At 67.1% G+C, this 57,671-nt stretch carries 50 protein-coding genes and 1 pseudogene (2 of these 51 only partly in view); 21 read left to right on the forward strand and 30 right to left on the reverse strand.

The window, feature by feature from the left end; all coding sequences use genetic code 11:
• A protein-coding gene (gene otsB / locus MELE44368_RS25945) for a trehalose-phosphatase (RefSeq protein WP_128111088.1) crosses the window boundary here: on the reverse strand, positions 1-1,436 show its beginning. Its footprint begins 2,521 nt before the window's first position; 1,436 of the gene's 3,957 nt are visible here — the first part of the coding sequence; the start codon lies at positions 1,434-1,436; the stop codon falls past the left edge of the window.
• 156 nt (positions 1,437-1,592) lie between these two features.
• Here otsB and ppsA point away from each other — a divergent pair, with 156 nt between their 5' ends.
• A complete protein-coding gene (gene ppsA / locus MELE44368_RS25950) occupies positions 1,593-3,869 on the forward strand; it encodes a phosphoenolpyruvate synthase (RefSeq protein ID WP_128111089.1) in 2,277 nt (758 codons plus the stop codon).
• Between the two features lie 9 nt (positions 3,870-3,878).
• On the opposite strand, the gene MELE44368_RS25955 is transcribed toward ppsA, so the two are convergent.
• Both MELE44368_RS25955 and MELE44368_RS25960 read right to left on the reverse strand, forming a co-directional pair.
• Positions 3,879-5,240: a wax ester/triacylglycerol synthase domain-containing protein gene (locus tag MELE44368_RS25955; RefSeq protein WP_128111090.1), complete on the reverse strand. Its 1,362-nt coding sequence runs from the start codon at positions 5,238-5,240 to the stop codon at positions 3,879-3,881.
• Positions 5,241-5,242: 2 nt separating this feature from the next.
• Positions 5,243-5,674 (reverse strand): hypothetical protein, encoded by a 432-nt coding sequence (locus tag MELE44368_RS25960; protein ID WP_206613874.1) that lies wholly within the window; start codon positions 5,672-5,674, stop codon positions 5,243-5,245.
• A 271-nt stretch (positions 5,675-5,945) separates the two neighbouring features.
• On the opposite strand from MELE44368_RS25960, the gene MELE44368_RS25965 reads away from it, so the two are divergent.
• The 4 genes from MELE44368_RS25965 to MELE44368_RS25980 all read left to right on the forward strand — a co-directional run bounded on the left by MELE44368_RS25965 (position 5,946) and on the right by MELE44368_RS25980 (position 10,119).
• A complete protein-coding gene (locus MELE44368_RS25965) occupies positions 5,946-6,755 on the forward strand; it encodes a universal stress protein (protein ID WP_128111092.1) in 810 nt (269 codons plus the stop codon).
• Between the two features lie 118 nt (positions 6,756-6,873).
• Positions 6,874-9,186 (forward strand): heavy metal translocating P-type ATPase, encoded by a 2,313-nt coding sequence (locus tag MELE44368_RS25970; RefSeq protein WP_128111188.1) that lies wholly within the window; start codon positions 6,874-6,876, stop codon positions 9,184-9,186.
• Between the two features lie 98 nt (positions 9,187-9,284).
• Positions 9,285-9,599 (forward strand): hypothetical protein, encoded by a 315-nt coding sequence (locus MELE44368_RS25975; RefSeq protein WP_241566776.1) that lies wholly within the window; start codon positions 9,285-9,287, stop codon positions 9,597-9,599.
• Between the two features lie 67 nt (positions 9,600-9,666).
• Positions 9,667-10,119 carry a DUF5709 domain-containing protein gene (locus tag MELE44368_RS25980; RefSeq protein ID WP_128111093.1) on the forward strand — a complete coding sequence of 151 codons (453 nt, stop codon included), beginning with the start codon at positions 9,667-9,669 and terminating at the stop codon, positions 10,117-10,119.
• 42 nt (positions 10,120-10,161) lie between these two features.
• On the opposite strand, the gene MELE44368_RS25985 is transcribed toward MELE44368_RS25980, so the two are convergent.
• Positions 10,162-10,533 carry a nitroreductase/quinone reductase family protein gene (locus MELE44368_RS25985; protein ID WP_409366159.1) on the reverse strand — a complete coding sequence of 124 codons (372 nt, stop codon included), beginning with the start codon at positions 10,531-10,533 and terminating at the stop codon, positions 10,162-10,164.
• 120 nt (positions 10,534-10,653) lie between these two features.
• Positions 10,654-12,021 carry a wax ester/triacylglycerol synthase domain-containing protein gene (locus MELE44368_RS25990; RefSeq protein WP_128111095.1) on the reverse strand — a complete coding sequence of 456 codons (1,368 nt, stop codon included), beginning with the start codon at positions 12,019-12,021 and terminating at the stop codon, positions 10,654-10,656.
• Between the two features lie 244 nt (positions 12,022-12,265).
• On the opposite strand from MELE44368_RS25990, the gene MELE44368_RS25995 reads away from it, so the two are divergent.
• The 7 genes from MELE44368_RS25995 to MELE44368_RS26025 are packed head-to-tail and all read left to right on the forward strand — an operon-like array spanning position 12,266 to position 18,795.
• Complete coding sequence (locus MELE44368_RS25995) at positions 12,266-12,496, forward strand: hypothetical protein (protein ID WP_128111096.1); 231 nt, start codon at positions 12,266-12,268, stop codon at positions 12,494-12,496.
• Between the two features lie 8 nt (positions 12,497-12,504).
• The gene (gene acsA, locus MELE44368_RS26000; RefSeq protein WP_128111097.1) at positions 12,505-14,298 is read left to right on the forward strand and encodes an acetate--CoA ligase; all 1,794 of its coding nucleotides are present in this window, start codon (positions 12,505-12,507) and stop codon (positions 14,296-14,298) included.
• A complete protein-coding gene (gene pdhA / locus MELE44368_RS26005; RefSeq protein ID WP_128111098.1) occupies positions 14,295-15,272 on the forward strand; it encodes a pyruvate dehydrogenase (acetyl-transferring) E1 component subunit alpha in 978 nt (325 codons plus the stop codon). Before acsA ends, pdhA begins: the two co-directional genes overlap by 4 nt.
• Positions 15,269-16,243 carry an alpha-ketoacid dehydrogenase subunit beta gene (locus MELE44368_RS26010; protein ID WP_128111099.1) on the forward strand — a complete coding sequence of 325 codons (975 nt, stop codon included), beginning with the start codon at positions 15,269-15,271 and terminating at the stop codon, positions 16,241-16,243. The genes pdhA and MELE44368_RS26010 overlap by 4 nt, the downstream gene beginning before the upstream one ends.
• Positions 16,243-17,436 (forward strand): dihydrolipoamide acetyltransferase family protein, encoded by a 1,194-nt coding sequence (locus MELE44368_RS26015; RefSeq protein ID WP_128111100.1) that lies wholly within the window; start codon positions 16,243-16,245, stop codon positions 17,434-17,436. Before MELE44368_RS26010 ends, MELE44368_RS26015 begins: the two co-directional genes overlap by 1 nt.
• 6 nt (positions 17,437-17,442) lie before the next feature.
• Positions 17,443-17,706, forward strand: coding sequence for an acyl carrier protein (locus MELE44368_RS26020; RefSeq protein WP_128111101.1), 264 nt, complete (start codon positions 17,443-17,445; stop codon positions 17,704-17,706).
• Positions 17,707-17,727: 21 nt separating this feature from the next.
• A complete protein-coding gene (locus MELE44368_RS26025) occupies positions 17,728-18,795 on the forward strand; it encodes a zinc-dependent alcohol dehydrogenase family protein (protein ID WP_128111102.1) in 1,068 nt (355 codons plus the stop codon).
• Between the two features lie 108 nt (positions 18,796-18,903).
• Here MELE44368_RS26025 and MELE44368_RS26035 read toward each other — a convergent pair whose 3' ends face one another.
• Entirely contained in the window at positions 18,904-19,788 is an 885-nt protein-coding gene (locus MELE44368_RS26035) for a universal stress protein (protein ID WP_241566777.1), read from the reverse strand.
• Between the two features lie 160 nt (positions 19,789-19,948).
• Between MELE44368_RS26035 and MELE44368_RS26040 the strand changes: the two genes are divergently transcribed.
• A complete protein-coding gene (locus MELE44368_RS26040) occupies positions 19,949-21,202 on the forward strand; it encodes an alpha/beta hydrolase family protein (RefSeq protein ID WP_128111103.1) in 1,254 nt (417 codons plus the stop codon).
• A gap of 8 nt (positions 21,203-21,210) precedes the next feature.
• Here MELE44368_RS26040 and MELE44368_RS26045 read toward each other — a convergent pair whose 3' ends face one another.
• Complete coding sequence (locus MELE44368_RS26045) at positions 21,211-23,304, reverse strand: adenosylcobalamin-dependent ribonucleoside-diphosphate reductase (protein ID WP_128111104.1); 2,094 nt, start codon at positions 23,302-23,304, stop codon at positions 21,211-21,213.
• Between the two features lie 129 nt (positions 23,305-23,433).
• Here MELE44368_RS26045 and MELE44368_RS26050 point away from each other — a divergent pair, with 129 nt between their 5' ends.
• Both MELE44368_RS26050 and fdhF read left to right on the forward strand, forming a co-directional pair.
• Positions 23,434-24,900 (forward strand): complex I 51 kDa subunit family protein, encoded by a 1,467-nt coding sequence (locus MELE44368_RS26050; protein ID WP_128111105.1) that lies wholly within the window; start codon positions 23,434-23,436, stop codon positions 24,898-24,900.
• On the forward strand, positions 24,888-27,602 hold the full coding sequence (gene fdhF / locus MELE44368_RS26055) for a formate dehydrogenase subunit alpha (protein ID WP_128111106.1): 2,715 nt from the start codon (positions 24,888-24,890) through the stop codon (positions 27,600-27,602). Before MELE44368_RS26050 ends, fdhF begins: the two co-directional genes overlap by 13 nt.
• Here the strand turns inward: fdhF and MELE44368_RS26060 are convergent.
• Entirely contained in the window at positions 27,578-28,957 is a 1,380-nt protein-coding gene (locus MELE44368_RS26060; protein WP_128111107.1) for a WS/DGAT/MGAT family O-acyltransferase, read from the reverse strand. The two genes, fdhF and MELE44368_RS26060, sit on opposite strands and share 25 nt — an antisense overlap.
• A 182-nt stretch (positions 28,958-29,139) precedes the next feature.
• On the opposite strand from MELE44368_RS26060, the gene MELE44368_RS26065 reads away from it, so the two are divergent.
• Together MELE44368_RS26065 and dosR are read left to right on the forward strand one after the other, a co-directional pair.
• Positions 29,140-30,123 carry an Acg family FMN-binding oxidoreductase gene (locus tag MELE44368_RS26065; RefSeq protein WP_128111108.1) on the forward strand — a complete coding sequence of 328 codons (984 nt, stop codon included), beginning with the start codon at positions 29,140-29,142 and terminating at the stop codon, positions 30,121-30,123.
• 62 nt (positions 30,124-30,185) lie between these two features.
• Positions 30,186-30,833: a hypoxia response regulator transcription factor DosR/DevR gene (gene dosR, locus MELE44368_RS26070; protein ID WP_128111109.1), complete on the forward strand. Its 648-nt coding sequence runs from the start codon at positions 30,186-30,188 to the stop codon at positions 30,831-30,833.
• 8 nt (positions 30,834-30,841) lie between these two features.
• On the opposite strand, the gene MELE44368_RS26075 is transcribed toward dosR, so the two are convergent.
• Positions 30,842-31,729 carry a universal stress protein gene (locus tag MELE44368_RS26075; RefSeq protein WP_128111110.1) on the reverse strand — a complete coding sequence of 296 codons (888 nt, stop codon included), beginning with the start codon at positions 31,727-31,729 and terminating at the stop codon, positions 30,842-30,844.
• A 353-nt stretch (positions 31,730-32,082) separates the two neighbouring features.
• Here MELE44368_RS26075 and MELE44368_RS26080 point away from each other — a divergent pair, with 353 nt between their 5' ends.
• The gene (locus MELE44368_RS26080) at positions 32,083-32,541 is read left to right on the forward strand and encodes a GNAT family N-acetyltransferase (protein WP_241566778.1); all 459 of its coding nucleotides are present in this window, start codon (positions 32,083-32,085) and stop codon (positions 32,539-32,541) included.
• A 3-nt stretch (positions 32,542-32,544) separates the two neighbouring features.
• Here MELE44368_RS26080 and MELE44368_RS26085 read toward each other — a convergent pair whose 3' ends face one another.
• From MELE44368_RS26085 to MELE44368_RS26130, 10 genes are all read right to left on the reverse strand, one after another.
• On the reverse strand, positions 32,545-33,537 hold the full coding sequence (locus tag MELE44368_RS26085; RefSeq protein WP_128111111.1) for an Acg family FMN-binding oxidoreductase: 993 nt from the start codon (positions 33,535-33,537) through the stop codon (positions 32,545-32,547).
• Between the two features lie 45 nt (positions 33,538-33,582).
• Entirely contained in the window at positions 33,583-34,233 is a 651-nt protein-coding gene (locus MELE44368_RS26090; RefSeq protein WP_128111112.1) for a helix-turn-helix transcriptional regulator, read from the reverse strand.
• 117 nt (positions 34,234-34,350) lie between these two features.
• A complete protein-coding gene (gene narI, locus MELE44368_RS26095; protein ID WP_128111113.1) occupies positions 34,351-35,079 on the reverse strand; it encodes a respiratory nitrate reductase subunit gamma in 729 nt (242 codons plus the stop codon).
• A gap of 1 nt (position 35,080) precedes the next feature.
• A complete protein-coding gene (gene narJ / locus MELE44368_RS26100; protein ID WP_128111114.1) occupies positions 35,081-35,758 on the reverse strand; it encodes a nitrate reductase molybdenum cofactor assembly chaperone in 678 nt (225 codons plus the stop codon).
• A complete protein-coding gene (gene narH / locus MELE44368_RS26105) occupies positions 35,755-37,410 on the reverse strand; it encodes a nitrate reductase subunit beta (RefSeq protein ID WP_128111115.1) in 1,656 nt (551 codons plus the stop codon). Before narH ends, narJ begins: the two co-directional genes overlap by 4 nt.
• Entirely contained in the window at positions 37,407-41,108 is a 3,702-nt protein-coding gene (locus MELE44368_RS26110) for a nitrate reductase subunit alpha (RefSeq protein WP_128111116.1), read from the reverse strand. Before MELE44368_RS26110 ends, narH begins: the two co-directional genes overlap by 4 nt.
• Positions 41,105-42,331 carry a nitrate/nitrite transporter gene (locus tag MELE44368_RS26115; protein ID WP_128111117.1) on the reverse strand — a complete coding sequence of 409 codons (1,227 nt, stop codon included), beginning with the start codon at positions 42,329-42,331 and terminating at the stop codon, positions 41,105-41,107. Before MELE44368_RS26115 ends, MELE44368_RS26110 begins: the two co-directional genes overlap by 4 nt.
• Before the next feature lie 66 nt (positions 42,332-42,397).
• A complete protein-coding gene (locus MELE44368_RS26120) occupies positions 42,398-43,468 on the reverse strand; it encodes a tellurite resistance/C4-dicarboxylate transporter family protein (RefSeq protein ID WP_128111118.1) in 1,071 nt (356 codons plus the stop codon).
• 12 nt (positions 43,469-43,480) lie between these two features.
• Entirely contained in the window at positions 43,481-43,924 is a 444-nt protein-coding gene (locus MELE44368_RS26125; protein WP_128111119.1) for a hypothetical protein, read from the reverse strand.
• Positions 43,921-45,246: a multicopper oxidase domain-containing protein gene (locus MELE44368_RS26130; protein WP_241566779.1), complete on the reverse strand. Its 1,326-nt coding sequence runs from the start codon at positions 45,244-45,246 to the stop codon at positions 43,921-43,923. Before MELE44368_RS26130 ends, MELE44368_RS26125 begins: the two co-directional genes overlap by 4 nt.
• Positions 45,247-45,374: 128 nt before the next feature.
• Between MELE44368_RS26130 and MELE44368_RS26135 the strand changes: the two genes are divergently transcribed.
• Complete coding sequence (locus tag MELE44368_RS26135) at positions 45,375-46,463, forward strand: YVTN family beta-propeller repeat protein (protein ID WP_306439175.1); 1,089 nt, start codon at positions 45,375-45,377, stop codon at positions 46,461-46,463.
• Here MELE44368_RS26135 and MELE44368_RS26140 read toward each other — a convergent pair.
• From MELE44368_RS26140 to MELE44368_RS26180, 9 genes and pseudogenes are all read right to left on the reverse strand, one after another.
• On the reverse strand, positions 46,460-49,138 hold the full coding sequence (locus MELE44368_RS26140) for a fumarate reductase/succinate dehydrogenase flavoprotein subunit (RefSeq protein WP_128111121.1): 2,679 nt from the start codon (positions 49,136-49,138) through the stop codon (positions 46,460-46,462). The genes MELE44368_RS26135 and MELE44368_RS26140 overlap by 4 nt on opposite strands.
• Complete coding sequence (locus MELE44368_RS26145) at positions 49,138-49,896, reverse strand: ABC transporter ATP-binding protein (protein WP_128111122.1); 759 nt, start codon at positions 49,894-49,896, stop codon at positions 49,138-49,140. Before MELE44368_RS26145 ends, MELE44368_RS26140 begins: the two co-directional genes overlap by 1 nt.
• Positions 49,893-50,750: an ABC transporter permease gene (locus tag MELE44368_RS26150; protein WP_128111192.1), complete on the reverse strand. Its 858-nt coding sequence runs from the start codon at positions 50,748-50,750 to the stop codon at positions 49,893-49,895. Before MELE44368_RS26150 ends, MELE44368_RS26145 begins: the two co-directional genes overlap by 4 nt.
• A 26-nt stretch (positions 50,751-50,776) precedes the next feature.
• On the reverse strand, positions 50,777-52,207 hold the full coding sequence (locus tag MELE44368_RS26155) for an ABC transporter substrate-binding protein (RefSeq protein ID WP_128111123.1): 1,431 nt from the start codon (positions 52,205-52,207) through the stop codon (positions 50,777-50,779).
• 10 nt (positions 52,208-52,217) lie between these two features.
• Complete coding sequence (locus MELE44368_RS26160) at positions 52,218-52,445, reverse strand: 4Fe-4S dicluster domain-containing protein (RefSeq protein ID WP_128111124.1); 228 nt, start codon at positions 52,443-52,445, stop codon at positions 52,218-52,220.
• Positions 52,442-53,186: pseudogene (locus MELE44368_RS26165) on the reverse strand (GntR family transcriptional regulator). Before MELE44368_RS26165 ends, MELE44368_RS26160 begins: the two are co-directional and overlap by 4 nt.
• Before the next feature lie 206 nt (positions 53,187-53,392).
• Positions 53,393-53,890, reverse strand: coding sequence for a transcription antitermination factor NusB (gene nusB, locus MELE44368_RS26170; protein WP_128111125.1), 498 nt, complete (start codon positions 53,888-53,890; stop codon positions 53,393-53,395).
• Entirely contained in the window at positions 53,883-54,446 is a 564-nt protein-coding gene (gene efp / locus MELE44368_RS26175; RefSeq protein WP_128111126.1) for an elongation factor P, read from the reverse strand. Before efp ends, nusB begins: the two co-directional genes overlap by 8 nt.
• A 17-nt stretch (positions 54,447-54,463) precedes the next feature.
• Positions 54,464-55,552 carry a M24 family metallopeptidase gene (locus tag MELE44368_RS26180; RefSeq protein WP_128111127.1) on the reverse strand — a complete coding sequence of 363 codons (1,089 nt, stop codon included), beginning with the start codon at positions 55,550-55,552 and terminating at the stop codon, positions 54,464-54,466.
• 33 nt (positions 55,553-55,585) lie between these two features.
• Here MELE44368_RS26180 and MELE44368_RS26185 point away from each other — a divergent pair, with 33 nt between their 5' ends.
• Both MELE44368_RS26185 and MELE44368_RS26190 read left to right on the forward strand, forming a co-directional pair.
• Positions 55,586-56,140, forward strand: a complete 555-nt coding sequence (locus tag MELE44368_RS26185; protein WP_128111128.1) for a B-4DMT family transporter — start codon at positions 55,586-55,588, stop codon at positions 56,138-56,140.
• 23 nt (positions 56,141-56,163) lie between these two features.
• The gene (locus tag MELE44368_RS26190) at positions 56,164-57,060 is read left to right on the forward strand and encodes a hypothetical protein (protein WP_128111129.1); all 897 of its coding nucleotides are present in this window, start codon (positions 56,164-56,166) and stop codon (positions 57,058-57,060) included.
• Here MELE44368_RS26190 and aroQ read toward each other — a convergent pair.
• Entirely contained in the window at positions 56,988-57,452 is a 465-nt protein-coding gene (aroQ, locus tag MELE44368_RS26195) for a type II 3-dehydroquinate dehydratase (RefSeq protein ID WP_128111130.1), read from the reverse strand. The genes MELE44368_RS26190 and aroQ overlap by 73 nt on opposite strands.
• On the reverse strand, positions 57,449-57,671 hold the 3' end of the coding sequence (gene aroB / locus MELE44368_RS26200; protein ID WP_128111131.1) for a 3-dehydroquinate synthase. 866 nt of this gene lie beyond the right edge of the window; 223 of the gene's 1,089 nt are visible here — the last part of the coding sequence; its start codon lies off the right edge, out of view; it ends in the stop codon at positions 57,449-57,451. Before aroB ends, aroQ begins: the two co-directional genes overlap by 4 nt.

A 57,671-nucleotide genomic window follows, 5' to 3' on the forward strand; every position in this document is an offset into this window, starting at 1 on the left:
ATCCCGATGCCGTCGAATCGCAGCGCGTCGAATGCGTCCTCGTCGGTGGGGTCGTCGCCAAGATAGATCGGCACCACCCGACCGGGTTGGTTGATCCGCTCGCAGATCCAGGCGATCGCTGCGCCCTTGTCCCAGTCGATGTTTGGCCGCAACTCCGCGATCTTGGGGCCGTGGGCCACCCGAAGGCCATGCTGGCGGGCGCATCGACGGGTCGCTGCGACGACGCCGGTCACTTGCTCCGGTGCCACGTCGTGGTGGTGCACCGCGACCGAGAAGCGCTTGTGCTCGACGCGCACGCCGGGGTTGCCGTCGAATTCCGCGCGCAGTTCGGCGGCGACCTTCGCCAACACAGGCATGGCCGCGGCCGCCGCGTCGTTCTGGTACCGGTTGCCATCGGGGCCGGCCAACTCGAAGCCCATGCTGCCCGCGTACCAGACTCCGGGGATGTCGACTCGTTCGCGGATGTCGTCCAGGTCGCGATCGGTCACGATGGCGACCGGGCAGTGCGCAGCCAACTTCACCAGCGCCTCGGCCGCTCCGTCGACGAGGGTTGCGGTGCCGGGATCGGTGACGATTTCGGACAACGTGCCGTCGAAGTCGAGGCAGACGATCGGCCGCCGGCCGCTCAGGACACCGATCAGCTGGCCGTAGGAGTGCAACGCGTTGGGCAGCCTCGACATGCGCGTATCCCCTTCGCGCAGTTCGACTTCCGCTAGGTCGGCAACTACCGCGTCCGCTTCCAGTCCCAACAGCCCGTCGGCGTGACCCTCTCTGTCGACGGCGATGACCAGGGCGAATCCGCCCGCGCGGGCGGCCCGCACACCGGCCTCGGCGTGATCGATCACAACGGTGCGCTCCGCATCGGCGCCGACCCGTCGCGCAGCCTCCAGGAGCATGGCGGGGTCCGGCTTGCCCGCAAGCCCGAGCTCGTCGGCGAGCAGGCCATCGACGCGGACGGTGAACAGGTCGCTCAGTCCGGCCGACGCGAGAACTTCTTCGCAGTTGCGGCTGGACGAACAGATCGCGGTCTTGACCCCGGCCGCCGACAGTTGTCGCACTAGCCTGATCGTCGAATCGAACACGCGCACACCGGCGTCGAGCTGGCCGGGCAGGGTCCGCTCTTTGCGGTGCACGAGTCCCCACACCGTGTCGCCGTCCGCGTCGGAGCGGCTGCCTTCGGGCAGTGAGATGCCGCGCGACGCCAGAAAATCGGTGACGCCTGCGAGACGTGGCTTACCGTCGATGAGGCGGCGGTACTCGTCGTCGGTGAACGGCGAGTGGTCCTCGTAATCGCTTGCCGGTCGCCGGGCCAGAAAGTCGTCCAGCACGGTCTTCCATGCCGCGGCATGCGTCGACGCGGCGTCGGTGACCACACTGTCGAGATCGAAGATGACCGCGTCGTGCCGACGCGGGTCGATGGTCACCGGCATGTTCATCCAGGTGCCGTCCTCTCGGTGTCCCTGCGAAGAGGTTGCGGAACAGTCCGAGCGACCGGCAAGGGTCCTTGGACCACCGCCCAGGTGACCAATGTCCTCCGGCCAGTGGCCCTCGGACGCTTTACCAACGTAGCGTTTGCGAACACGATAGAGGTCATGGCGAACACCACCTACGTCCGTGATATCTCCACACTCAGGATCGCCGACGCCGAGGATGCGGGCGGCAAAGGGGCCAATATGGGCGAACTGGTCGCGGCCAACCTGCCCGTTCCGCCCGGGTTCGTGATCATGCGGGCCAGCTACCTCGATTCGATGCGGGCGGGTGGCGTCGACGCCGAGCTCAGCGCCCTGCACCGGGAGGCGTTGGACACCTATACCGACACCGCTCGTCTGGCGGAGCTGTGTGAGCGTCTGCAGGCGCTGGTCCAGAAGGCCGGTGTTGCCGAGGGCGTACGCGACGCGCTTCTGGCCAAGTACCGCGAGCTCGGCGCCGACACCCTGGTGGCGGTGCGGTCCTCGGCGACCGGGGAGGACAGCCGCGACGCGTCGTTCGCCGGTATGAACCGGACCATCACCAACGTCCGGGGTGAGAGTGGGCTCATCGACGCCGTCCAGAAGTGCTGGATGTCCTTGTTCTCCCCGCGGGTCATCACGTACCGGGCCAGCCGCGGAATCACCGCCGACCCGGCGATGGCGGTCGTGGTTCAGAGGATGATCAACTCCGACAAGGCCGGCGTCGCCTTCACCGCCGACCCCAGTACCGGCGCACAGGATCGGGTCGTCATCGAAGGAGCCTTCGGCCTCGGCGAGGTCGTGGTGTCCGGCTCGGTGGAACCCGACACATATGTCGTCGCCAAGGACACGCTGCGCGTTCTCGATGTGCGGCTGGGCCACAAGGCGTTCAAGATCGTACGCGGGCCCGACGGTCGAGACACCAAAGTGCAACTGACCGAAGAAGAGGCAGCGGCCCGGGTGCTCGATGACGCCGAGCTGCGGCGCGTCGCCGAGCTGGCGATCGCGATCGAGCGGCACAACGGCTGCCCGCAGGACACCGAGTGGGCGATCGAAGGCGATCAGGCATACCTGGTGCAGGCGCGGCCGATCACGACGCTGGACCACCCGGCGGCGACTTCCGAGCAACCGGCCGTGCTCGCTCGCGGCCTGGCCGCGGCGCCCGGAATGGCATCGGGTGCCGTCCGCGTGCTTGAGACCCCCGACGAGGGGCACCGGCTGGAGGACGGTGAGATCCTCGTCGCTCAGATGACCAATCCGGACTGGCTACCCACCATTCGCCGGGCCGCCGCGCTGGTCACCGACACCGGCGGGATGACCTGCCACGCCGCGATTGTCGCGCGCGAGCTGGGGGTCCCGTGTGTGGTCGGGACCCGGACGGCCACTCGTGACCTACACGAGGGCACTGTCGTCACCGTCGATGGAAATCAAGGTCGTGTGTTGTCGGGCCGCATTCAGCCCGCCGCGCCCACCGTCGTGGACCGGCCGGCCGCCTCCGCGCCGGCGGTCGAGGTGACTGCCACGAAGATCTATGTGAACCTGGCCATGCCCGACTCCGCTGAATCCGTTGCGGCACAACACGTCGACGGTGTCGGCCTGTTGCGGGCCGAGTTCATGTTGACCGAGGCGCTGTCGGGTCGGCACCCGCGCGACCTCATCGCCCACGGGGAGCAATCGAGCATGGTCGACGCGATGGTCGCGTCGGTCGGTCGCATCGGGGCGGCGTTCGCTCCCCGCCCGGTCATCTACCGCACCACCGATTTCCGCAGTAACGAGTTCCGCGGTCTCAGTGGTGGCGAGTCGTACGAACCCGTCGAGCACAACCCGATGATCGGGTACCGGGGCTGCTACCGGTACATCAAGGAACCAGACCTGTTCGCGTTGGAACTGGAGGCGCTGGCCCGGGTTCGGGAGCAGTCCCCCAACGTCCACGTGATGATCCCCTTCGTGCGCACCCGCTGGGAGCTCGAGGAGTGCCTGTCGCTCATCGACGCGAGCCCGTTGGGCCGTCAGCGCGGTCTACACCGCTGGGTCATGGCCGAGGTTCCGTCGGTGGTGCACTGGCTTCCGGAATACATCGGCATGGGCGTCGACGGGGTGTCCATCGGCAGCAACGATCTCACCCAGTTGGTGCTCGGTGTCGACCGCGACTCCGACATCTGCGCCGAGCTGTTCGACGAATCCGACCCCGCCGTACTCGACGCGATCGGCCAGATCATCAGCACCGCGCGCAAGTTCGGCATCACATCGTCCCTGTGCGGTCAGGCGCCGTCGACGAAGCCGGCCTTCGCCGAACACCTCGTGCGCATGGGTATCACTTCGGTGTCGGTCAACCCCGACGCAGTCGATGCGGCAAGGCGGGTGATCGCCGCTGCCGAGCGCCGAGTCGTCTTGGAGGCGGCACGCGACCAACGCGCATGAGTAGCGCGGTCAGTGCGCGAGAGCGAGCACTTCGTCGAATCCCGCGGTGAGGCAGTCGAAGAGCACGTCGTGATCGGGCACCGCGGCGCCGTCGACGTTTATTCCGAGGGCGCAGGTCTCGACGTGCGAGAGCAGCGTGACGTTCAGCGCCGCGCCAAGTGTCGGGGAGAACGCGTACTGCATCCGCACAGGCGCGCCCGCGAAGGCCACGGGCTCGGGAAAACCGGGGACGTTGCTGGCGATGAGGTCGACGTTGCGCATGGCCGAACCGACGTATGACCGCGGCATCAAGTTGAGTGCGCCTGCGATCAACTCGGTATGGGCGAGCGATTTTTCGTTGCGCGCCTTGTCGGTGCGATCACGCACGACGCGGATGCGTTCGACGGGATCGGCGATGCCGACTGGGATGTCGAACCGAATCAATGTCGCCCGGTTTCCGCCCATCGGGTCCGCTTCGGTGCGGAGGTTGATCGGCATCGACAACATCAGCTCGTCGACGGGTGCGTTGTGCTTCACGTGGTAGGCGCGGAGCCCGCCGGCGACCGCGGCGACGAACGCGTCGTTCAACGAACCGCCGGCGAGATGACCGGCCCGGCGCAGCGCAGATTTCGGTAGTTCGTGGACGTAAACGTGACGGATGAGGCTGCGGTCAACCATGATCGGCGACCTGGGTTTGCTGACGGGCCGGGCGGTGCGCAGGATGGACGTCGCCGTTGACCAGCCGCCCGCGACCGCGTCGACAGGCCGGCTAATGGCACGCAGCACAGCCGGCGCCGCCTTGAGTGGGGTCGCCATCGCCGCACCGATGAGGCCGGTCTGGTACTCGACGACGTCACGGAGTGCACCCAGTCGACTCTGCCCGGTCGGCTCCGGCAGCTTCGGTTCATGTGCAGCACGATCGGCGAACTCGGTGGGGTCGTAAAGGATTCTGGCCATCTCGACTGCGCCGACACCATCGGTGAGCGCGTGGTTGAACTTGACCAGGACCGCGGCGCCGCCGTCGGACAAGCCGTCGACCAACGTGGCCTCCCACAGCGGACGGGCCCGATCGAAGTCGGCCATCGCCGCCACCCGGGCCAGTTCCAGCAGGGCGTCGATGCTCCCGGGCTCCGGAGCGGTGACGCGGCGCAGGTGGAAGCCGAGATCGAAGTCGGAGACGTAATCCCAACGTGGCGGGACGAAAGGCGTCGACGGTATCACCCGCTGCCGAAATCTGGGCACGGTCCGGCTCAGCCGCTCGATCCGGTCGACCAGCTGATGCCAGTCCGGACACCGGTCGAGCAGAATCAGCGTGACGATCGTCGACCGCAGCCGCGGATCGCGTTCGTTCCGCCACATGAAGGCGTCGCTGTTGCTGAGGACCTCGGCCACTGTCAAGCTGCCCTAGGCAGATCCGCCGAGGACCCGTCCGAGGCTGCGGTTGACCGGTGGCGCTCGGGCGCCCACCCCACGTACGTCAGGTACAGCCCGACGGCCGCCACGGCCACATAGATCGCCATCAACCAGCCGCGGGCATCCACCAACGAGTCAGCCGCAGAAAGGTAGACCCCAGGAATCGTCAGCAGAAACGCCCCCTTGAGGGCAACCAGCCAACCGACGGCTGACACGATGGCCGCGGGGACGCCTCGCCAGTACGGGTGCAGGGCGATCACAATGAGGCCGGTCACCAGAACGAACGCACCGGTTACCCACGGCCACACTGTATTTGGTTTGAACTCAGACAGGAGTGTCGGCATTTCGGATGCCCGCACCAAGGCTACGACGGCGAGAATCGCCAGGTAGGGTCCGAGCACGCGGGAGAACATCCGTGTTGTTGCGACCTCGGAATGCTGTGGAGTGCTCATTGCGTTACCTCCCTTTAGCCATAGTGGTATCTGACCACTGATCAAATCCCTCACGTAGGGACTAAAGTCCTGGCTTCCAGGGGCGTACGTCGTCAGCATGTCGACCCACCGGCCGGCTCGGCGTCGATCCGCGCGAGGACCTTCAGCAACACAGGCAGGGACCTTGGACTCCATCGGGAGGCTTCGTCGGGCCAATAGTGTCGAGGGCCACGGAAGTGACTGGAGTGGACCAATGAGCAGGAATTCCTCCCCGGCAGTGGTCGCCGGGATCGATGGCTCACAGGAAGCGATCCACGCCGCCCTGTGGGCAGCAGACGAAGCCCTACACCGCAACGTACCGCTGCGCCTGGTGTGCGTGACCAAGCCCAAGTACCCCTCCACAGAGGAGTACTACGAGGACGTCCGGCGCGCCAGGGCATCTCTTCGCTTGGCGCAGAACGCGATTGAAGCCACCGGCAAGCAGGTCAAGATCGAGACCGACGTTGTCGCCGGACTGCCCGGAACCGCGCTGGTAGCGGCTTCCTGGGATGCCGTCATGGTGTGCGTTGGCTCGGTCGGAATCGGGCGCTACGCGCGGTCGATATTGGGGTCGACGGCAGCCTACGTCGCCGAGAACGCGCAGTGCACCGTCGCGATCATCCGTCCGCCCGATGAGGGGCAGCCGGAGGACATCAACTGGATCCTCGTCGCGGTCACGGATGCGCCCGACAATGACGCCGTCGTCGAGCATGCGATGTCGGAGGCTCAGCTGCGGCATGCACCCGTGCTCGCCTTGGGTGATTCGCGCGATCGCGAGAAGCTGCAGCGCAAGGTCGAGATGTGGAAACAGCGCTTTCCGGATGTACACGTATACCCCGTCGCCGGCGAGGCGGACGTCGCCGACTTTCTGAGGAAACACCGCGAGCGGGTGCAGCTCGCGGTCATCGGCGCCGCCGAGGCCGGCGAGGCCGAGCGGATCGTCGGTTCCTACTACCGCGGCATCGTTCATCACGCCGGATCCTCGGTGATCATCGTGCGCAGCCGAGCGTCCGGAACGGACTGAACTATCGGCGTCTTGTGCTGATGCCGACCGCCGCGAGCTGAGAGCTGACATCGTGGCCACCGTGGAGCAGGACATTCCGGTCACCACGCGGTGGCGAACGCTACGTGAGCCGGCGCTGATGATGATCACCTCTGGCGCGTTGACGGTCGGTGGCGTCCTCTGGCTGATCGGGCTGCGCGATGCAGCCGACGTGAGCTGGATCGTCGGCACGGCGGTCGCGGTGGTGCCCGCGATTCTGTGGGTGGTCTCGGCGTTGCGGCGTGGACGTCTCGGCGTCGATGTCATCGCCGTGTTGTCGCTGGCCGGCACCCTGTTCGTTGGGGAGTATCTGGCCGGTGCGCTGATCGCGGTGATGCTCGCCGGCGGACGCGCCCTCGAAGCGGCTGCGGCGCGTCGCGCCTCTCGCGACTTGCGATCGCTGCTCGAACGCGCCCCCCGATTCGCACGCCGGCGCCTCGGAACGGAGGTTCAGGTCGTACCGATCGCGGACGTCGCAGTCGATGACCGCCTGGTCGTCGGCCCGGGTGAGACCGTGCCGGTGGACGGGCGTATCGCCGACGCACTTGCGGTGTTGGACGAATCCGTGCTCACCGGCGAACCCATGCAGGTGGAACGTCGCTTCGGTGAACCGGTGCGCAGCGGCGTGGTCAATGCGGGCGGCCCGTTCGAGGTTCGGGCCACCGCCACCGCCGAGGACAGCACCTACGCAGGGATCGTGCGGCTCGCCGAGGAGGCGCGCGCGGAGACCGCACCGATCGTACGGCTGGCCGATCGGTACGCGGCCTGGTTCCTGCCCTTGACGCTTGTCGTCGCCGGCGGCGCCTGGCTCGCGACGGGCTCGGCGGTGCGGGCGGTCGCTGTCCTGGTGGTGGCGACGCCGTGCCCGCTGTTGCTGGCCGCACCGGTGGCGATCGTCTCGGGTCTGTCGCGGGCGTCCCGGCACGGTGTGGTGGTCCGCAGCGGCGGTGCACTGGAGGCGCTGGGCAGCGCGAAGACTCTGGTGATGGACAAAACCGGCACCTTGACGATGGGTCAGCCGGTCGTCGTGGGGGTGCTGACCGCACCGGGCCACGATGCCGGCGACACCCTCAGGCTCGCGGCGTCGATCGACCAGGTCTCACCACACGTGCTGGCAGAGGCGATCGTCACCGAAGCCCTGACCCGCGGCCTACAACTCGTGCTGCCCACCGACGTGGCGGAGGAGGCAGGCCGGGGCGTCACCGGCGTCGTCGAAGGGCACCGCGTCGAGGTCGGCAAACTGGGGGCTCCGATCGACGAGGTGAACTGGGCGCGCGCGGCGGAGAACCGGGCGCGCCTGGACTCGGCGGCTATCGCGTGGGTGCGCATCGACGATGCCCCGGCCGGCGCAGTCCTGCTTCGTGACCCGCTGCGCCGAGACGCCCCTCGCACGATGCGCCGACTTCGGTCGGCCGGACTCGGCCGACTGGTGATGCTGACCGGCGACCGCGCCGAACCCGCGCGCGAGGTCGCCACGGTGCTCGGATTGGACGACGTGTATGCCCAGCAGAGTCCTGCCGACAAGGTGGCTGCGGTGCGAGACGAGAAACAACGTGCGGTCACCGTGATGGCGGGCGACGGCATCAACGATGCCCCGGCACTCGCGGCGGCCACGGTCGGCGTCGCGATGGGGGCGCGCGGTGCGACGGCGTCCTCGGAGGCCGCCGACATCGTCTTGACCGCGGACCGGCTCGATCGCCTCGCCGACGCCATGGACATCGCCAGGTGGTCGCGGCGCATCGCGGTCCAGAGTGCGATCGTCGGCATGGCGATGTCGCTGGCGGCCATGTCGATTGCCGCCCTCGGCTGGTTGCCGCCCGCAGCCGGCGCCCTGCTTCAAGAAGGTATCGACGTGGCCGTCATCCTCAACGCCCTGCGCGCGTTGCGCGGCAACCCCGACACCGAAATCGAACTGCCCGCAGGCACCGAAAAGATGCTGCGGCAGTTCGCGACCGAGCACGACGAACTTCGCGAGAGCCTCGACCTGCTACGCGAGGCGGCCGACCAATTGGTCATGGGGACCGACCCGCCCATACTGGACGCGGTAGTCCGTGCCCACACCTTTCTCGAGAGCCGGATTCTGCCGCACGAACAGGCCGAGGAGTCGGGGCTCTACCCCGCGTTGGCTCGTCCGCTCGGCAGCGGCGAAGCCACGGCAACCATGAGCAGGATGCATGCCGAAATCCGCCGACTGTCCGATCGAATCGGAGCTCACGTCGAACTCGCCCGGGCGAGCAACGGCGTACAGGCCGACCAACGTGATGATCTCCTCGCATGTCTCTACGGCCTGCACGCGATATTGCGGCTGCACTTTCGGCAAGAGGAGGAGAACTACTTCACCCTCGTGGAGGACGAGCCGGCCACCGACGCGGTGTCCCGCCAGGGCAAAGGGTTTCGCCCACACGGCCGTTGACACCTTCGGAGGGCTGACACGCGCGCAGCGGTGTCCGCCCCCGCAGTTGTGGACCAATGGCCCTACTCATTCACGAGCAGGGAGAGCACCCTCGACAGATGACAGCTCCACAAGATCCAGCGACCGACCGCTCCGCTGTCACCGAACACCGTGCGTTGAACCATGTCCTGGTATGGACCGGCATCGCCGCAGCAGCGGTCTTCATTGTTGCCGTGGTGTTCTTTTCCGGTTTTTACCTCGGCCGCAGCACCGACGGTCTGAGCGGCAACCATCATTGGAACCACATGTCCGGCCCCGGGATGATGGGACCGGGCATGATGGGGCCCGGTATGGGTCCGCAGCACTGCCAGATGGCTCCCACCGGCCAGTCGCCGCCCCCGACGGCGCCGCCGAGGATGACCCCGAATCCTTGATAAACACCTCATATTTCAAGGTCATTCGGCCCTACCGCACCGTCGCGCCGAAGCGCAGAATCAGGGCATGATCACCTCATCCGGAACGGGCCCGGCGGCGGAGCAGTACAGCGGCGACGACGAAGACCAGCTGTCGGCGGAAGACACCCTGATCGAGCGCGGCGCCGACGATCTCCTCGATGAGGGCTATTCCCCGCCCGAACGACCGTGGCGAGGCGCCTTCGGATCGTCGCGGGGGGCCGACTGGATTCTCGCCGCCGAAGAACCGGACCCGACGGCGCGACTCGAGAACGTCCTCGACGAGTCGGAATCGGAGAGCTCCGACTATGCCGAACGCGACGCGGAATTCCCCGAGCACGCTGAGGTCGGCTACGCGCGGGCAGGCCGATTGATCGCTCCTGACATGGGTTTTGGCGAAGACGAAGAGGCCGAACTGATCGCGGACGACGTCGGTATCAGTGGTGGCGCCGCCTCAGCCGAAGAAGCCGCCGTGCACATCATCGAGGATGACGATCGCTGATCCTGCAGCCGCACTTCCGAGCGGGCGTGAGAGCGAGCCTGGTCACGATGCGATCTTGACCTTGAGGAAAGTGTCGATACCGAATCGCTCCCAGGCCGTTCGCCGACGCTGCGAGAGTTGCGGTGCGGCCGTGGCCGCGTCGATGATCGTGGGCTCGACGACATCGAAGGTTTCCCCGCCCACGGTGATCGTCGCCCCAGCGGCAGCCATCACGTTGCGAAGCCAGTCGACCCCGGTGCCGTACGGCAGCGGAACGATGAAGCCATCGGCCACCCGATCGGCGACCACCGGTGTGGCATAGCGCTTTCCGGAACGACGCCCGGTGTGTCGAATGACTCCGGCATACCAGTGTTTGCGGCCGGCCACACGCAACATCATCGGGTTGAGCACGTATTTGTTGAAGGTACGTACCATGTTTCTGACCCGTGTCATCGTACTCTCTGCCATGCCCAGATACTGCTCGGAAGTGAGCGTAACCAGCCAGGGTCGATCGTCCCGTCGTGCTGATGACCTAAGTCAATATAGTTGCAGGTCTCACGAATTGGTGATGAGTTGACGCTTGCGTCCCCGCTGCTGGGCGGGTACCGGCTCTTCCGGCACCAAATAGAGCATGCTCTTGTCATTGGACCGGCGTGCGGAGGTGCTGATGATGCCGAGTCGAGCAACCGTCTGCTCGATGTTGTCGGCCAATTCACCGACATCGGGCAGGGCTTCATCATCCGAGGTGATGCCAACCTCTAGCTTTCCGGCGTAGCTCACCATCGCGAGCCCGGCTCGCGCGCCGAGTCCGACGGCCGGAATCGGCAGCAGTCGCACCATTTCTCGCCCGATGAACCGTAGTCGGCTGCGCGGACCAACCTCGCTCATCGTCAGCGCTACGACGCCTCGCTGCGGCAGCCAGGGTAACGCGTGACTCGCCTGTACCACCGGCGATGCCGACGGATGAGCGGGCGCCCAACCGCCGAGCCCATCGGTACGGGTCAACCGGGTATGCGCTTTTCGTAGTTGTCGAACGGGATCGGACTCATCGACAGGTAGGGCGACGGCGGCGAGAGATCGAGCCGATGTCGGCACCAGGGCGCGCAACGAATCGCAGTGGAGCCGCTGACCGTGACGCATCAGTAAGCCGCGGTAGCTTCCACTTATCGCGGCAAGTGCGATGTCGTTGATCGTGACATCGAAGGCGCCACACACCTTTGAGACGTCCTTGAGGCTCAATTCCACGGACGCGTACCGGCGCAGGCTCGTGACGTCTCCGGTGAGCGGGCACCCGGTGGGGTGTGCGAGAACTCTCGTCAGGTCAACGGTATCCGCGATGGCACGTACGGCCGCCACCGTCAAGTCCGCGGATGACCGCCACACTCCGCCAACCCATTTCAGCGGATTGAACATGCGGGTGGAGAGCTCGGCGCCGCGCCGCATCTCGGTATCCGCCTCATCGTTGTCGGACGACCGAATGAGCATCCGCATCACCTCGGGCCCGTCGACGATGCTGGAGTGGGTCTTGAGCAGGATCGCCCAGCGGTTCTCCGACACGCCTTCCACAACCCAGCATTCCCACAACGGATAGTCGTGATGGAGGCGCCAGCTCATCACATCGGAAACCAGCCCGAACAACGCCTGATCGTCCCCGGGACGCGGAACCGCGATGTGGTGGACATGCTCGCTGATGTCCTCGTCCACGACGACCACTCGCCGCCCCGCGACGTCGAAGGGGTGTCTACGCACCACCTGTCTGAGTCGGCGATCGGAACCCAATCGCTGGGCCAGCGCCGCCAGCAGCGAACCGCGATCGGGAAGCGGGCCCTCCATCACGGCCAGCGCACCGACAGCGAAATTCGCGTGCGGGTCGGTCTCCTCCACCTGGAGGAACTTCGCATCCAACCCCGTGATAGCCCTCATATCCGTAACCTCCAGTTACATGTATCTAACCAGATTGTTCGCCGGATCGGAAGACCAAGGCAGGGCCGAAAGTCCTCGATGTAAGGACGGTCTCGAGACAGCGACGCCGCGGCCCGATGCGGCCGGCGAGTGACGATCGACCAGCGCCGTGAGGACCTTGTTCCCTATTGCGGCCCGCCCGGCCGTCGAGACGATGACTTCACCACGCAGGTCGAAGGGATGCGACGGTGAAAGCAGGGTCGACATGATGGACGGGGACCTGGACGCGATCGCGTGGGCCTTTCTCGGATCCGAGTTCACGGGCCCGGTCTACCGCGATTGGCCCATCGACCGGCGCCTCAACGCGTTCCTCGTGCGCCACGGGTTGACCGCGCTTGCCGACGATGGAGGCGCATGCAACGCGTTGATGGAACTGGTCATGTCGAACCTCGGTCCTGCGCTGCGCCAAGGGCTGCTTCGTTCGGAACCCACCTAGGACTCACCATGCAGGTCATCCGCAAGACAACAGCCGACCTCCGCGTCCCACCCCACCTGAGCGACTACGCACGTACCCGCGCGAACTTCAAGTGGTCGGACGTGCCGAACCTCTGCGAAGGCATGGGACCGGGCGGCTGCAACATCGGCTACGCGTGCCTCGACCGGCAAGCGTCCGGGCCGGCGGCCGACCGGGTAGCGCTGCGCTTCATCGGGGATGGGAGCACAACCGCCGAACTCAACGCTCACGACATGAGCTACCGAGAGCTGGCACAGTGCGCCAGCCGGTTCACCAACGTGCTGCGGTCATTGGGTATCGGCAAGGGCGACCGCATCTTCACGATCATGGGTCGGGCTCCGGAGCTCTACATCACCATGATGGGCGCACTGCGCAACGGGACCGTGGTATCCCCGCTGTTCGCGGCGTTCGGCCCGGAACCGATTGCCACTCGGGTCAACATCGCCGAGCCCGTCGCATTGGTGACGACCGCGGCGATCTATCAGCGCAAGATCGCTAAGATCCGCGATCAGCTGCCGTCGGTGCGGCATGTCATCCTCGTCGACCAGGACGCTGCCCCAGGCGACGCGGCAGGCACAGTGAACTACCGGCAGTTGATGGCCGGCGTCGACGACAATGCTCCGATCGAACCGACGACCGCCACCGACCCGGCTCTGCTTCACTTCACCAGCGGGACCACCGGCACCCCGAAAGGTGCGATCCACGTGCACGGCGCCCTTTCGATGCACTACATCACGGGCCTTTACGCGCTGGACCTACACGCAGACGACGTCTACTGGTGCACGGCGGACCCGGGTTGGGTGACCGGAACTTCGTATGGCGTGATCGCTCCGCTCCTGCACGGGGTCACCGCCGTGGTCGACGAAGCCGAGTTCGACGCGGAGCGCTGGTACCGCATTCTGGCTGACGAGAGTGTCACGGTGTGGTACACCGCACCCACCGCAATCCGGATGCTGATCAAGGCCGGTGCGGAACTCGCCCAACGCTACGAGTTCCCTGCGCTGAGGTTCATCGCCAGCGTCGGCGAACCACTCAACCCCGAAGCGGTCTGGTGGGGAAAGAAAGTGCTGGGATTGCCAATTCACGACAATTGGTGGCAGACGGAGACGGGCGGAATCATGATCGCCAACACCCCGGCGTTCGACATCAAGCCCGGCTCGATGGGACGCCCGCTACCCGGCGTTGACGCATACGTGGTGCGACATGCCGAAAACGGCCGGCTCACTGTGATCGAGGAACCCGATGTCGAAGGCGAACTGGCGCTCAAACCGGGGTGGCCCTCCATGTTTCGCGGCTATCTGCACCAGGAGGATCGCTACCAGAAGTGCTTCGCCGACGGCCTTTATCTGACGGGCGATCTCGTCAAACGCGACGCCGACGGCTACTTTTGGTTTGTCGGTCGTGCCGACGACGTGATCAAGTCCGCCGGCCATCTGATCGGCCCGTTCGAGGTGGAAAGCGCACTCACGGACCACCCCGCCGTGGCCGAGGCCGCAGTGATCGGCAAGCCGGATCCCACCGTGGGCGAAATAGTGAAAGCGTTTGTCACGGTGAAGGACGGCTTCACCGCCGACGACGACCTGCGGTTGGAGCTCTTGGCACATGCCCGCAAACGGCTGGGCGCCGCAGTCGCGCCGAAAGAAATCGAATTCGCTGATGCGCTGCCGCATACCCGAAGCGGAAAGATCATGCGTCGCCTGCTCAGGGCCCGGGAACTCGGTTTACCCCAGGGCGATACATCGACAGTTGAGACCGATACCCCGATCAGGGAGACATCAGCATGACCGACGCCGAACTCTCCCGCGCATTGTTGTCCGACATGGTGCGGGTGCGCCGCATGGAAGAAAAATGCGCCGAGCTCTACGGAGAAGCCAAGATCCGGGGCTTTCTCCATCTCTACGTCGGCGAGGAAGCGGTGGCCGCGGGATCGTTACGGGCGCTGACCGCCGGCGACGCGGTCGTGGCGACCTACCGCGAACATGCGCACGCGTTGCTATGGGGGATATCGATGAAGTCGATCATGGCCGAAATGTTCGGTAAGCAGGAAGGCTGCTCCCGAGGCCGAGGCGGATCGATGCACCTGTTCGACGCGGCATCCAGGTTCTACGGGGGCAACGCGATCGTCGCCGGCGGACTGCCGCTGGCGGTCGGCCTCGCCCTCGCGGACAAGATGTTGGGTCAAACCCGGGTCACTGCATGCTATTTCGGTGACGGCGCGGTGGCCGAAGGTGCGTTTCACGAGTCGTTGAACATGGCGGCGCTGTGGCAGTTACCCGTGTTGTTCTGTTGCGAGAACAACCTCTACGCGATGGGCACCGCGCTGGAACGAGCGCAATCGCAGACCGATCTCACCGCCAAAGCCGCGTCGTACAAGGTGCCGACACTCGCGGTGGACGGGATGGACGTACTCGCATGTCATGCTGCCGTTCAGCAGGGCGCAACTCATGTCCGGTCCAACAGAGGACCGTTCTTCATCGAATTCCGCACCTACCGGTTCCGCGCGCACTCGATGTTCGATCCCGAGCTGTATCGCGACAAAGCCGAGGTCGACCAGTGGCGCAAGCGCGACCCAATTCAGCTGTTCACCGCGCAGTGCCTGAGCGACGGCGTCCTCAGCCCCGCCGACGTCAGCGCGATCGAGACCGAGGCCGACCGGGAGGTCGATGAGGCCGTCGCCTACGCGGACGCCGGAACATGGGAACGCATCGAGGATCTCGAGCGTGATGTCATGACACCTCGGGAGGAGGTGGGCAGGTGAAGACCACCTACCGAACCGCAGTACACGACGCCCTCCGCGACGCGTTACACGACGATGAGCGGGTTCTGCTGATGGGTGAGGACGTAGGTCGCTATGGCGGCACCTACGCGGTGTCCAAGGGCCTGCTCGAGGAGTTCGGGCCTGAACGGATACGAGACACCCCGCTGTCCGAGCTGGGCTTCGTCGGCGTCGGGATCGGCGCAGCGCTGGGGGGCTTGCGCCCGATCGTCGAGGTGATGACGGTCAATTTCAGCCTCCTGGCCCTCGATCAGATCGTCAATACCGCTGCGGCTCTTCGCCATATGTCGGGCGGTCAGTTCTCGGTACCGCTCGTCGTGCGGATGGCGACCGGCGCCGGTCGCCAACTTGCCGCCCAGCACTCCCACAGCCTGGAGTGCTGGTATGCCCACATTCCCGGAATCACGGTGGTGGCACCGGCGACGGTGGAAGATGCTTACGGCATGCTCCCGACCGCCCTCGCCGATCCTGATCCGGTGGTGATCTTCGAGCATGTCCAGCTCTACAACACGGCTGCCGACATCACCAAATTCGCCCCAACCGATATTTCGCGGGCCGCGATCCGTCGCAATGGATCCGACGTCACGGCGATCACCTATGGAGGCAACCTGCCGAAGGTGCTCGATGCCGCCAATGAACTCTCGCTGAACGGAATCGAATGTGAAGTGATCGATCTGCGCGTATTGCGCCCGTTGGACACAGCCACGATCGTCGACTCCATCCGCAAGACCCACCGGGCCGTCATCGTCGATGAGGCCTGGCGCACCGGCAGTCTGGCGGCGGAGATCAGTGCGCGCATCGTCGAGAACGCGTTCTACGAGCTCGATGCGCCGATTGCTCGGGTGTGCAGCGCCGAGGTTCCGATGCCGTATGCCAGGCACCTCGAACAGGCCGCCCTACCGCAACGGGACACGATCGTCGCAACGATCCTGGATCTGTTCGGGGAGCGCTGATGATCGAATTCAGAATGCCGGCCCTCGGATCGGATATGGACGAGGGGACGCTGAACGAATGGCTCATCAAGCCGGGCGACAGCGTGACACGCGGTCAGGTGGTGGCGGTGGTCGAAACCACCAAAGCCGCGGTCGAAGTGGAGTGCTGGCAGGAGGGTGTCGTACACGAATTGCTGGTCCCCGTCGGTGAAACCGTCCAAGTCGGAACGCCACTGGCGACGCTGCTGACCACGGGCGAACGTGCGCCCGCCGCCCCGAAGAAGAGATCAAAGCGCACCAAGAAACCTGCGGCCGTTGAGCCGGCAGCCAGGGCCGCAAGTCCGATTCCGTCCGCGGGGACGGTGGATGGCACGCACCGGCGCCGTTGGGTCTCCCCGGCCGCCCGGCGTATCGCCGCATCGCTGGGCGTCGACGTCGACACCATCACCGGCACCGGGCCGCAGGGCGCGGTCACCATCAACGATGTGGAGCACGCTGCGGCGTCGGCGACCAAGCCCACTGCAAAAGCCGCGGCTGCGGATCGAGCGGTGCAGATGCGCAGGTCCATCGCCGCCGCGATGGCCCGGTCAAAGCGCGAGATTCCGCACTATTACCTTGCGGACGAGATCCCGATGCAGAAGGCATTGACGTGGCTGACCGAACGCAACGCGTCGCGAGCGATCACCGAGCGCGTGTTGCCTGCGGTGTTGCTGCTGAAAGCCGTTGGTCTGGCCGCACAGCGATTCGGCGAGTTCAACGGGTTCTGGCAGGCAGACGGGTTCCAGCCGGGCACGGGTGTTCATGTCGGAGTGGCGATCTCGCTTCGCGGCGGCGGCGTGGTCGCGCCGGCCATCCACGACGTGCCTGACAAGAAGCTCGACGAGCTGATGCAGAATCTGACGGATCTCGTCGCGCGGGCCCGCGCCGGTTCACTGCGCAGCTCCGAGATGTCCGACCCCACCATCACCATCACCAACCTCGGCGACCAAGGCGTCGATGCGGTGTTCGGAGTGATCTATCCGCCGCAGGTCGCGCTGGTGGGCTTCGGGAAACCGGCGCAACGAGTTCGGGTGATAGACGGCGGGATTCACGTCGTGACCACGGTGCAGGCGACGTTGTCGGCGGACCACCGCGCATCCGACGGTCATCGGGGCGCGCTGTTCCTCGCAGCGATCAACGAGTTCTTACAACAACCCGACGCCCTGGAGAAGTGACGCCAAATGAACCGAAGCACAACCTCACCCCGGATTCGCAACGAGATCGTGTCGGTGTTGACCACCATCGCGCCGGAGGTGGACCCCACCGATATCCGCGATGACGTGTTGCTGCGCGACCAAGTCGATCTGGACTCGATGGACTGGCTGAACTTTCTGATCGGCATCCACAAGCGGCTACACGTCTCAATCAGCGAGCAGGATTACGCGTCACTGCGCACGCTCAACGACATTGTCCGCTACGTCGAGGCGCACTCGACCCACCCGTGACACCGGCCCGAGGAATCTGACATGAAAGCAATGGTTTACGACGGTCCCGGGCGCGTGTCCTGGCGGTCGGTGCCGGATCCCGGCATCAAGCACCCGGCCGATGCCATCGTGCGCGTCGAGGCGGTGACGATCTGCGGAACCGATCTGCACATCCTCAAAGGCGATGTGCCCGAGGTCGAACCGGGTCGGGTGCTGGGTCATGAAGCCGTCGGTACAGTGACCGAAGTGGGGGCGGCGGTGCAGAACCTGTCGGCGGGAGACCGAGTGCTGATCTCGTGCATCAGTGCCTGTGGGACGTGCCGGTACTGCAGGCAAAGCCATTACGGGCAGTGTCTGGGCGGTGGTGGATGGATTCTCGGACATCTCGTCGACGGGACACAAGCCGAGTACGTCAGGGTGCCCTTCGCGGACAACTCCACACACAAGGTGCCTGTGGGTGTCAGCGATGAACAGATGATTCTGCTCGCCGACATCCTCCCGACGGCCTATGAGGTCGGTGTCCTCGCGGGTGTGGTCCAACCGGGTGATGTGGTGGCGATTGTCGGGGCCGGGCCGATCGGCCTGGCGTCGGTTCTGACCGCGAAGCTTTACAGCCCGAGTCATATCGTGGTGATCGACGTCGCCGATGCCCGCCTGGATGCCGCGCGCAAGCTCGGCGCCGACATCGTCGTGAACTCCAGTACTCAGAGCCCCCGTGAGGTCATCGACGACCTCACCGCCGGCTTGGGCGCCGATGTGGCAATGGAGGCGGTCGGTATTCCCGAGACTTTCGAAGAGTCGGTCAGGTTGGTGCGTCCCTGCGGACATGTTGCGAACATCGGTGTGCACGGCGCTCCCGCGACATTGCACCTTGAACAGATCTGGATCAAGAACCTGACCATCACGACGGGCTTGGTCGACACCCACACCACACCGAGGTTGATCGAGCTGGTCGCGAACCGGCAGCTGGATACCGCTGCGATGATCACACACCGGTTCGCGATGGCCGAATTCGAGACGGCCTATGAAGTTTTCGGCGATGCGACCCGTTCAGGCGCGCTGAAAGTTCTGTTGACCGCGGATCCGAATGCCAAGACGGCGGCCTTGTGATGGCTGAGAATCAGACCAAGAGCGGAATCCTGGTCGCCGTCGACGGTTCAGCCGGATCCGACGCAGCCGTCCGGTGGGCGACGGCTGAAGCGGTGAAGTTGTCCGCGGCTAGCCCGACTGTTGCCTGGCGACGATCACCGGAATTCGTGCGGCCTGGACCACCGTGGTGCTGACAGAACCGAGCAACATCCCCACAAACCCGCCGCGGCCGCGGCTTCCGACCACGACGAGTTGAGCGCTTTCCGATCGGTCGAGTAGATGGCGAGACGGTTGGTCCAGCTCGACCACACGATGGACGTTGACGTCGGGATAGCGCTCTCCCCAGCCGGCCAGGCTCTCGGCGAGCGTCTTCTCGGCCGTCGCTTGCAGAGATGACCACTGCATGCGGTACGGCTCGGGTACATCGGCGTCGCTCCAGACGTGCAGCGCCACCAGATCCACCCCTCGGCGCGAGGCTTCGTCAAAGGCGATCGCGGTCGCCGACGCCGATGCCTCCGAACCGTCGATGCCCACCAGCACCGGCTGCCGTCCGGGCGCGACGTCGTCGTTGATCACCGCGACCGGACACAGGGCGTGGTGGACCACCCCGGTGGTCACCGACCCAAGCATGCGTCCAGACCGCGCACTTCGCCCTTGCCTTCCGACCGCCACCATCTTGGCCGTTTTGGAGCTCTCGACCAGAGCCGCCACAGGCGGCCCGAAGTACAGCTCGCTGTCGATGTCTGGGCGATCCGCACCGTCCACGCTGTCCTCAGCGACCCGGACCGCATGCGCGATGGTGTTGCGAGCGTCGTTCTCCTGGCTCTCCAGAACCTCCGCCGGCACCCGCCCGAACGGCCACAGCGCCGTCGACGCCGCCACCCGAAATGGAGCGACGGCGTGCACGACCGTGAGCGGGAGGCGGTGCATCGCGGCCTCCCGCGCCGCCCACCGCACCGGCACGTGTGAAGACGCGGACCCGTCGGTGCCCACGACGACTCCGTGATGTGACACGTCGGGTCCTCCCGCCGATCGATGACCATCTGGGATGGTAGGAGTCAATTGTCGGGCGGTGCGACAGGCTTTGGTCCTTTCCGGCTACGGCCGATCGTCACATGATCTTGTGAACGAAGCCACTACGACAACCCGCGGCGGGCTCGTAGCGTCGGCACACATGGCGGCACCTGACCGCGACGATGCGGGCGAACGGCGGGCGAGTCCTCGTCTTCCCTCGTTCGGCATGGGCGCGTTGGATTCTGTGGTGGGACCGTTCGCGAGAACCGGTAGCTACTACGCGTACGCGTGGCGCGAGTATCTGAATCGCGCGTCGCGCGAGCTTCCGATCGCCCGACCGACGTTGGCGCTGGCCGCGCATGCGCTGCGCGACGAGATCGTGCTCATGGGTTTACGTGTGCGCCGTCCAGTCAGCGATATGGAGGAATTCGAGCGCATCAACGCCGAAGTGGTTGCGGCGCTGGAGTTCTATGGACAGCGGGGCTGGCTGGACCAGCCGGCAGGCTATTTCGCCAGCCCCCGGACACTGCCCGATGTCACGGTGTATCCGGTGCAGGCGTACGGGCGGTCATACGAACGCATGGTGTTCGACAGCGGGTACACACCTCGCTCGGGCGAGCCCGGTAGACAACGCTGGCTCGGCTATACCGCCAACAACCGTGTCTACGCATTGTTGCTGCGCCACAAGGAAGATCGGCCCTGGCTGGTGTGCGTGCACGGAACGGAGATGGGCCGGGCGGGGCTCGACCTCGCGTTGTTCCGGGCGTGGCACCTACACCTTGATCTCGGCCTCAACGTGGTCCTGCCGGTCCTTCCGATGCACGGCCCGCGAGGTCGGGGGCTGCCGAAAGGGGCGGTGTTCCCGGGCGCGGACGTGATGGACAACGTCCATGCGACCGCCCAGGGCGTGTGGGACATCAGGCGGTTGCTCTCATGGATCCGGTCGCAGCAACCCGAGTCACCGATCGGGTTGTACGGTCTGTCGCTCGGCGGGTACGTCTCGTCCCTCGTAGCCAGCCTCGATACCGGGTTGACATGCGCGATTCTCGGTGTGCCGGTGGTGGACCTGATCGACCTGCTGGGTAGCCACGCCGGCCTGAGCGAAGACGATCCGCGCCGTCAGACGGTGACCATGGCCGCCCCCATCGGGCGGATGACGTCTCCACTCGCGTTGGAGCCGAAGGTGCCGATGCGCGGGCGGTTGATCTACGCGGGCATGGCCGACCGTCTCGTGCACCCGCGCGAGCAGATCGTCAAGCTGTGGGAGCACTGGGGCAGACCCGAGATCCTCTGGTATCCCGGCGGCCACACCGGATTCTTCCAGTCGCGGCCCGTCCAGCAGTTCATCGACAGTGCGCTGGTGCAATCCGGGCTGCTGGCCGGTGCGGTACCGGACGGCGAACCGGACCAGTAGCGACCCGGTCAGCAGTCGCAGGACCGGGCGATGCAGCCTCCGCTGTACACCGTGTCGGCCTGAACCGGCGCCGCGTCGGGCGCCGCGTACGACAACACCTGGCCTTCACGGCTGCCGTACCGGTAGACCGTGATCCCCTTGACCTTGGCCTTCCAGGCTGCCAGGTAGATCCCACGGACGTCGTCGACCGTTGCCGTCGCCGGCAGGTTGACCGTCTTGGAAACCGCCGCATCCACGTGGCGCTGCACCGCGGACTGCATCCGCAGGTGCCACTCCGGCGCGATCTCGGCCGCCGTGGGGAAAGCAGCCCGAACGGAAGCCGACAACTGTGGGCAGCCACGCACTCCCCCGCGCTGCGCGATCTCGCTGATCAACTCGTCACTGTAGAAACCCCGATCGCGGGCCAGCCGGTCAAAACACGGATTGACCTCGAGTAGCTGCCTGCCGAGAACCGAACGCGTGAAAGCGATCGCGAACATCGGCTCGATCCCAGCGGTGGTACCGGCGATCAGCGAGATGGTTCCCGTCGGGGCCACGGAGGTGAGCTGCGCGTTGCGACGCGGGTTCCAGCGCGCGAACCGGCTCTCGGCAAACGCCGGAAACGAGCCCCGCTCTTCGGCCAACCGCTTCGACGCGATGTGCGCCTCTCGTCGAATCCGCCTCATGAGCTGTTCGGCCAGGCCCACTCCTTCCTCGCTGTCATACGGAATGGACAGAGTGGCAAGCAATTCCGCCAGACCCATCACGCCAAGCCCGATCTTGCGGGTGGCACGGGCGGCTTCCTCCAATTCGGGAAACGGGTAACGGCTCACGTCGATGACGTCGTCGAGGAAACGCACGGCGACTGCGACAACCTCTTTGAGCCGATCCCAGTCGACGCGCCCACGGTTGACCATCCGGGCCAGGTTGATCGAGCCGAGATTGCAGGACTCATACGGCAGCAGCGGAACCTCCCCACACGGATTGGTCGCCTCGATTCGGCCGCGGCGAGGTATCGGGTTGGCTCTGTTGATGGTGTCGAGGAACACCAGACCCGGGTCTCCGCATTCGTGCGCTGCCGCGCAGATGTTGTCGAACAGTGTTGCGGCAGACACCTGTGCGACGGTCTTACCGGTCCGTGGATTGATCAGCCGATGGGTATCGCCTCGTTCGACGGCGCGCATGAACCGATCGGTGACGCCGACCGACAGGTTGAAATGTGTGAGTGCGTCCTGGGAACGGGCTTTGGTGGTGATGAAGTCGAAGATGTCGGGATGCGACGCGTCGAGCACGGCCATGCAGGCGCCGCGTCGACGACCGCCCATGGAAACCACTTCGGCGGCAGTGTCGTACAGCCACAGAAACGACATCGGGCCGCTGGCTGTGCCCGCCGTGGTGGTCACCGGGTCCCCCGAGGGCCGCAATCGGCTGAACGAGAATCCGGTACCACCGCCGGACCGCTGGACCTCCGCGGCCTGACCGAGGGTCGTGAAGATCGAACGCAGCGAATCCTCAACGGGCAGGACGACACATCCGGAAAGCAGGCCGACATCGGTTCCCGCGTTCATCAACGTCGGCGAGTTCGGCAGGAATTCAAGGTTGCGTAGCAACTTCGCGTACCGCTCGGCCCAGCGCGTCGACGAACCTGGCCGGTACCCGTCTTCAGCCGCGGCGACGCAGTGCGCGGCCCGGTCCATCATCTCGCCGGTCGACTCGGCGGGGCGCCCCTTGTCGTCGCGCAGCAGATATCGCTCCCGCAGCACCGTCACCGCGGCCAGGCTCAGCTTGAGCTCGTCGCGCACCCCGAGCATCGCCTTGGCGGTGCGGAGCTCGGCGCGGCGCCGTCGGTAGACGATGTATGCGCGGGCGACGTCATCGAGACCGGCCTCGCCCAGCCGGGCCTCGACAAGGTCCTGAATCTCCTCGACCGGCGCCACGCCGGGCCCCAGCGCGTCGGCAACAGCCTCGGCCACCGTTGCCGGCATGTCCGGATCGTCGTTCGCCACCTCGCGGGCCGCCCGCGCCACCGCGGCTTCGATCCGCGTGACGTCGAACGGCACCACGGTTCCGTCCCGGCGCCGGACTTCTGTCGGCCAGGTTCCTGTCTTCGCCTTGTTGGACACAGCTGGTGCGCTCCTTCACTGAGGCTCAATCCTGTCCGACGCGGACCGGGCGGCCTGAAGTCATTCTCCCCGAGCCATCCGGGACTTTCGGCCCTGTGCCGCCGGTCGGCCGCGGTCAAGACTGGCCGCATGCCACTTCGACGGCATGACGAACGGCGGCCGGCGCAGGACGCGTCCTTCTATCACCTTGCCGATGTCGCCATCGGCACGCAGTGTTGTCAGGGCACGGCGTGCTTCGTGGCCCGACAGCGGAACCCGGCGCGCTGGGCCGAGGCGCAAGCGTCCGATCCTCGCGTCTATTGCCTGGGGCGCTGCTTCGCGGGTCCTGCCGTCGCAGGCGATCTGTCTCGTCCCGCGGTCGAAATCGCTTGTGACACCGCGGTGATACTCGGCAGAATCAGCCGCGGTCCTTCTCCGGGGCTGAGTGACTACCGCGCGGATGCGGGATATGAGGGGCTTGCTCTGGCCCTGTCCTCGGGACCCGACGCGGTCCTGGGCGAAGTCGACACGTCAGGGCTTCGCGGCCGCGGTGGGGCGGGCTTTCCAACGGCCCGCAAATGGCGCGCCGCCCACGCGCAACCCGACGGCCCACGCGTGCTCGTGGTCAACGCGGACGAAGGCGATCCCGGTGCGTACCTCGACCGGTATCTCTTGGAGGACGACCCGCACGCCGTGCTCGAGGGGATGGCGATCGCCGCGCTCGCCGTCGGCGCGGAGCGGGCATACATCTACGTGCGCCGCGAGTATCCGCGCGCGCTGGCCACGGTTCGCACCGCCGTGGCCGAGGCCGAAGCGGCCGGAATTCTCGGCGACGCACTTCTCGGGCACGGTCCGCCGTTGACGGTCACCGTGGTGGAGGGCAAGGGCAGCTACCTCTGCGGCGAGGAGACCGCTCTGCTCAATGCGCTCGAGGGACGACGCCCGATGGTGCGCGCGCGCCCACCGTATCCCGCGCAACACGGGCTGAATGGATTGCCCACAGTCGTGAACAACGTGGAGACACTGGCCGCCGTGCCGTGGATCCTTCGCAACGGCGGAACCGCATACGCCCGACTCGGGTCAGGCACCAGCACGGGCACGAAGGTGGTGTCACTGAACTCGCTGTTCCGCAAACCCGGGCTGTACGAGGTCGAGTTCAGCATCCCGCTGCGGGAGATAGTTGAGGGCCTCGGCGGTGGGCTCGTCGACGATCACCTGAGGGGTGTGATCGTCGGCGGCCCGCTGGCCGGGATCATCCCGCCCCACCTGCTCGACGTTTCTTTCACCTTCGACGACTTGCGAGACATCGGTGCCGAGGTCGGCCACGGGGGAATCGTCGCGTTCGACGACACCACGCCGATCGGCGAACTCGTACGGCACGTGTTTCGGTTCGGCGCATACGAGTCCTGCGGCGCCTGCACACCATGCCGCGTCGGCGCCGCGCGAGTCGAGCAGCTGTTCTCTGGAGATTTGGATGAGGCCGGACACGCCGAGTGGCAGGCCACGATACGGGCACTGGCGGCAACGAGCCTGTGCGGTCACGGCACCGGGCTGGCCGAGTTCGCCCGCAGCGTGATGGCCTATTACGGACAGGATCTCGAGTCATGCCGCGCTTGACCATTGACGGTGCGACCGTGTCCTGTCCGCCCGGGCTTTCGGTGCTGGAGGCGGCGGCAAGCGCCGGGATCGACATCCCGGCGCTGTGCCACGACCCGCGGCTCGCCCCGGCCGGAGCCTGTCGGTTGTGTGTGGTGACGATCGACGACGCCGACCGCCCCGTGCCCGCCTGCACCACGCCGGTGTCCGAGGGCATGGCAGTCCAGACGACGACGACCGAGCTGCGCGAGTTGCGGAGAACACTGCTGGCCATGCTTGTTCGCCACTATCCAGCCGACGCGGCCGCCACGAACCCCGGCCTCGCGTTTCACCGGATGCTCGCGCACTACGGCGTGTCGGCGACGGGGGCGGCTGATCCCCACCGAGTGGATTCGTCGCATCCCAACATCCGCGTCGACCTCAACCACTGCATCTCGTGCTGGCGCTGCGTGCGGATCTGCGACGAGGTGCAGGGCCAATTCACCTGGCGCATAGCCGGTCGCGGCGCCGACTCCCACGTCGTCCCGGACTCCGGTACCACGTTGGCGGACAGCACGTGCGTATCGTGCGGCGCGTGCGTCGACACGTGCCCGACCGACGCCCTCACCGACGTGGGCGTGATCCAAGCCGGGTCGGCGACCGGTTGGACCCGCACCACCTGCCCGTACTGCGGCGTCGGATGCGAAATGATGGTCGGCAGCCGCGACAACCGGATCGTGGAGGTCGTTCCCGCCCGTGATGCGCCGGTCAACCGCGGTCACCTCTGCGTAAAGGGCAGGTACGGCTTCGGTTTCAACACCTCGCAGGATCGGATCACCACCCCGATGCTGCGCACCTCGTCGGGGGAATGGGTGCCTGTCGGCTGGGACGAAGCCATCGACGTCGCGGTACGCGGTTTTCGTCGCGTCATCGACCGTGCCGGGCCGACGGCGGTCGGCGTCCTGGGCTCGGCACGAGCCACCAACGAGGAGAACTACCTCACCCAGAAGTTCGCGCGCGTCGTGCTCGGCACCAACAACGTGGATTGCTGCGCCCGGGTCTGCCACGCACCGTCCGCTGCCGGCCTCAAGGCGGTGTTCGGTACCGGCGCGGCGACCAACTCATTCGACGACATCGAGATCGCGCGCACCATCGTGGTGTGCGGGTCCAATACCACGGAAGCTCACCCGATTGTCGGCGCGCGCATCAAGCAGGCCGCCCTGCGTGGCGCCAACCTCGTCGTCATCGATCCGCGCCGGATCGAACTCGCCGGCTACGCCGACGTGCACCTGCGGCCCCGTCCGGGAACGAATGTGGCGGTACTCAATTCCATCGCGGCTGCACTCATCGACGAGCACCTTGTCGACGAGGCGTTCGTGGCCCAGCGCGTCGACGACTTTCCAGCGTTCCGTGATTTTGTCGCCGCCTATGTCCCCGAACGGGTTTCGTCGATCACCGGGTTGGACCCCGCCGACGTGCGGCGGGCCGCCAGGCTCTACGGCGGGCAGGGCCCGTCCATGCTCTTCCACGGCCTCGGGATCACCGAGCATGTCCAGGGCACCGACGCCGTGATGTGTCTTGCCAACCTGGCCCTGCTGACCGGAAATGTCGGCAAGCCCGGTTCGGGGTGCAATCCGCTTCGCGGACAGAACAATGTGCAGGGTTCGGCCCACATGGGGTGCGAGCCACACCATCTGACCGGCATGATCGCGCTGGCCGATGGCCGCGATCGCGCCGCGGCGGTATGGGGCGCGCCCGTGCCCGAAATACGCGGGCTCGATGCGATGGAGATGCTCGATGCCGCCGAGGACGGCCGGCTTGACGCGCTATGGGTTGTGGGCTGGGACATTCTGCTCACGCAGCCGCAGACCCCGTCGGTGGAACGGGCACTCGCCGCGCTTGAGGTGCTCGTGGTCCAGGATCTCTTTCTCACCGAGACGGCGCGGCGCTTCGCGACGGTCTTCCTCCCGGCCGCATCATCGTTCGAGAAGGACGGCACGTTCATGAACTCCGAACGCCGTATTCAGCGGATCCGCCGCGCGGTTTCCCCGCCGGGCATCGTCAAGACCGACGCCGACATCCTCTGCGAGGCCGCCGCCGCCTTCGGATGGGGCAGCCACTTCTCCTACCGGGGCGCACAGGACATCTGGGATGAGATCCGGCGCCTCTGGCCCGCCGGTGCGGGTATGGCCTATCAACGGCTCGACAGGCCCGGTGGTTTGCAGTGGCCCTGCCTGGACGAGGACCACCCGGGGACGTCGCTGCTGCACCGCGACCGGTTCCCGGGGATCGGGGCGCGCGCGACGTTGCGTCGCGTCGATCATCGGCCGAGCGCCGAGCAACCGAGCGAGACCTATCCGCTGGTGCTGATCACCGGCCGTGAACTGTACGCGTTCAACGCCGGCACGATGACCGGAAGGGCGGCGACCGCCGCGTTGACCGATGGTGCGGTGCTGGAGATCTCGCCGGACGACGCGCAGCGGTTGGGCGTGATCGACGGCACGGAGGTCTCCGTGCAGAGCAGGTACGGCGCAGTCGTGCTGCCCTGCCGCATCAGCGACCGCATGCCGCCGGGAACGGTTTTCACCACCTTCCACGACCCGGCCGTGCCGGTGAACGCCGTCACCGGGCCGGGACGCGATCTCGCGACCCACACCCCGGAGTACAAGGTCACCGCGGTGAATATCGCAGGCGCCGGGACGGCTTCCCGAGATGTGGGCTACGCCAGCTCTTCGAAGTCCTGACTCAACGCCGCCAATCGCGCGACGGCCTGTTCGATGCCCCGCGCGAGGTCGTCGACATCGGGTACCGCCCTGTGGTCCGCGGTGATACCGAACATGAAGTCGTCGGCATAGCTCAACATCGCGATGACAGTGCGCAGCCGGATCCCGATCGGTGGAATCGGATACACCCGAAGCACTTTTCGTCCCATGATGCGCATCCGTTGACGAGGGCCGGGGACGTTGGTCGCGAGAGTCACGACACCGCGCTGCGGCAATCGGGTCAGGGCCCGAACGGTCCAGGCAGTCAGGGGGAACGGAACAACGTTCGTCGCCGCGAGGAACACCGACGACGCTTGACGCTGGCCACCGCCCTTCACCGTGGTCAGCCGCTCATGTACGGCTCGCAGCTGCTCGATCGGATCCGACTCATCGACGGGAAGGTTCGGGATCATCAGCGAAACCCGGTTGTCGGCTTTGCCCATCGCGTCCTTCGAACGCGCCGACACCGGCACCATCGTCGGCAGTGAATCGGGCCGGGGCTCCACACCGCGACGAATAAGACCCTGGCGGTAACTGTCCGTGACAGCCGCCAGCGCAACGTCGTTGAGCGTCACGTCGAATGCCGCCCGGATCTTGGCCACGTCGTCCAGCGAGACGCGCACCGCGCTGTACCGCCGCCTGGAGGTCAGCGGCCCGACGAACGGGGACGGCGCCGCCGGACGCACCAGGCTCGAGGTGATTTCGAGTGCTCCCCCGAACACCCGGGTCGCGGCGCCGGTGACCGCGCTCGCCGTCCGCCATGCGCCGACCGCCCAGTCAAGCGGATTGAGGCTGAGCCGGGGCAGGAGGTTGGGCCGCCCGGCTTGCTCGCGGGCCGCCTGGATCTTCGATGCGAATGTGTCGCCCTTCCCCTCGTCGCTGAGGTTGGAGAGCATTTGCATGGTCGCGATCCCGTCGGCGACACAGTGGTGGATCTTCATCAGGATCGCCCACCGGTCGTCGGACAGGCCTTCGATGATCCAGCATTCCCACAGGGGCCGTTCGCGGTCCAGCCGCCGTTCCATGATCTGGGCGACCAACCGGAACAGCGCCGCGTCATCGCCCGGGCTTGGAAGCGCGGCGCGGTGCACGTGGTAGGTCAGGTCAAAGTCGGGATCGTCGACCCACTCAGGTGGTTCGAGATCAAGGGGGTGAATGCGCAGACGTTGCCTGAGCCGGGGAACCGCGAGCATGCGTCGCCCGAGGCCGACGGCGAGAGATTCGTCACCGGGCATGGGCCCTTCGATGGCCGACAGGCCGCCGATCGCGAGGCTGACGTGTGGGTCGGAGTCCTCGGCTTGAAGAAAACCCGCATCGAGTGTGCTCAGGCGCTCCATACGTCAACTGTCGTGCCCGTGGCGAGGCGACGGAAGGGCCGGAGGTCCCGTACCGATAGGACGAGGGTCCCCGTGTTTCACAAGGACACCCTGCTGCGATGCGGTCGTACCAGGGCCCTTGGTCCCCCACGTGGTGACCATCGACCCTGGCCTTGCGCGGTGACATACCCGAAGCTCTATCCATGGGTACCACCCGCGTGGACCTCGACGTCATCAAGAAGGTCGTGGAATTGGCATGCCGGGCACCTTCGCTGCACAACAGCCAGCCGTGGCGTTGGGTCGCCGAGGACGGTGCACTTCACCTGTTCCTCGACAAGCACCGCATCCTCTACTCGGCCGATCACTCCAAGCGTGAGGCTCTCATCAGCTGCGGGGCCGTCCTGGACCACCTACGGGTCGCGTCGGCCGCGGCGGGTTGGGACGCCGAGGTGGACAGGTTTCCCGATCCCGACGATCCCCAGCACCTGGCCTCGGTCGACTTCACGCCGATGGACCTCGTCACCGAGGAGCACCACCGCCGCGCGGATGCCATCCGGCAACGCCGGACCGACCGGTTGCCGTTCGGGGCTCCGCCGGGCTGGGGGGCGATCGAGGCGCGGCTGCGCAACTCGGTGACTTCGGCTGCGGTACGGCTGGACGTCATCGCCGATGAACTCCGATCCGAACTGGCGCACGCCTCTCGCCTGACCGAGTCGCTGCGCCTCTACGACACCTCATATCAGTCCGAACTGCAGTGGTGGACAAGGCCGTTCGAATCAGCAGAGGGTGTACCGCACAGTGCGCTGCTGTCCGCTTCCGAAGCGGACCGCATGGACATCGGGCGCGACTTCCCGCGCGTCCAGCACGCGGATCGGCGGGTGGAGTTCGGGCATGACCAGGCCAAGGTCCTCGTGCTCTCCACACACGACAACGACCGCGGAAGCCTGCTCGAGTGTGGCGAAACGCTTTCGGCCATCTTGCTCGAAGCCACGTTGGCGGGTTTGGCGACGTGCCCGCTGAGCCACATCACCGAGCTCTGGGCCAGCCGGGATATCGTCTCCGCGTTGATCGGCCAGACCACGACACCGCAGGTCTTGATCCGGGTCGGGCTGGCTCCGGCGCAGGAGGACCCGCCGCCGCCGACGCCGCGCCGACCGATCGACGAGGTGCTCGAAATTGCTGACTAGCAGCCCGCGGAACGTATTGTGAGAGCGATGTTGACAGTCGGCGCTAGTTCGGAGGGCTTCACATGGTGAATGTCTTTCTCGTGGACGACCACGAGGTCGTGCGGCGGGGGCTCATCGACCTGCTCAACTCGGATCCCGAGCTCGAGGTCATCGGCGAGGCGGGAACGGTGGCGCAGGCGATGGCGCGAATACCGGCGTTGCAGCCCGATGTTGCGGTGCTCGACGTGCGGTTGCCCGACGGCAACGGCATCGAACTGTGCCGCGACCTTCTGTCACGCCTGCCCAATCTGCGCTGTCTGATGCTGACCTCGTTCACCTCCGACGAAGCCATGCTGGACGCGATCCTGGCCGGTGCGAGCGGATATGTCGTCAAAGACATCAAAGGCATGGAACTGGCGAAGGCCGTCAAAGACGTCGGCGCCGGTCGGTCACTGCTCGACAACCGCGCGGCCGCGGCGTTGATGGCCAAACTCCGCGGATCGGCCCAGCAGGCGGACCCGCTGTCCGAGCTCACCGAACAGGAACGAGTGCTGCTGAACCTGCTGGGCGAGGGACTGACGAACAAGCAGATCGCCGCCCGCATGTTCCTCGCCGAGAAGACGGTCAAGAACTACGTGTCACGGCTGCTGGCCAAGCTCGGCATGCAGCGTCGCACCCAGGCGGCGGTGTTCGTGTCGAAACTGAACCGGCCCTCCCCTGACGAGGAATAACCCCGCGGTCACGCCGGGCGGGCGACGAGCACCGGCGTCCGCGCGGACTCGGCGACCGTCGTGCTGACGGAGCCCAGAAGCATCCTGGCGAAACCACCGCGACCGCGGTTGCCGAGAACCGTCAACTGTGCCTTCTCGGCCTGCTCGAGCAGTTGCCGCGCGGGCCGGTCGGGCACCACGACGCGCTCGACTGTGACATCGGGATACCGCTCCTGCCATCCCGCAAGCCTTGTGGCGAGGGCCTGCTCGGCCTCGGTTTGCACATCGGTCCAGTTGACCCCGGGCAGCGCGTCCACCGCGAAGTCGCTCCAGGCGTGGACGGCGACCAGCGGCACGCCGCGGCGGGACGCTTCGTCGAAGGCGATGGCCGTCGCCGACTCGGAGGCCGGAGAGCCGTCGATGCCGACGACGACCGGAGCCGTGGCCTGCTCCGGCGTCAGCGGGGCCTCGTCGTGAATCACGGCGACCGGACAGCCGGCGTGGTGGATGAGACCCGCGCTCACCGATCCGAGCAAGCGCCGCCCGATCGCGCCGAGCCCGCGGCAGCCCACCACGATCATCTCGGCGTCTTTGGACACGTCGATCAGGGTGGGAAGGACGTCGGCGGTGAACATTTCGGTCGACACCTCGACCGCCGAATCGTCGATGGCGTCGCGGGCGATCTTCTCGGCGTCACTCAGGATGGCTTGGCCGTCCTTTTCGAGTTGCGTGATCAACTCGGCCGGGATGTACATCTCAGGCCACATCTGCACCGTGGGCAGCTGGACCACGTGGACGAGGGTCAGCGGAAGCTTACGCATCGACGCTTCACGCGCCGCCCACTCAACGGCCAGCTTCGACGGGGATGACCCGTCGACTGCGACGACAACACCGTGATGCTTGGGTGAGGCGGACATTTGCAGTAACTCCTAGCTCATACCGGCGTTGTGGGCGAGGGTACAGCTAAGACGCTAGGGTTGCTGACTCGGAGATTCCGGAGCCATTGGTCATTCGCCGGATGGTCAAAAGGCCTCGAAACAGCCTCGGGACGATCGGCGACAGACGCGGGACCAAAGACTCCGGTGCACAGACTGCCACAACCAATACCGTTCTGATCGACCTTGATTGGCTGCAGAACCAGCAGCCACATCCCGGCGCCGGATGACACCGGTCAGACGAGGAAAGGTTGTCGAGCATGCGTCGGCACCCGATGAGCTGCCAGCCCGTTGATCGGCGCTGGCACTCGACGCTGTCCGACGGGACACGAATCGTGCTTCGCCGGCTGGAATCCCGTGACGCCGGAGCCGTCGTCGACCTGTACGAAACACTCACCGACGAAGAGTGCTACTTGCGTTTCTTCACTCCGCGTCCCGCGGATCTGAAGGGCTGGGCCATATCGCTCGTCAGGGAATCCAGCGACCGATATGCGCTGGGGGCCTTCGATGGAACGGTTCTGCTCGGTGTGGCCAACTACATCGGATGCAGGAAGTCCGGTGATGCCGAAACAGCGGTCGTCGTCGCGCACAACGAACATCTGCGAGGTGTGGGAACAGCATTGCTTCGGCGACTCGGACAGATCGCGAAAGACAATGGCCTGCATCGCCTCGTCGCCGACGTACTCGCGGAGAACCACCTCATGCTGCAAATGATGTCCGACTCGGGCTTGTCGTGCACCAGACACCTCGACGGCCCGATCATGCACGTCGTGATCGACCTGGACACCGCCTGAGCGTTACCGGAATACCGAGCCGTCCAGTCCGGTGACCACCTCGGACAGCGGGCGCCGCGGTGTCGCGGGAAGCGGGTCGGCGTTGACCGGTGCCCACCCCACCCGCAGCAACATCTGGGGATAGCCGCTGTCGCCGAAGACGTCGGTTCGCACGGCTTCTCGCGTCTCGGGCAGCTCCAGCGGTTCAGTGATCGGACAGCTCGCCAGTCCCAACGCCGTCGCGGTCAACAGCACCAGACTGGTTGCCTCACCGGCACGTAGCCGGGCCAGCCGGGTGTCGTCCTCCGTGCCGAGCGCCAGCACCACCGCGCTGTCTTCGGTCGGGTCGACGTCTTCGGGTTGGGCCAGCGCGGGCCCGGCGAACATCCGACCGGGTATCGGCGACAGCGGGTCCGACGGCGGGATGCTGCGGGCCGGCACGCCGGAAACGGCCGCGTAGCGCCCACTCCAGGTGGCCAGTTCCGTGAGGTAGTCCTGATCGACGGAGTGCCGCCACGCCGCCTCCGCGACGATGCTTTGCAGTTTCGGCAACGCCTCGACCCGGCGCAGCATCACGCCGGCGCGGGCCGCCCGCGAACCCATCAGGGTGATGTCGGCCGCCGGCACCGGCCACCAGCTGTAGAGGCGACGATCGGTGCGCCTCCGCGGGATCGCGGCGGCCAGCATCACGTCGAGTTCGGTCGGGGTGTGCCGGTGCAGTTCGATGGCGGCGAGATGCTCGGCCTGGGCCGGATTCGGCAGCCGGTGCACCTTGGCCTGCCAACCCAGCGCGGCGAACGCGACCACCGCGTGGTGCAGCGTCGCGCCACAGCTCAGCAGCAGGTCACGGCTGTCGGGATCGGTGTTGGGCAGGCGCCGGTCGAAGTCGACGTCCAGATGTACCGATTCGTCACCCACCCGCCAGCGCCACGGTTGAGAATTGTGGATCGATGGCGCCCTGATAGCCAGCGACAGGGCCGTGTGGATCGTTCGATGATCCGGCAAGCGGGCGTTCATGCTTTCAGCATCGCCGCCTGGGCAAACGCCGACAAGGGAACAAAGTCACTCACGAATGGCGAGGTCGTTGACCCGCAGGTGGGCCAGGCACAGATCGGGTTCGACGAACGGTTCGAGCTTCTCTACCGTGACGGGCGCGTGCCACGCCTCCAACGCCCCGCGCATCAGCCCCAGGTGAACCGGGCAGACGACGTCGGACCCGCCGTCGGCGAGCTCGAGGAACGGGCAGTGCCGCAAGCCCACCTGCTGCTGACCGTTGACCGTGCGCAGCTGGGGCGCGAAGCCCAGTTCGTCGAGGAAATCGACCAGCCAGCGGGCGGACTGTCGGGCGCTCGACGCGGTGCGGGTGTCGTGCGCAGTGATCCGGCGGGCCCAGGCGCGGCCCGCGCTGACCGCCTTGGCCGCCGCGTTGCGCTGATTGGCCAGGCTGAGCACCAGGATTTCGGCGAGCTCCTGATAGCGCCGCGGCCCGCCGGGGTCCATCCGGTGCACGGCGCGGAACATCTGCGGTGGACGCCCGGGGCCGCGGCGCTCCGGTTGCACCCGCTCGATGCGGCCGTCGGCGATCAGGGTGTCGAGGTGGAACCGGACGGTGTTGGGGTGCACATCCAGCTCGTCGGCGATCGCCACGATGGTCATCGGCTCATCTGTCGCCCGCAGCGTCGCCAGCACATCTTCGCGACGACCTTCGGACATGCCTGCGAGTTTATCCAAATCTGCTAGTAATAACGACCTGCGCAAGCTCGCGAACGTGGGGCTGCGGCACACTCCGGCGCCGTTTCGCCTGCCTCGACCCCCACGCCAGGCGGAGGGTCACCATCCGCGGCGCTGCGGATGCGATCCCACCAACTCGCCCTTACCAGCCACGTCGCGGCTGCGGTACACGATGTAAGGCCGGAACAGATAGGCGATCGGCGCGCTGAACACGTGCACCAGCCGGGTGAACGGCCACAGGCAGAACAGCACCATCGCAATCATCACGTGGATGTGAAACCACACCGGCGCCTGCACCATCAGGTCTCCGCGCGGCTGCAGAATCCAGATCGACCGGAACCACGGCGACACCGATTCGCGGTAGTCGTGTTCGGCGCCGACCGGTGTGGCGCCGATCAACGTACAGGCCAGCCCGGCGACGATGGCCAGCACCAGCACCGCGTACATCACCTTGTCGTTGACCGTGGTGGCCAAGAACACCGGCCCGGTGGTGCGGCGCCGGTACACCAGCAGCGCGATGCCGCCGAGCGTGGTGATGCCCGCGATCGCGCCGAGCACCATGGCCTGCACGTGGTAGACGTGGTCACTCATGATCAGGTCGGTCCACGACTCGGGGATCACCAGGCCGATGATGTGTCCGGCGATGACGACCAGGATCCCGAAGTGAAACATCGGGCTGCCGATGCGCAGCAGCCGCGACTCGTAGAGCTGTGACGAGCGCGTGGTCCAGCCGAACTTGTCGTACCGGTAGCGCCACCATGTTCCGACCGCGACGACCGCCAACGTCACGTACGGCACCACGTCCCAGAAGATCACCCAACCCGTCATGTCAGCGAGCTCCTTCGGTGGCGCGACCGACACCGGCCCGGCGGGGCGGAACGGTCAACGTGAAAGGTTCCAGCCCGACGGCTTCCGCCGGTGGACCGGCCTCGGCGAGCCGGCGGGCACGCTGGGCCTCCTGCTCGCTGGGCTCGGGAAGCGTGTGACACACCGCGGCGACGGCGGGTGCGTAGGGCGAGTCGGCGTCGTTGAGCGACGAGTACAACACGTCGATCGGGACGCGGTGGTCCATCAGCAGCCGGCGCCCGGCCGGCGGGTCGACGGTCGCGGCGAACTCCAGCACCACCGGCAGGTAGTCGGGCGCCTCCCCGCGGGGCGGCGGCACCCCGGCTTCGCGGTAGGCGGCGTTGAACGCCAGCATGTGGTGACCGCGGTTACGGGTGTCACCGGCGGTCCAGTAGGTCAGATACATCGTCGAAGCGCGCCGCAGGTCGAAGGTTTCGACGTAGCGGGCCGCCGCGCTCGCCCAGTCACTGGCACGCAGCGCCGCGGCGGTGCGGCCGAGCAGTGTCGCCGCCGGTTCGCCGATGTGCGCCAGCAGTTCGTCGACGGTGTCCAGGCGGCCCGCACAGCCGTCGTCGGGATAGCACAGCAGCAACGACGCCGCCTGCCACACCAGACGGTCGGCCAGCGGCACCGAATTCGATTTGCGGCCCCGCAGTTTCATTTGGCGGCTCCCTCGTCGGGGAACAAGCCCGTCGGTACGCCGCGGCCGTCCCAGTTGAGCAGGTTGACCCGGGACGTGCGCTCGGCGTTGGCCGCCATGCCGTCGCTGGTCTGGCGGTGGTGCAGGGCGTGGAACGTTTCGACGGCCACCGGCACCGGCCCGCCGCTGGCCTCCCCGAACGGGCCCGATTCATACATCCCCGGACCGCCCTCGAACGACAGCGAGCATCCGGTCTCCTCCGGCGGGTGCTGCTGGTCGATGGCGTAGGCGGTCGGAATGACATAGCGCTCTTCATATTTCGCCAACGCCAGCAGCCGGTACATCTTGTACATCTGTTCCTCGGTCATTCCGACCGATTCCGGGATGTGCGGCTGGGTTTCTCGGCCCAGGTTGATGTCGCGCATGTAGGAGCGCATCGCCGCCAGGCGGCGCAGCACACCCTCGACGGCGTCGGTGTCGCCCGCGGTGAACAGGCCGGCCAGATACTGCATCGGGATGCGCAGGGCGTGCAGCGCGCCGAACAGGTTGCCGAGTTCCTCACCGTCGTGCCCGTCGCGGGCGATCGCGTCGACGACCGGTGACAACGGTGGGATGTACCACACCATCGGCATCGTGCGGTACTCCGGATGCAGCGGCAGCGCAACCTGATAGGTGTGGATCAGCGCATACACCGGTGAGCGTTGCGCGGCCTCGATCCACTCGTCGGAGATGCCCTCGGCGTGCGCGCCGGCGATCACCTGGGGGTCGTGCGGGTCCAGCAGGATCGACTTCTGCGCCTCGTACAGGTCGGTGTCGCGTTCCACCGTCGCTGCTTCCAGCACCCGGTCGACGTCGTAGAGCACCACACCCAGGTAGCGCAGCCGGCCCACGCACGTCTCCGAGCACACCGTCGGCAGCCCGACCTCGATCCGCGGATAACAGAATGTGCACTTCTCGGCCTTGCCGGTCTTGTGGTTGAAGTACATCTTCTTGTACGGGCAACCCGACACGCACATCCGCCAGCCCCGGCAGCGGTCCTGGTCGACCAGCACAATGCCGTCCTCGGTGCGCTTGTACATCGCGCCCGACGGGCACGACGCCACGCACGACGGGTTCAGGCAGTGCTCGCAGATGCGCGGCAGGAAGAACATGAACGTCTGCTCCAGTTGGAGCTTCACCTCATCGCTGACCTGCTTGAGCACCGGGTCGCCGGGCACGATCTCCGGTGAGCCGCCCAGGTCGTCGTCCCAGTTGGCCGACCACGAGATGTCCATCGGCTCACCGCTGATCAGGCTGCGCGGCGGTGCCACCGGCATCTGATCCGACAGCGGCGCCGACATCAGGTTGTCGTAGTCGTAGGTCCACGGCTCGTAATAGTCCGAGATGTTCGGCATCTTCGGGTTGGCGAAGATCCGCAGCAGTTTCGACAGCCGTCCCCCGTCACGCAGCCGCAGCCTGCCCTTGCGGTCGCGGATCCACCCGCCGCGCCAGCGTTCCTGATCCTCGTACTGCCGCGGATAGCCTTGTCCCGGCCGGGTTTCCACGTTGTTGAACCACACGTACTCGGTGCCGGGCCGGTTGGTCCAGGCCTGTTTACAGGTCACCGAACAGGTATGGCACCCAATGCATTTGTCCAGGTTCATCACCATGGCCATCTGCGCCATGACCTTCATGAGAAGACCACCTCCTGGCTTCGCCGCCGCACCACGGTCACCTCGTCGCGCTGATTGCCGGTCGGGCCGAGATAGTTGAACGCGAACGCGTTCTGCGCGTAACCGCCGGCCAGGTGGCTCGGTTTGATGAGCAGCCGGGTCAGCGAGTTGTGGATCCCGCCGCGCTTGCCGGTGGTCTCGGTCAGCGGCACGTCGATGGTGCGTTCCTGCACGTGGTAGACGAAGACGACACCGTCGGGCATCCGGTGGCTGACGATCGCCCGACACACCAGAACACCGTTGCGGTTGACGGCTTCCACCCAGTCGTTGTCCGCCACCCCGATCTTGGCGGCGTCGCCCGGGCTCATCCACATCGTCGGTCCGCCGCGGGACAGCGACAGCATCAGCAGGTTGTCCTGATACTCGGAGTGGATCGACCACTTGGAATGCGGGGTCAGGTAGCGCACCGTCAGGCCCACCCCTTCCGAACCCACCTGCGGCTCCCCGAACAGGCGGTGCATGTCCAGCGGTGGCCGGTAGATCGGCAACTGTTCGCCGAGTTCTTCGAGCCAGTCGTGATCGAGGTAGAAGTGCATACGACCGGTCAGCGTGTGAAACGGTTTGAGTTCCTCGATGTTGACGCTGAACGGCGCGTAGCGGCGACCGCCGGTCTCACTACCCGACCACTCCGGACTGGTGATCACCGGCACCGGGCGGGCCTGGGTGTCGGCGAAGGTGATTCGGCGTTCTTCGCTGCCCTCCGCCAGATGCGCCAGCGGCCGGCCGGTGCGTCGTTCCAGGTCGCGGAAGCCCTCGACGGCCAGACGGCCGTTGGTGGTGCCCGAGAGAGCCAGTATCGCCTCGGCCATCCGCTCGGCGGAGTTGATCGCCGGGCGGCCCTCGGCCACACCGGAATTCATCACGCCGAACTTGGCGGCGAGCTCGTCCACCTCCTTGTCCGGGTGGAACGTGACGCCCTTGGTGGTCATCCCGAGGCGGTCCACCAGCGGCCCCAACGTCAGCCACTTGTCGATGATCGCCGGGTAGTCACGCTCCACCACCGCCAGCGGGCCCATCGTCTTGCCGGGCACCGGGGTATGTCCGGTCGTCCGCCAATCATGCTCGGTCCCACCGGGATAGGACATCGCACCCGGGGTGTCATGTTGCAGTGCGCTCATCACCACGTCGGTGCGCTTGCCGAGGTGTTTGACCGCCAGCGCGCTGAACGCCCGGGTGATCGCGCCGAACGCCTCGTAGTCTGACCTGGTCTCCCACGGTGGGTCGATCGCCGGGCTGAACGCGTGCACGTAGGGGTGCATGTCGGTGCTCGACAGGTCGTACTTCTCATACCAGGTGGCCGCGGGCAACACCACGTCCGAGAGCAGGGTGGTCGACGTCATCCGGAAGTCGATGGACATCAGCAGGTCCAGCTTGCCCTCGGGAATCTCGTCGGTGCAGGTAACGCCGTTGGGCCGCAGGTGATCCGGCGCGGGATCGGCCTGGAGGTTCGAATCGGTGCCGAGCAGGTGGCGCAGGAAGTACTCGTTGCCTTTGCTCGACGAGCCGAGCAGGTTGGACCGCCACACACTGAGCACCCGCGGCCAGTTCGCCGGATTGTCCGGGTCGGTGACGGCCAGCTTGAGCCCGCCCGACGCCAGCTGCTGCCCGACGTACTCACCGATGTCCTGGCCGGCCTCGCGCGCGTCGTCGGCCACGTCCAGGCTGGACCGGTCGAACTGCGGATAGAACGGGCTCCATCCCATCGCGGTCGCGGAGGCCAACACGTCCATCGTGTGGCGGTCGCGGAACCGTCCGCGCGCCGTCGGGCTGGCCAGCGCGTCGGCGCGGTAACCGTCATAGCGCCACTGGTCGGTGTGGACGTACCAGAACGACGTGCCCGGCACCTGGCGCGGCGGGCGCGACCAGTCGGTGGCCATCGCCATCGTCGCCCAGCCGGTGACCGGCCGGCACTTCTCCTGTCCGACGTAGTGCGCCCACCCGCCGCCGTTGCGTCCCATCGACCCGGTCAGCAGCAGCATGGCCAGCACCGCGCGGTAGGTCGCGTCGCCGTGGAACCACTGGCAGATTCCCGCGCCCATGATGATCATCGAACGCCCACCGGATTCCTCGGCGTTGCGGGCGAACTCCTTGGCCACCCGGATCGCTTGCGCCGCAGACACTCCGGTGATCGGCTCCTGCCACGCCGGCGTGTAGGGGTGGGCGGCGTCGCCGTAGCCGGCGGGCCACTCCCCCGGCAGCCCCGGCCGCGTCACCCCGTACTGGGCCAGCATCAGGTCGAACACCGTGCACACCAGGTGCTCACCCACCCGGCGCACCGGCACGCCACGGGTCAGCGTGGCGCCCTGGCCGTCGATGCCGTCGAACCGCGGCAGCACCACCTCCGCGACCTCACCCTGCCGGCCCGGCGGCGGAGCGACGGTCAACGCCGGCGCCAACTCACCGAGGTCGAGGTTCCACTTGCCCACCCCGTCCTCACCGAAGCGGAAGCCGAGCGAACCGTGCGGAACGGTGACGGTGTCGGTGGCGCCGTCGAGCAGCGCCGGCTTGAACGCCGCGTTCTCCTGTTCGGCGAACTCCGCGCCAAGGTCGGCCGCGGTGAGGTTCTTGCCGGGCACCAGTGCGCCGTCACGCTCCTCGAGCTTCACCAGGAACGGCAGGTCCGTGTACTGGCGGGCATAGTCGACGAAGAACGGGACACGGTTGCGCACATAGCATTCCGTGAGGATCACGTGCCCCATCGCCATGGCCAGCGCCCCGTCGGTGCCGGCGGCGCACGGCATCCACTCGTCGGCGAACTTGGTGTTGTCGGCGTAGTCCGGGCTGACCGTCACGACTTTCGTACCGCGATAACGCACTTCGGCCATCCAGTGCGCGTCGGGGGTGCGGGTCACCGGGACGTTGGAGCCCCACATCATCAGATACGACGCGTCCCACCAGTCGCCGGACTCCGGCACGTCGGTCTGGTCACCGAAGACCTGCGGGGAGGCCACCGGAAGGTCCGCATACCAGTCGTAGAACGACGTCATCACGCCGCCGATCAACTCGATGAAGCGTGACCCCGCCGCGAACGACACCATCGACATCGCCGGGATCGGCGAGAAGCCGGCGACCCGGTCGGGACCGTAGCGTTTGATCGTGTGCACGTGGGCAGCGGCGATCATCTCCGCGGCCTCGGCCCAACCGATCCGCACGAGGCCACCCATCCCGCGGGCCCGTTGATAACGCCGTCGCCGCTCGGGATCGGCCTGAATGTCGGCCCAGGCCGCCACCGGATCACGCAGCCGGGCCTTGGCTTCCCGGTACATCTCGACGAGCACCCCGCGGGCGTACGGATAGCGAACCCGGGTGGGCGAATACGTGTACCAGGAGAACGCAGCCCCGCGCGGACACCCGCGCGGTTCGTACTCCGGCCGGTCCGGGCCCACGGAGGGATAGTCGGTCTCCTGGGTCTCCCAGGTGATGATCCCTTCCTTGACGTAGACCTTCCAGGAGCACGAGCCCGTGCAGTTGACGCCGTGGGTGGACCGGACGATCTTGTCGTGGCTCCACCGGTCGCGGTAGAAGACGTCACCTCGGCGGCCACCGCGCCGGATGACCGTGCGCCCGTCCTCCGAGATCTCGCCGGGGGTGAAGAAGCGGCCGCTGCGCTCAAGCAGTTCCTCGATCCGGCCGCCCGTGCGCGGCGGTGTGGTGGTCATGGCGTGGACTCCTCGCGAACGGCCGTGGATTCGTGCGCGTGTAGCCGCAGTGCCGTGTACGCAAATGCCACCAGCGCGGTGGCCACGAGCAGCAGCAGCCCTATCGTGTAGTCGTTGTCGACCGGGTCATAGCTGGCGCCCATCACCAGCGGCGGGAAGTAACCGCCCAGTCCGCCCGCGGCCGCGACGATGCCGGTGACCGAGCCCACCGACCGAGCGGGTGAGCGCAGGGCGACCCAGGCGAACACCCCGCCGGTGCCGACGCCGAGGAAGACCGCCAGCGTGATGAACGTCGCCGCCGACCACACGTCCGGCGGCGGTTGGAACACCGCGATGAAGGCCAGCAGGGCGGTGCCCGCGAAGGACGCCAACACCACGTACTTCGGCGCGAACCTGTCCGCGAGCGCGCCGCCGACGGGTCGAGCCAGCACCGCGGCGAGCGCGAAGCCGGCCGTACGGGCGCCCGCGTCGACGGCCGAGAAGTGATAGATGGTCTTGATATAGGTGGGTAGATAGTTGCTGAATGCGACGAAGCCACCGAAGACCACCGCATACAAGAACGACATCTCCCACGTGACGCGTAGCTTCGCGGCCGCCGCCAGCTTCGGCAGCACCTTGTCGGTGTTCGGGACGAACGTCGGTGAGTTTTGCATCGCCACCAGGCACAGCACCGCGGTCAGCGCCAACACCACCGCGATGATGACGTGGGTTGGGAACAGCCCGAACCAGCCGACGAAGCGCGGGGTGAAGAACGCCGACAGCGCGGTGCCGACCATGCCCATCCCGAACACGCCCGTCGCGAAGCCGCGCCGCGAGGCCGGGTACCAGTTGTTCGCGAAGGGTATGCCGACGGCGAAGATCGTTCCGGCGATACCGAGGAAGAAGCCGCACACCAGCAATCCCGGATAGGAACCGGCCGCCCCTGCCGCGCCGACCGCGAGCACCGGGATGATCGACGCCAGCGAGATCGCGATGAACATCACGCGCCCACCGAATCGGTCGGTGAGCGAGCCGATGACGATCCGGCCGAGCGATCCGACCAGTATCGGTGTCGCCACGAGCACGGACGCCTCGGCGCTGCTCAGCGAGAGGTCCCCGGCGTACAGCGTGGACAGCGGGCCGATCATGTTCCAGGCCCAGAAGTTGATGGCGGAGACCCAGGTGGCCAGCGCCAGGTTGACCGTTCGTCGTGCGCCGGCGTCCGGCGTTGTCGCCGTGTTCACGGCTCCAGACAACCACCGAATGCCGAAGTCAGTACCGTTTTGGTGAAAACCACTGTGCCGCTTGATTCATCTGACCTCTGCCCGTGGCCGGACGGTGGTCATCAGGTGATAGGCCATCGCGAGGAAGATGCACGCCCACGCCGCCAGCGCGATCCAGATCTCGACGTCTCCGATGGCCCTCACGATCGGCAGGTGGTCGGCCTGCCCGAGGTACAGCGCACCCACGCCGTACATGCCCAGTGGGAACACGATGCTCCACAACGTCGGGTCGTAGCGCAACGGGACCCGGTGGACCACGTGCCGCCAGACGCCGCCCGCGAGCAGTGGCGGAATCAGCCAGCTGCCGAACGCCCAGAACGTCACCGACGCGCCCGCGATAAGGCCGCGGGTGGCCGCAACCATTGGGGCGTCGGCCATCTCGACGATCCTGGCACCGGCCAGCACGGTGATCGCGGTGGCGCCCATGGCGACCCAGTACGGCGGGGTCAGATCGGCGGGCTCGAACGGGTACATCAGCATCCGGACGACGACCAGCACGGCGACCACCGCGTACAGGAACACCCCGACCGACCAGGAGAAGACCGCGATCAGCGCCAGTTCCCGTCGGCCAGAAGTGAGTTCGGGCTGCAGCACGGCCGCCAGCACCGCGACGGACTGGCTGGCGACCACCCAGATGAACCACGCGCCGTTCGCGACGTGCAGGGTGGGGCGCGGCCGGTGGCCCAGTACCGCTGTCCACGGCACGACGTAGCCGAGGATCACCCAGGCCACCACTGCGACGACAAGCAGGATGAGCGCCGCCCGGTAATGGGCGTCGAGGGCCAGCCGGGTGCCGAGCACATTGGTGGCGGCGACGAACGTGAACATGCCGAACCCCCGGCGTGGGTCGGCCAGGTCGGCCGCGAAGTCCGCGCGGAATGCGGCGATCCGCACCGCGCTCAACGCGACGAGAACGCCGTAGGCGGCACAGGTGAGCCACAGCAGCGCCACCGAAACGGTATCCGCGTGGTGGTACTGCATCGCGATCGACACGATGCCGGTGGCCATCACCAGTGCGAAGTAACCGGGGTGCAGGGTTCGTACGGCCTTGTGCACTCCCGATTCCCGCGGTGTCGGCACCGCCGTGCGCTTCGCCATCTCGCGTCGACCCTAACCGCCCTCCACCAGCGCGGTGGCGAGAAGCACGACGCCCAGCGAGCCGATCAGCGAGGCGATCGAAGCGGTTCTGGCCGCGCTGGGCCGTCGGCGCGCCTGCGCCATACCGTGCAGGGAGGCCGCCACCATCACCGCGGCGAACAACAGCACCTTCACGATGAGCACCCGGCCGTATCCGGGTTCGGACAGCGAGGCCCACGTGACGCCGTGCCGGACGGCCAGCAGGACCCCGGTGGTGATCTGCACGGGCAGGAACACGGCGAACGTGACGAGCGCGAACCGCCGGCCGACGTTGCGCAGCACCTGCGCCCGGTCGGGCACGCTGAGCAACCGGTAGGCGGGCGGCAACACGATCAGGGTCACCGTCAGCTGACCACCGACCCACACGATGGCCCCCACCACATGAAGAAACCGCACCACGGTCCAGATGTCGATCATGGCCGGTCCGTCACCTCGATGACACCGTGCGCGCCGCCCTCGGCGTGGCGCATGTCGTGATCGACGAACGGGTAGTGGCCGGCCTCGGGAAAGCTCAGCTCGACGAAACCGCCTTGGGCGGGCGCCAGATCCAGCACCTGCGCGCCGCCGGACCGCGCGTCGGGGCCCAGCACCCAGGCGCCTTCGCGGTAGACGGTGTCGAACTGGCCGCCGACGACGTGAAAGGCGGTGCTGCCGCCGGGTCCCGCGTTGACGACCCAGATCCGGACCCGCTCACCCGTGTGCGCCCGCAGCGGCGCGTGGTCGTACTGAGCCGCCATGCCGTTGAACATCCAGCCGTCGGGTTGGTCGGCGTTGATCTTGTCGACCTGCTCCTGCCCGCCGGGCTCACCGAGATAGAGCTGGGCGGACACCAGCGCGTACTCCCGGTCCACCTCGGGCAGCCCGGGCGGGTCGATGATCACCGCGCCGTACATGCCGTTGGCGATGTGCTGAGACATCGGCATCGTGCTGCAGTGGTAAAGCCAGGCGCCGGCGCGGTGCGCGGTGAACCGGTACACGAGTCGCTCGCCCGGATCGATGGTGCGCATCGGCCCGTCGGGGGCCAGCGCTCCGGCATGGAAATCGATGCCGTGACCCATCTCGGTGTCGTTGATCAACGTGATCTCGAACCGGTCGCCCACCCGGCCGCGCAGCGTTGGCCCGGGTGCCGAGCCGGCGAACGTCCATCGCTGTTCCTGGCGTCCTGGCGCGACTTCCAATTCCCGGTTCACGGCGCGCAATTCGATGCGATGCACGCTTCCCGTCGCCGGCTCGAGCGCGGCGTCGCGCGCCACCCATCCCGGCGACGGGTCGGCCGCCAGATCCAGCACGCCGGGAACGTCGGAGGCGTCGGTCTCCGGAGCATGGTGGTGTGCGCCCTGGACCCGGATCGACATGGTCATCCCCGCGGCGCGGTGACCCGCCACCGCGCACCACGCCTCGCGATCGGTGTAGACCGGCCCGACGTCCAGGAGCGCGGTCTGCCCTCGGCGCAGACGAGGGGTGCGCTCACCGCTGTCTAGCTGCAGGTCGTGCACCATCGCCTCGCGGTTGGTCACCCGCAGCACCAACCGGGTGCCCTCGGGCACCTCGACGGTGTCCGGGCGCACCCGCATCTCGTCGAGCACGACGTCGACGGTGAGCACCCCACCGGACTCCGTGGTCGGCGGGTCGGCGATCTGGTGTTCGGTCTGCTGACCGGTGCCGGCGGCCACCACGGCGAGCACGAGCGCGACCACGCCGATCAGGACACCCAACGCGGTGCCGGGAATTCGTAACACAAGATCAGATAACGCAGCGGTCACCATCCCCGGTAGGGACATTGGTCCCCTTCCGCGACGACTGCAGCCCCTAGCGCTTCACCGCCTGCTGGGCCATGCTCGCAGCGAGCCGGAGGAGATGATTTCCCGTGCGGTCGCGATTCGCCGTGATGTCGGTTGCCCTGCTGGTCACAGGAATGGTCGCGGCGTGCGCCGACGGCACCGGCGACAGCGCCGAGCGCACCGAACCGGGTCCGGTGACCGGCGCCGTGTGGGTCGCCAACGAGGGTGCGGACAGCCTCAGCGTCGTCGATGCGGCCACCGACGCCGTCGTCAGCACGCTCGAAGGCATCCAGTCGCCGCACAACGTCCAGTTGGGTTCCGATGGCGACATCGCCTACGCGGTGAGCGGCAGCACCAACAGGGTCGTCGCCATCGACACCGCCGCGTACGCGGTCCACGCGTTCGCCGACACCGGGCCGGGCCCCGCGCATGTGATCGAGGCGCCCAACGGCAAGGTGTATGTGACCAACGCCGGAGACGGCACGGTATCGGTCTATCAAAGTGCGGCGTTGACGCCGGTCACCACTATTGACCTCGGCGGCATGCCGCACGGGCTGCGGGCGGCGGCAGACGGTTCGGTGATCGTGGTGGCCAACACCATGGCAGGCAGGCTCGATCTGATCGATCCGGCGACCGACGCGCTGCGGGGGTCCGTGCCGGTGGGCAGCGAACCGCTACAGGTCGCGGTCACCGCCGACGGCCGCTATGCGTACAGCAGCGTCACCGAACCCCCGGCCGTGGTGAAGGTCGACCTCATGACAAAAAAGGTGGTGGGCAGCACCGACGTTCCCACCCCGCCGGTGCAGCTGTACCTGACTCCGGATGAAGGCTCGGTGCTGAGCGCCGATCAGGGAACCGTCGACGCGCCGGGCCGGACCGTGTCGGTGATCGACACCGAGGCGATGCTCCCGCGGGGCACGGTCGACGCGGGTTCCGGGCCGCACGGTGTGGTGATCGACACCGACGCGACGCGGGCGTGGGTGACCAACACGTTCGACGACACGGTGTCGGCGATCGACTTGGACGACCTGTCGGTGTCGGCGACGATCCCCGTCGGCCGTGAACCCAACGGAATCAGTTATTCGCCCCGACCGCCCGCCGCGGACGCCCCCGTCACCACGACGTTGAATCTGCCCGCGCCGGAACACCAGTCAGCACACGGCCACGGCCACTAGGTCAACGTCAACGCTCGCCGCGCGTATGCGCGCACGTCGGCATCGCTGTCGTCCAACGCCTGGCCGAGCGCGTCGCGCGCGGCCGGTTCTGAGGCCGCCCAGCGCGTCAAGCTCAGCACGGCGGCCTTGCGCACGTCGAGGTGCCGGTCGGCCAGTGCCCGCGACAGCGCGGGCACGGCGACCGTGGGCGACGCACCCGCAAGCGCCTTGGCCGCGCCCTCCCGCACCTGCCAGGCGGGCTCCTCCAGCGCGAGTCGCACTTCGGGGACATCGCCGTCGCCGCATCCGATGGCTCCCAACGCCGCCAGCGCAGCCGCCCGGACCAGCGGGTCGGCGTCGGCGAGAAGCGCACGAACGGTGTCGGCGCCGGCGCGCAGGGTCGCCAGGCCCTTTGCGACCGCAATGCGGACCTCACGGTTGTCATCGCGGGCGGCGGCGCTCACACCGTCCACATCGTCGACGGATACCACAGCGCGTACCGCTTCGATGCGGACCCGGTGATCGGTGTCATGAAGCGCCTGCCGGTACTGGCCGGGCTCGCCGGCCCTGCAGGACGCGAGCACATGCACCGCTGCCGCGCGCACGACAGCATCGGGCGAATGCAGGTGCTTGGCAAGGTTTTCCGGATCAGGAAGGACCTCGACGAGCTCACGCACCCCGGCGGCCGCCTCCCGTCGCACCTCGGGGTCGTCGTCGCCGAGCGCGGTCAGCAGAGCCGACCCGTAACCCTCGGGCAGATGCTCGGTCAGGGTGCGCACGGCCGTTCGCCGGACGTCGCGATCCGGGTCGGTCAAGAAGTCGAGCAGGTCCGGCAGCATCGGAGACTCCAAGGCCAGCACCGCGGCGATCCGCGGCGACGGCGGCGGCCCCGACGGTGCACGCACCCTGGTGGTGGTCGCGGCGGGCGCGCGCCCCACAGCGGAAAGCGGCTGCTGCACGGCTGCCGCGGCCGCGTCCGACGGAAGGTGCTCGAACTCGGGCACCGGGACGAAATACGGCGCTACCGGCCGCTTCAGAAACGCCATCGTGCCGTCGGCCGCCTTGTGCAGGTTGAGGTGGTAGCGCCAGTTCTGGTCGTCGCGCTCGGGAAGATCCGCCCGGTCGTGATAGAGCCCCCACCTCGACTCGGTGCGGGTCAGTGACGAACGGGCGGCCATCTCTGCGCAGTCCCTGATGAACGACACCTCGACTGCGCGCATCAGCTCGTGTGGTGTCCGCGCGCCCATCTCCGCGATCTCGGTGCGCATCCTCTCGAACGTCGCGACGGCGATCGACAACTTCGACGCCGTCTTCGGCGGCGCCACATAATCGTTGACGAAGCGGCGCAGCTTGTATTCGACCTGGGGCTGCGGCGGGCCGTCGGGATGGCGCAGCGGACGGTAGATGAGCTCGTGGGCCTCGTTGAGCTGATCGCGCGGCAGGGTCCGCGGTGCGGTCACACCGGGCAGCGTCGACGCCGCGTGCGCGCCGGCGAGATCGCCGTAGACGAACGCGCCGATCATGTAGTTGTGCGGCACGCAGGCCAGGTCACCGGCCGCGTAAAGTCCCGGCACGGTGGTGCGGGCGTGTTCGTCGACCCAAACCCCGGAGGCCGAATGCCCGCTGCACAGCCCGATCTCGGAGATGTGCATCTCCACGTCGTGGGTGCGATAGTCGTGTCCGCGGTTGGCGTGAAACGTCCCGCGAGTGGGCCGTTCGGTGGTGTGCAGGATGTTCTCCAATGCCGTCACCGTCTCGTCGGGCAGGTGCGAGACCTTCAGATAGATTGGGCCGCGGGCAGATTCGATCTCCCGCTTCACCTCGGCCATCATCTGGCCCGACCAGTAGTCTGAGTCGACGAACCGCTCCCCCAACGCGTTCACTTGGTAGCCGCCGAACGGGTTGGCCACGTACGCGCAAGCAGGCCCGTTGTAGTCCTTGATCAACGGGTTCACCTGGAAGCACTCGATGCCGGACAGTTCGGCGCCGGCGTAATAGGCCATCGAGTATCCGTCGCCGGCGTTGGTCGGGTTCTCGTACGTGCCGTACAGATAGCCCGAGGCGGGCAGGCCCAGTCGCCCGCACGCTCCGGTGGCCAGGATCACCGCCTTGGCCGCGACGGCGACGAATTCCCCGGTGCGAGTGTTGAACGCGGCGGCGCCGACGGCCCTCCCGGTGTCGGCGGTGAGCACCCGCACCGGCATCAACCGGTTCTCGATGCGGATCCTCTCACGCATCGAGCGTTGCCGCAGCACGCGGTAGAGGGCCTTCTTGACGTCCTTGCCCTCCGGCATCGGCAGCACGTACGAACCCGACCGGTGGACCCGGCGCACGGCGTATTCGCCGTGCTCGTCCTTCTCGAACTTGACCCCGTAGCGTTCCAGCCGCTGCACCATCGCGAAACCACGCGTCGCGGTCTGATACACGGTGCGCTGATTGACGATTCCGTCGTTGGCGCGGGTGATCTCGGCCACGTAGTCCTCGGGGGTGGCTTTGCCGGGGATGACGGCGTTGTTCACTCCGTCCATTCCCATCGCCAACGCACCGGAATGCCGCACGTGCGCCTTTTCCAGCAGTAACACCTGCGCGCCGTGCTCGGCGGCGGTGAGCGCAGCCATGGTGCCCGCGGTGCCGCCGCCGATCACCAGCACGTCGCAGTCGAGCCGGATGGTGTCATCGAGGGAAGGTATCTGCATCATGAGTTGTTCAGGGCTGCAATGATTTCTGTGCGTAAAGCACCGCGGTCCACGGTCGTGGAGCGCGGCTCGGGCACCTCGAGCAGAGCGCGCAACGGCTGGCCGACCCGACCGAGCACCGCCACCCGGTCGCCGAGGATCAACGCCTCGTCGACGTCGTGGGTGACGAACACGATGGTCGTCGGGTGGGCGCACCAGGTGTCGATCAGCAGGCGCTGCATGGCGGCCCGCGTCTGGGTGTCCAACGCGGCGAACGGTTCGTCCATCATCACCGCGCGCGGCGCGCCGGCAAGCCCCCGCGCCAGCTGCACCCGTTGACGCATTCCGCCCGACAGGCTCTTGGGCAGGTAGTCCGCGTATCCACCCAGCCCGACCTCGTCGATCCAGCGTTCGGCGCGCTCACGTCGGCCTCCACGGGGTGTCCCGCGCAGTGCGAGCGCCAATTCGATGTTGGATCGCACCGATCGCCACGGCAACAGCGCGCTGTCCTGGAACACCATTCCGCGGTCGCGCGAGGTGGTGGTGACCTCGGCCCCGTCGGCGAGCACCCGGCCGGCGGCGGGTGTCAGCAGACCGGCCAGGGCACGCAGCACGGTGGACTTGCCGCACCCGGACGGCCCGGTCAGCACCAGGATTTCGCCCGGCTGGACGGTCAGGCGTAAGCCGTCGACGACCGGCACACCGGTGTAGGACAACCGCACGTCGTCGAGTTCGAGCCGCATACCTTGCACCGAAGTGGGCGCTGCCGTGGCGGTCATCGCCCGTTCTCCTCGCCGCGCGGCAACCAGCGGGTAGCGCGTCGCCCGATGAGTTCGACCGCGGCCGCGGTGGCGAAACCGAGCACGCCGATCGTGATGATGCCGACGAACACGTCGGCGTAGTTCAGCACGGTGTACGCCTGCCAGGTGCGGTACCCGACACCGAGCCGGCCCGAGATCATCTCCGCCGAGATCACACAGATCCAGGCCACTCCCATGCCGACCGAGAGCCCGCCGAAGAGCCCCGGCAGGATGCCCGGCAACACCACGCGGCCCAACACGTCCCACCGGTTTCCGCCCAGTGTGCGCACCGAGTCCTCCCATATCGTCGGCAACGCGCGAACGGCGTGGCGGGTGCTGACCATGATCGGGAAATATGCCGCCAGGAACGTGATGAACACGATCCCGGCTTCATCGGTGGGAAACAACAGGATGGCCACCGGAACCATCGCGATCGCCGGGATCGGGCGCGCCAGTTCGGTCAACGGGCCGAACACATCGGAGAACACCTTGGAGCGGCCCAGCATGATGCCGGTGACGACACCGACGGCCGCTGCCAGTCCGAACCCGGTCAGGATGCGGATCAGTGACTGCCCGAGGTCCAGCCAGTACTCCTGGCCGCCGATGCGGTTCACCAACGTCGCGGCGACTTCGGTGACGGTGGGCAGGGTGTCGAAGCGCAGAAACAACCGAATGTCGTTGGCTGTCAACAGCTGCCATAACCCGACGGCGGCCAGCACCGAGGTCAGCCGGATCCCCCTGCGGCGCCATTGCGTTGCTCTGCCTTCCCGGCGGACCGTCGGCAGGTCCGATGCCGGCGCCTCGACAACAGTGCCCGGCCGGTCAGGAACCAGTTGCGCGCTGGTTGCGTCGGCAGTTGTCACGCCGCGCCCTCCAGTGCCCGCTGGTAGTCGACGGCGGCCGTACCCGGATGGGCGTCGATGAACCGCTGGGCGCCCGCCGGGGTGGCGAAGGGCAGGAAGGTCTGGCCGTCACGCACCCAGATGGCCTTGTCCGCGAACCACCGGGTGCCGAACTCGGTGTCGGCGACGTAGGCCGCGCGCACGGTCGCACCGCGTGCGGTGGCCTCGCGGACCGCCTTCAGAAGGCAGGTCGGGTTGGCGGCCGGCTGGGTGGTGTCGGCACCGTCCAGCCACAACTCGCCGGCCTGGGCCGGGTCGGCCACCGGGGCGTCGCAGACCGGGTCGGCGCCGCTGATCACCGACGGGTTCGCGGTCGATGACACCGCCAGGTCGTAGTCGCGGCCGCGCTCCTGGAACGCGTTGCGAAGCGGCGCGTCCTCGACGAAGCCTGCGACGTCGAGCTCGGCGAAGTCGCCGATCGACTTGAGATAGGGCACATCGCCTTCGAGCGCTTCCACCAGCGACGGCTTGAGCGTGGTGTCGAACGATGTGCCGCCGGGGCCGTTGTAGAGGTACACCACCTCCTGCGGCAGGCCGCTGGCCTCGGCGACGATGCGCGCGGCCGCCAACGGTTCGGAGTTCAGGTAGTCCGTGGCGTCCAGTTGGGCTTGCAGAAACGCGTCGAGCACCTCGGGATGCTCGGCGGCGTACGCCCGGCGGACCACCACTCCGTGCAACGTCGGGTAGTTCCGTTCTGCCCCGTCGTACAGCAGCTTCGCCTTGTCCTGGTACACCAGCAGTCCGGGCCACGCGACGAACTGGGAAAGGGCCTGTACCTGGCCGGATTCCAGCGCGGACGCACCAACCTGGGGCTGCTGATTGAGCACCTCGACACCGGTGTTCGGGTCGATGCCCGCCTGCGAGAGCGCCCGTACCAGCGTTCCGTGGCCGGCCGAGCCGACGCTGGCTGAGATCTTCTGCCCGTCGAGGTCGGCCAGCGTCTGCGCCGGCGAACCCGGGGCCACCACAACCATGTTCAACGCACCCTTGGGGTGATACCCGGTGACCGCCACGATCTCGGTTCGGGCGCGTTCGTTGGACTGGGTCCGAGAGCCGTTGATGAGCATCGGGTAGTCGCCCATCGAACCGATGTCGATCTTCTCGGCCACCATCTGCGCGGTGATGGGCGCCCCGGTGTCGTAGTCCTGCCATGTCACCTCGTACCGGGTCCCGGTGCGTGAGGTGATATCGGCGAGCCGCCGTTCCAGATAGCCCTGCGCACGCAGCAGAGTGCCTGCGGTGACGGTGTTGATGGTCTTGGATTGGTAGCCGATGACGACGTCGACGACGTCGCCTGACGAGCTCGATCCGGCGTCGAGCGAGCAACTCGATGCAACCAAGGTGAGCCCGGCGGCCAGCGCCGCGAGGCGCAGAGACGGTCTGGTCATGTGAATGTCCTCAACGAATCAGGTACGGCATGTTGACGGTGACGGCGCCGGTGGGACAGCGGGCTGCGCACGGCCCGCAGTACCAACACTCGTCGACATGCATGTACGCCTTCCCGTTGTCGGGGTTGATCGCCAGGGAGTCCAGCGGGCAGATGTCCACGCACAGGGTGCAGCCGGTGATGCACAAAGATTCGTCGATCGTCACCGGCACATCGGCACGTTGGTTGACCAGCGTCATGGGATGCTCCTGATAAGGCTGCCGCGCATGGTGATTCGGTCACCGCGCATGCGGATGTATTCGAGGTCGACGGGCCGGCCGTCGTCGAGGCTGGTGAGTCGTTCCCAACATGAGCAGTGCCGCACCGGTGGGCACCTGAAGTGTCGCCGCCGAATGCGGATCTGCCGAAACAGCTTCCAGCGCCAGGGTGGCCGAACCCAGACGCTGACCGGAGACCTGTTCGATGAGCGAGAACACGTCGTTGTGCTCCAGCGGATGCCGCAACACTTCGGCGCCGATGTCGGGGGCCAGATAGGTCTGATCCAGCGACAGCGGCAGATCGCTCACGTAGCGCAGTCGTTCGACGAACACGACGCTCTCTCCAGGCTGCAATCGCAGACGGCGGGCCACCGCAGGCGGTGCGGCCAGGTGTGCGACCGTGCGAACCTGGTTGTGGACTTCGCCGTAATCCTTGAACGTCTCCTGCAGCCCGACGAGCCGGTCGAGTCCGTGGTCATACTTGCGGACCGCGACATGGGTGCCCACTTTGGGTCCACGCTCGATCAGCCCCTCGTTCTTGAGCGTGGCCAGCGCGTCACGAATCGTGTTGCGGGACACGAAGAACTCCGCGGCCAGATCTTGTTCGCCGGGCAGTCCTCCTGCGTAACCGCCCGCGTGGATCTGGTGTCGCAGAACGTCGGCGACCTGGCGGGCTCGGTCCGCGCGAGGCCGCCGGATCGGCGTCGGCTCGGATTGGGGCATGCGGACACGGTAAGTGCACTGGTGACCGTCTCGCAGCGCGCGCAGGTGCCGGTCGGGCTAGGTTAACTCATTGCGCCGCTGCGATTTCGCCGCGACCAGGTCAAAGGTGCGGCATCGAGCCGCATTACGCCACCTACGGTGGCCCGAGATTTAACAATCGCGGTGAGCGAAAGTCCCCGCGCGGACCCGTGACGAGCGGGCGGCCGCTACTCCGCGTCGCCGTCCCCGTCGCCGTCGCTGTTGTCGCGCAAGGCCTGCGCGGCGGCGCGGATCTGCGGGGTCACGAGCATCACCTGGCCCAGCACGCCGTTGACGAAACCCGGTGAGTCGTCGGTGGATAGCCGCTTGGCGAGTTCGACGGCCTCGTCGACGGCCACCGGTTCGGGCACGTCGTCGGCGTACAGCAGTTCCCACACCGCCACCCGAAGGATGGCGCGGTCGACGGCGGGCAGCCGCTCCAGCGTCCACCCCTGCAGATGCGCCGAGATCAGGTCGTCGATGTGCGCGGCGTGCTCGGTGACCCCGTGCGCCACCTTCACCGTGTAAGGGTTGAGCGGTGCGACATCGGATTGCTTGTCTGCCAAGGCGTTTCGCGCGTCGGCCGCTTCGGCCGGGGTGATGTTTCTGGCTTCGGCCTCGAACAGCAGGTCTACGGCGCGTTTACGGGCCTGATGGCGACCACGGTCGGGCCCACGATCAGGCATTCACCCTTCCTAGGTAACTGCCGTCGCGGGTATCGATCTTGAGTTTGTCGCCGGTGTTGATGAACAACGGCACCTGGATCTCGGCGCCGGTTTCGACGGTGGCGGGCTTGGTGCCCGCGCTGGAGCGATCGCCCTGCAGCCCCGGCTCGGTGTGGGTGACCTCGAGTTCCACCGTGACGGGCAACTCGAGGTAAAGCGGTGTGCCGTTGTGGAAGGCGATCTGCACCGGCATGCCCTCCAGCAGGAACTTGGCGGCGTCACCGACCATCGACTCGGGCAGCGGGTGCTGCTCGTAGTCCTCGGAGTCCATGAACACGAAGTCGCTGCCGTCGCGGTAGAGGTAGGTCGCGTCGCGCCGGTCCACGGTTGCGGTTTCGACCTTCACGCCCGCGTTGTAGGTCTTGTCGACGGTCTTGCCAGAGACCACGTTCTTCAGCTTGGTCCGCACGAACGCCGGCCCCTTGCCTGGCTTGACGTGCTGGAACTCGACGATCTGCCAGAGTTGGCCGTCGATCACCAGCACGAGGCCGTTCTTGAAGTCTGCAGTCGTTGCCACGGTCGGTTGTTCTCCTGTCAGAGGATCGCCAGTTCCTTGGGGAACCGGGTGAGCAAGTCAGGTGTGCCCGATTCGCCAACGACCAGCGTGTCCTCGATGCGGACGCCACCACGGTCGGGCAGATAGACACCGGGCTCCACGGTCACCGCAGAGCCAGCAAGCAGTGTACCGGCGGACGCGGCACCGATTCCGGGCGCTTCGTGGATCTGCAGCCCGACCCCGTGGCCGAGGCCGTGGCCGAAGTTGTCCGCATAGCCGGCGTCGGCGATGACCTGCCGCGATGCGGCGTCGACGTCGCGCAACGGGGTGCCGGGGACGAGCGCCTCCCGCCCGGCGCGCTGCGCCGTGGCGACCAGTTCGTAGATGTCGCGCTGCCACTGCGCGGCCGGCGCCAGCACGAAGGTGCGCGTCATGTCGGAGTGGTAGCCGCTGACCAGCGCACCGAAGTCGATCTTGACGAAGTCGCCGGCGGCCAGCACCGCGTCGGTCGGCCGGTGGTGCGGAATCGCCGAGTTCGGGCCCGCCGCCACGATCGTCTCGAACGACGGACCGTCGGCGCCGTGGTCGAGCATCAGCGACTCCAGCTCCCGGCGCACGTCCTTTTCCGTGCGCCCCGGCCGCAACCCGCCGCGCTCGAGGAGGTCGGCCAGCGCGGCGTCGGCGGCCTCGCAGGCCAGCCGCAACAACGCGACCTCGCCGGCGTCCTTCACCTCCCGCAGCGCTTCCACCGTGCCCGCGGCGCGCACCAGCTCGACGTCCTCGCCTGCCGCCTTGACCAGCGCGGCGTGGCCGTCCACCGTCACCACGTGGCTTTCGAAGCCGAGCCGCCGCACCCTGTCCGCGGCGGCGCGCCCGGCCAGGTGCGGCCCGCAGGCCCGCTCGATGACGATCTCGGCGTCGGGAACCTGCGCGGCGGCCTGAGTGCGGTACCGCCCGTCGGTGGCCAGCACCGGTGTGTCGTCGTCGGCCCGGACCAGCAGGGCCGCGTTGGATCCCGTGAAGCCGGTCAGATACCGCACGTTGACCAGGTTCGATACCAACATGGCGTCCAGGTCGGCGGCGGCGAGCCGCTCGCGCAACCTCGCCCTGCGCTGTGAAATAGTCACAGCAGATGAAGCTACTCGCTAAGGTGAGGCCCCATGAGTAAGTGGTTGCTGCGCGGACTGGTGTTCGCGGCCCTGATGGTGATCGTGCGATTGCTGCAGGGAGCGATGATCAACGCGTGGGAGACCAAGGCGGGTCTGATCAGCGTCGTGCTGGTCGTGCTGTTCGCCATCGCCGTGTTCGCCTGGGGTGTGGTCGACGGGCGCACCGATGCCCGGTCCAACCCCGATCCTGATCGCCGCGGCGACCTCGCGATGACGTGGCTGCTGGCCGGCCTGTTCGCGGGTGTGGTCAGCGGGCTGGTGGCCTGGTTCATCTCGCTGTTCTACAAGACGCTCTACGTCGAGGCGCTGCTCAACGAGGTCACCACGTTCGCGGCGTTCACCGCGCTGCTGGTGTTCCTGATGGCCGTCGCCGGCGTCGCGCTGGGCCGCTGGCTCGTCGACCGCAAGGCCGACCAGACGCCGCACCTGCACCAGGCCGGCGACGATGACCGCGCGGACACCGACGTCTTCGCCGCCGTGCGCCATCCCGGCGGCGATGAGACCTCCGAGATCCCGACCGAAGAGCGTCGCCAGGATCAACCCTGATCGGGGCCTGAGCACCGACTGCGGTGAACCCGGACGAGTTGTGCACGTCCGACCAGTGGAGTGTGCTGTCCTCGGCGGCGTCCAACTCCCAGCTCGCCGGCGTTCTCGGCGGTTTCCTGATCACCGCGATCGCCCTGTTGTTCGACAAGAACAGCCGCGAAGCGGTGCACACGCTGGCGCTGTTCTCCTCCGCGGTCCTGGTGCTGATGCTCGACAGCTTCCTGTTCAGCCTGATCACCGGGACCCAGGTACCCGACGGGGAGCGACGCGCGACGTGCGCGATCGCCTGGACCCAGGGCGCGGTGTCGACGGGGATGCTGGCCGCCGGTGCGACGGCGCTCTTCGGCGGGCTGGGCTGGATGCTGGCCAGCCACGCCGTCAACAAGGTCGCCGACCAGGATGTCGACGACGTGCGCGCGTACTGCTTCATGGCGGAACTGGGCGGCTGGCTGACGTTCGCGGCCGCGATGACCGCGACGCTGATCGTCTCGGAGACCTCGATCGACTACCTGCGCTTCATGTACGGGCACCGGCCCGCCCTGTGGATCGAAGGACTCATCATCGTCGCCTGCGCGGTGTTCATCGTCACCGATTTCGTGCTGGTGTCCCTACGGACCCGGGCGTTGCGAAGGTCGTTGTCCGACATCGCCGAACCCACGCTGCTGGAGTTGCGGTCGATCAAGTTCGCGACGACGGGGATCGTGGTGCTCGCGATCGGCGGATCCTGGTTGGCCGTGAGCCTGGCGCGGGTTCCCGGCGGCTGGCTGACGGCGCCCAACGTGGTGATCGTCGGCTTCGTGCTTGTGCTGACGCTGATTCTGCCGACGATCATCTCGACCGCGATCTGCTACTCGGTGCCCTCCACCGACGCACGGTCGTCCGAGCCGAGGCTGGCCAGATACCGCAAGGCGAGCAGGTAGCCCTGCACACCCAAACCGACGATGACGCCGGTCGCCACCGCGCTGAGGTAGGAGTGGTGCCGAAACTCCTCGCGTTTGTGGACATTGGAGATGTGCACCTCGATCAGCGGTGCGCTCAGCTCGGCGCAGGCATCGCGCAGCGCGACCGAGGTGTGTGTCAGCGCACCGGCGTTCAGTATCACCGGGTCGCCCGCGTCGGCGGCGGCGTGGATGAAGCGCAGCAGCTCGGTTTCGCTGTCGCTTTGGCGCACAACGGCTTTCAGGCCCAGCTCCTCGGCTTCGCGTTCGATCAGCAACACCAGGTCCTCGTAGGTGGTGGCGCCGTAGACGTCGGGCTCGCGACGGCCCAGCCTGCCGAGGTTGGGTCCGTTGAGGACCAGGACGGTGGTCATGGGCGTGCTCCTTCCGCGATCTCGGAGTAGGCCGCCGCCAGCAGTGACGGGTCCGGCCCTTCAAGGCGCCCCGGCTTGCCGAGCCCGTCGAGCACGACGAACCGCAACACGCCCGCCCGGGTCTTCTTGTCGCCGGCCATGTACTCCAGCAGTTGCGGCAGCGCGTCGGCGTCGTAGCTGACCGGCAGCCCCAGCGCCCGCAGAATCGTGCGGTGCCGC

The sequence above is a fragment of the Mycolicibacterium elephantis DSM 44368 genome (assembly GCF_004014805.1).
GTDB classification, from domain to species: domain Bacteria; phylum Actinomycetota; class Actinomycetes; order Mycobacteriales; family Mycobacteriaceae; genus Mycobacterium; species Mycobacterium elephantis.

Bases quoted from the DNA above. Each gene is read 5' to 3' on its own strand.
- ppsA (WP_128111089.1), top strand. From the start codon at position 1,593: ATGGCGAACACCACCTACGTCCGTGATATCTCCACACTCAGGATCGCC.
- MELE44368_RS25960 (WP_206613874.1), bottom strand. From the start codon at position 5,674: ATGTTCTCCCGCGTGCTCGGACCCTACCTGGCGATTCTCGCCGTCGTA.
- MELE44368_RS25965 (WP_128111092.1), top strand. From the start codon at position 5,946: ATGAGCAGGAATTCCTCCCCGGCAGTGGTCGCCGGGATCGATGGCTCA.
- MELE44368_RS25970 (WP_128111188.1), top strand. From the start codon at position 6,874: ATGATGATCACCTCTGGCGCGTTGACGGTCGGTGGCGTCCTCTGGCTG.
- MELE44368_RS25975 (WP_241566776.1), top strand. From the start codon at position 9,285: ATGACAGCTCCACAAGATCCAGCGACCGACCGCTCCGCTGTCACCGAA.
- MELE44368_RS25980 (WP_128111093.1), top strand. From the start codon at position 9,667: ATGATCACCTCATCCGGAACGGGCCCGGCGGCGGAGCAGTACAGCGGC.
- MELE44368_RS25985 (WP_409366159.1), bottom strand. From the start codon at position 10,533: ATGGTACGTACCTTCAACAAATACGTGCTCAACCCGATGATGTTGCGT.
- MELE44368_RS25990 (WP_128111095.1), bottom strand. From the start codon at position 12,021: ATGAGGGCTATCACGGGGTTGGATGCGAAGTTCCTCCAGGTGGAGGAG.
- MELE44368_RS25995 (WP_128111096.1), top strand. From the start codon at position 12,266: ATGATGGACGGGGACCTGGACGCGATCGCGTGGGCCTTTCTCGGATCC.
- acsA (WP_128111097.1), top strand. From the start codon at position 12,505: ATGCAGGTCATCCGCAAGACAACAGCCGACCTCCGCGTCCCACCCCAC.
- pdhA (WP_128111098.1), top strand. From the start codon at position 14,295: ATGACCGACGCCGAACTCTCCCGCGCATTGTTGTCCGACATGGTGCGG.
- MELE44368_RS26015 (WP_128111100.1), top strand. From the start codon at position 16,243: ATGATCGAATTCAGAATGCCGGCCCTCGGATCGGATATGGACGAGGGG.
- MELE44368_RS26020 (WP_128111101.1), top strand. From the start codon at position 17,443: ATGAACCGAAGCACAACCTCACCCCGGATTCGCAACGAGATCGTGTCG.
- MELE44368_RS26025 (WP_128111102.1), top strand. From the start codon at position 17,728: ATGAAAGCAATGGTTTACGACGGTCCCGGGCGCGTGTCCTGGCGGTCG.
- MELE44368_RS26040 (WP_128111103.1), top strand. From the start codon at position 19,949: ATGGCGGCACCTGACCGCGACGATGCGGGCGAACGGCGGGCGAGTCCT.
- MELE44368_RS26050 (WP_128111105.1), top strand. From the start codon at position 23,434: ATGCCACTTCGACGGCATGACGAACGGCGGCCGGCGCAGGACGCGTCC.
- fdhF (WP_128111106.1), top strand. From the start codon at position 24,888: ATGCCGCGCTTGACCATTGACGGTGCGACCGTGTCCTGTCCGCCCGGG.
- MELE44368_RS26060 (WP_128111107.1), bottom strand. From the start codon at position 28,957: ATGGAGCGCCTGAGCACACTCGATGCGGGTTTTCTTCAAGCCGAGGAC.
- MELE44368_RS26065 (WP_128111108.1), top strand. From the start codon at position 29,140: ATGGGTACCACCCGCGTGGACCTCGACGTCATCAAGAAGGTCGTGGAA.
- dosR (WP_128111109.1), top strand. From the start codon at position 30,186: ATGGTGAATGTCTTTCTCGTGGACGACCACGAGGTCGTGCGGCGGGGG.
- MELE44368_RS26075 (WP_128111110.1), bottom strand. From the start codon at position 31,729: ATGTCCGCCTCACCCAAGCATCACGGTGTTGTCGTCGCAGTCGACGGG.
- MELE44368_RS26085 (WP_128111111.1), bottom strand. From the start codon at position 33,537: ATGAACGCCCGCTTGCCGGATCATCGAACGATCCACACGGCCCTGTCG.
- MELE44368_RS26090 (WP_128111112.1), bottom strand. From the start codon at position 34,233: ATGTCCGAAGGTCGTCGCGAAGATGTGCTGGCGACGCTGCGGGCGACA.
- narI (WP_128111113.1), bottom strand. From the start codon at position 35,079: ATGACGGGTTGGGTGATCTTCTGGGACGTGGTGCCGTACGTGACGTTG.
- narJ (WP_128111114.1), bottom strand. From the start codon at position 35,758: ATGAAACTGCGGGGCCGCAAATCGAATTCGGTGCCGCTGGCCGACCGT.
- narH (WP_128111115.1), bottom strand. From the start codon at position 37,410: ATGAAGGTCATGGCGCAGATGGCCATGGTGATGAACCTGGACAAATGC.
- MELE44368_RS26110 (WP_128111116.1), bottom strand. From the start codon at position 41,108: ATGACCACCACACCGCCGCGCACGGGCGGCCGGATCGAGGAACTGCTT.
- MELE44368_RS26120 (WP_128111118.1), bottom strand. From the start codon at position 43,468: ATGGCGAAGCGCACGGCGGTGCCGACACCGCGGGAATCGGGAGTGCAC.
- MELE44368_RS26125 (WP_128111119.1), bottom strand. From the start codon at position 43,924: ATGATCGACATCTGGACCGTGGTGCGGTTTCTTCATGTGGTGGGGGCC.
- MELE44368_RS26140 (WP_128111121.1), bottom strand. From the start codon at position 49,138: ATGCAGATACCTTCCCTCGATGACACCATCCGGCTCGACTGCGACGTG.
- MELE44368_RS26145 (WP_128111122.1), bottom strand. From the start codon at position 49,896: ATGACCGCCACGGCAGCGCCCACTTCGGTGCAAGGTATGCGGCTCGAA.
- MELE44368_RS26155 (WP_128111123.1), bottom strand. From the start codon at position 52,207: ATGACCAGACCGTCTCTGCGCCTCGCGGCGCTGGCCGCCGGGCTCACC.
- MELE44368_RS26160 (WP_128111124.1), bottom strand. From the start codon at position 52,445: ATGACGCTGGTCAACCAACGTGCCGATGTGCCGGTGACGATCGACGAA.
- nusB (WP_128111125.1), bottom strand. From the start codon at position 53,890: ATGCCTGATCGTGGGCCCGACCGTGGTCGCCATCAGGCCCGTAAACGC.
- MELE44368_RS26185 (WP_128111128.1), top strand. From the start codon at position 55,586: ATGAGTAAGTGGTTGCTGCGCGGACTGGTGTTCGCGGCCCTGATGGTG.
- aroQ (WP_128111130.1), bottom strand. From the start codon at position 57,452: ATGACCACCGTCCTGGTCCTCAACGGACCCAACCTCGGCAGGCTGGGC.